The organism is Paraliobacillus sp. JSM ZJ581, from assembly GCF_044383835.1.
Classification (GTDB): Bacteria; Bacillota; Bacilli; order Bacillales; family Amphibacillaceae; genus Paraliobacillus.
Map to the genome: position 1 here is coordinate 57,672 of NZ_JBISEP010000004.1, position 57,671 is coordinate 115,342.

Here is a 57,671-nt window from a genome sequence, read left to right on the forward strand (position 1 = left end):
GTTTTGCAAAGCGTAATGATGTAGCGCGTGTCATTGCTAGAGCAGAAATTTCTCACATTGATAAGCAATTAAAAGAGAATGGTGTGGAAGTGTTTTCATTCTTATTATCAACAAAGACGTTGTTAAAAGCGATGATCGAAGCACCGAATGTAGTAGATATTTTAACGAGTCAAGAAAGTGCGTTATATGAGATTCAGATGAATAACTCGGTTTATGATGGAGTTATACTTCGTGGTTTCCCATTTACTGGTGATGTAATTATTGTTCGTATTTTTAGAGATAATGACTCGATTGTCCCACATGGAGATACACAGTTACGCTTAGGCGATCATTTGGTTGTTACTGGATCAACCGAATATGTAGAAGAATTACAAGATTTATTAGAATTTAGCTAACTCAAAAAATACCCTGTAGAGAGAGCACTTGTTTTAAGTGTCTATTCTATAAGGTATTTTTTTAATGAAGATGTGTCTTTATATTTTTTAGGTGTTAATAATTGAGTTTTTGATTTGATTCATATAAAATAGGATCAGGTACTAATAACAACCTATGGTGCTAATAGGAGGATAATAGATGAATTTTTCATTAAAAGAGCGTACATATGTTATTATGGGGGTTGCCAATAAGCGGAGTATTGCATGGGGAATTGCTCGTTCATTACATCAAGCTGGTGCCCGATTAATTTTCACTTATGCCAATGAACGATTTAAGAAACCAGTGGAAGACTTAGTTGCTACACTTGAAGGACAAGAAGCATTATTTTATGAGTGTGATGTAACAAATGATGAAGCAGTAACACAAACATTTGATGAAATAAAACAGGATGTAGGAACGATACACGGGCTAGCACATTGCATTGCTTTTGCCCAAAAAGAAGATTTGAAAGGCGAATTTGTTGAAACAAGCCGTGATGGATATTTACTTGCGCACAATATTAGTGCTTACTCATTAGTTGCTGTTTCTCGTGCGGCACAACCATTGATGACAGACGGTGGCGGTATTGTGACACTGACTTATCTTGGTGGTGAGCGTGTAGTACAGAACTACAACGTGATGGGAGTAGCTAAAGCGAGTCTTGATGCAAGTATGAAGTATTTGGCAAATGACCTTGGAAAGTATGGGGTGCGTGTGAATGCGATCTCTGCCGGACCAATTCGTACGTTATCAGCTAAAGGTATTGGGGACTTTAACACTGTGTTGAAAGATATTGAAGAGAAGGCACCATTAAGACGCACAGTAACACAGGAAGAAGTGGGAGACACTGCTTATTATCTTCTAAGTGACTTATCACGCGGAGTGACGGGTGAGATTATTCATGTTGATTCGGGATATAATATTTTAGGTTTATCATAAAGAAGCGCAAAGCTTAGCAAGGACGTTGTTGCTAAGCTTTTTTGCATGCAATTATTGGGCACACAAATAACTTCACATTCATATAGTAACGTGGAGAATGTTTTTTGAGGAGGAAACAAACTGTGTCAAGGAAAAAAAGAAATGCTCGAAGACGACCAATGTTATATATCGATCAACCTGATTTAGAAGCACCTACCCCAAATATGCAAGAGGATTATCATTCACCTAAACACCAAAAAATATCTGCAACCAACACTTCGCAATCAATTAAACGTCCAAAATCTAGAAAAAAAACAAAAATGAATGAAATGACGGAGGTGGATAAGTTAGACATTGATGATAATGATACAAAAGAAACTGAGAATATAGAAAATGACTTGACTGAGGAACCAAAAGAAAAAGATGAAGTAAATAAAGAAGCTGATGAAGAGGAAAATGAGAAAAACGAAGAAATTGAAGTAAGGACAGCGAGTCAATTACAAGATAAGGTTCCTTTTACCGAAATGTCACTTATTGAACAAGTGGATTATTTAGCTGCTTCACCAGGATTTATGCCAAAATTAAAATGTGAAGTTATTACAGAGAATGAGCGTTTAAAAGGCATTATTAGAGAGAGAAAAGAAGAGACAGTATATGTAGAAACGTTTAAAAGGCCAAGATACCATCAAGTTTTGTTAGGTGATATTACATCTATACGTTTATTAGGGTTTTAAAAGCTTATTAAAAAGAGAAAAGGTCTGGTATATATAACACCAGACCTTGGATCGATATTTAAAATGCGCTAATTGCTGGAAGGCAAGTAATGTGACAGAAACATTTTAAATCAACAGTAATACATACACCTGTTACTTCTAGGTCACTAGTGTTTTGATCAACTGGTGAACGAGGGTCTTTTTTATGATGATCTTTTTTATGGTCGTCTTCTTCAAGAAGCAATTCTAATACAGCGCAGTTATCTTTGTCTACGCTTTTCACTCGGAAATAAAAGCTAGCAAAAGCATCCCCTAGATCATCTGCTGGTACGCCATAGCCTTTAAAAGGTTTACAAGTACCTTTACAGTATAGAATTACTGGTACAGTATCTAAACCATTGGAAGGACTTGTGTCACCTAATAAGTCTGCAATAGATTGCTCACAGCTTGTAGCGCAATCATTGAGTAGATCAGATTGCGCATCAGCAATTTCACGAAGAATGTCTGACACACAATTCCCTGAATCGTATTTACCTCCACATGTCATAATGATGAACTCCTTTCGATAAAATTAATGACTGATTCGTCACTTATAGCTTATGTACAGTTACATGGTTTGTGTAGGCGTTCATCTGCTACAAAGCTAAAATAAGTTATTTTAGCTAAACGGGCTAATGTCACAAACAAATTGATTCTAGTTACATAGACTAATAGCGACTAAGTTTTAAATGAAAAGGAGTGAATTATCGTGTCCGAATCAAAAAAAGTGATTCATGTGAAGGACTTAATTATAAAAGCGGACAATGTACATTTTGAACCGACTCAATCTTCAGAACGTCCACGTCCATTTGATGCCTTCTTCGGAGTTAGAAGACCAGCAACGGAGCATGCTGAATCAGAAGAGAAGTTAGAAGTAGAAGAAGTGGAAGACGAAACGGATGAGGAAGAGAAACCGAAATCAGAGCGACGTCCATTTTCTTGGCTATAATCGAGTAGAGATAGTACCGCAAATGTGCTATCTCTTTTTTTATATTGCTTTAGGGGGGAAGAATAAGTCATGAATAGGATACGTTTGTTAAATAACGTAGCCATTGTAGCGAAACATTTAGAAAAAAACGAGAAATATTTTCGCTATCCAGAAAAAAAAGTGTTACCAATGATTAAAGAAACAGAGAGTCAAATACGCTCTTTAGAAAAAGAAATGAATTCGTGGCAACGATATTTTTCGTAAAAGAGGCATGTTTTTTGAAAAATTGGGTATATAAGTAGTAAAAGGAGGGATGGTTTATGGGTTATGTGCTTCCAGTAACCAACTATCAATATTATAATTATCATACACGAGTAACATTACCTGAACGTGATCCATATCCGATTGAACAATTATATCCAATCCAATTAGATATGGCTTATCAAAAAGAAACAGAAAATGAAAAGATAGATATATCTGAACTAAGTAACTATCACAAAAAAAACAGCCTGGGTAAAACACCAACTTCACACAATGTGAAAGTAACGGAAGGTATATATACAAATCTAACCGGTACCGGAAGATATTTTAATAAAGTAGTATAAAAAGAGAACTTACATCTTTTGAATAAGTAAGTTCTCTCCTTTTGTATATTCTGCATAGAAAACATCTTTATAAGATGATACCTCTTGTTTTTTAAGTTCTTCTTCTAACCATGTTTGATCTTGATTAATCTCTGCTAAATTGTCTTTAATAATTTCACCATCATTAATTAACATCATGGATAATTCAACTGACTCGGCTGGTAAATTTATATCTAATCGAGTTGGTTGCTGCGCGTATGTTTTTTTTAATACGGATACTGTTCCATCTGTTTCTAAAATAGCGTAATCAATGTCTCGGATAGAAAAAGCATCTTTTGATCGTAGTAGGTGTAGTAACTGATTCATATCAAGTTTACTTTTTGCCATGACCTCCCTCTGAAGTTTTCCTTTATGTATAACGATGGAAGGTCGACCTTCTAATATTGACCTACTTCTTTTAATTTTTTGAGTTGCTATTTCTGTAAAATATAATAGTACACCCCATAATAAAATTGCAAAGCCAATGCCAATAATTCCAACATTGTCATCATATAAGGCATTACCGACAAGCTCTCCTAAAATTAATGCAGAGATAAAGTCGAAAGCAGTAAGCTGACGGATTTGTGTTTTTCCAAGTATTTTTGTTAAAATAAACAACCCAACAAATCCAAATATTGTTTCTATAAAGATTGACGGTACAAGTTGCATGATAATCCTCCAAATCAATATTGCTAATTATTAGCATAGACAAAAGGAATTATTTTATACCGTTTTTATATGGATAGTATCTTTTGCATCATTACGTGTGGCATATTCGCATCAAGAAACACATTAGATGCGGTTTCGTATCGTAGTTTAAGATAGAATGACTCTGCATGCGTTTGTGCACCTAATTTGACCTTTTTAACGCCCTTTTGTATAAGTGATTTTTCTATATGTAGAATAAGTTCTTTCCCTAATGATTGACCTCGGAATGCTTTGATCACACTTATACGCTCTAATTTTGCGTAATTAGATTCTATACGATAGCGACCAGCAGCAACAGGTTTTTCATCTATATAACCAACAAAATGAACAGCTTGTTGATCTAAGTCATCTTTTTCAATCGCTTCTGGTACTTGTTGTTCATCAACAAATACGCTCGTTCGAACGGAAAAAGCATCATTTAATTGTTTTTGATTTTGCGCTTCTACAATTTCCATGTAAGAATCCCCTTCACTAATTATATTGCTATATAGTATAACACGAGATGTTTTACTATAAGAAATAGGTATTTATACTAGATATGGTGATGAACTCGGTTCTATCAAAGCTTCAATATTAGAAAAAAGGATTTTATGAAGCATTTTTGATAAAAAATGGTGTTGAATTGTAGGTTGAATTGGATTTACCCTACACTTGCATAAAATAATAACGCGAAAATGTTCGTAAAACATGTTTTATCGAACACTTGCGGCGTAAAACAGGTTAAGAGTGTTCGAAAAAATGGATTTATCGAACATTTTGAGGTCAAAACAGGCTAAGAATGATCGAAAAAATGGATTTATCGAACATTTTGAGGTCAAAACAGGTTAAGAATGATCGAAAAAATGGATTTATCAAACATTTTGAGGTCAAAACAGGTTAAGAGTGTTCGAAAAAATGGATTTATCAAACATTTTGAGGTCAAAACAGGTTAAGAATGATCGAAAAAATGGATTTATCAAACACATAGAGGACATAACAGGTCAAGAGTGTCTACTAAAAAGTATTTAATTAACATTATCACATTTGACAGAGAACCAGAGATAATAAATACGAGGTCATTTATACCAGACTATACTAAAAAAGCACATTAGCGTTGTTTAAGAACTTCTATATTATGCTTGATAGTATAGAAGTTCTACAGTCTAATGGGCCTTTTAAATCTTATTTAGCGAAACGATGATTACCAATCGTAATCGTTACTTTTCTTGATAATATCCAGTCACTTTTCGCAGTTCTTGGGTTGTAAAAATAAATTGAACCTTGTCCTTGTCCTCGGAATGCCAGTGCTTCTTGAACAGCACGTTTAGAAGAATGGTCAGCAGGTTGATTGATGGCACCGTTTTTAATTGGTGTAAATGCATAGTATCCACCTGATGAGCGTTCGTAAATAACTCCTTTTATCGTATTAGGGAAATTATGATGATCCACTCGATTTAGCACTACAGTTGCAACAGCAACCTTACCAGCGTATGGTTCTCCTTTTGCTTCTGCATGAACAAGTCGTGCTAATAAATCCATTTCTTGATTAGAAATGTTAGTTGGCAATGATAGTTTTTGTCCTGGGTAGATCGTTGTTCCTTTTAAATGATTTGTTTGTTGCAGGGTAGTTAAAGATACACCATAATGATTAGCTATTTTCCATAAAGAATCACCGCTTTGAACGGTATGAGTAGCTGCGCTTGCAATAGATGGTGTTAAAAATATCGTAAAAGATAGACCGATAGTTAATCCAATTTTTTTAATGCTTTTCATGATAGCCCTCCTTGTAATCTATGAGTCTACTTAAAGGCTATCAGTTGTAACATCTCCTTTCATTATATAAAAAATGGAAGATTGTTAGGAAGATAGAACACACAATGGCTAAAGAAATTGCTGGTAATATATTCTGTATAAAGAATTTGGTTAAACAAACAAGTTTAGCTAGGTTTATAACAGATAGATGACAATTTGTTTACAAACCCTATTGACAACTACTACATAGATGATTATGATAATAGTGCTATCAAAATAATAACGTGTCTCGTTAGCTCAGCGGGAGAGCACTTGCTTGACAGGCAAGGGGTCACTGGTTCAATCCCAGTACGAGACATTATGAAAATCAACGTGATGAAGAAAAAAACTTCCTCTGCAGCATAGACTTTATCTAAAAGACTATGCTGCAGAGGAAGTTTTTTTGTAGCAATGATCTATTTCTACTCTCGAAAAGCACAAAGTTAATAGAGTTAATCGGTTTCTATTTTGTGCCTTAAGAGAAAAGGTGAAAAATTGAATAGTAGTAAGAACCAACTGACTGTTAGTATAACTCTATCCCAAAAATTGAATGGTAAATTAGTTAAGAACAATATTGACAAAACTAAAACCAATAAATAAAAGGCTAAGCTGCCACGAGTTGCTTTTAACGTAGCGTTGCAATTCGGACAGGTTATTTCAAAGATATTTTTTCTTTGTAATTTCATTTTAGTTTTATAGTTTATTTTTGATGAGCAATTATTGCATGTCGTCATATAAATACTCCTTTGCAATACCGTATAAACATCTCATATATATAGTATATACATTGTTTTTTTCAAAACAACCACATTTGTTATTTTTCACAAAAAAAGGTGGTGATTAAAATGAAGACCATTGAAACATCTTCTGTTAAAAAGGTACTATTATTGTTGCTTACAGCATTGGCAGTTATTATGACCGTAGTAATCGTTAGAGATATGATCGTATATAATCGTCCGCTAATCTTATCATCATCTACATCTATTATAATAGTAATCAGTAATGCGGTATTGCTACTATTTTTTATTAAGCGTAGAATGTTATTATTTATGATATATCCGATTTGTGCGATTATTATTATTCTGGTAAGTTTAATAAATAATTGATATCGTAACTAAAATAAATAAATAGAAACAGCTATGTCCAGAAAAGTGGTTATAGCTTTTTTTTATTTTTTAGTAATAAAGCTGATTCATTCAATATATACTTACTAAAAAAAGCTTACATATTACTGTTACGCTACCAACAGTATGGTATCACGCCAAAGAATATGTAAGCAATTTTTTTTATTCTATATGATGAAACGCGTTTCATAGCAAGAAATATTTTATTTTGTTTGGAAATTCATATAGAATGTCCTTAAATAATCTAATGAAACAAAGGAGAACTTGTATGTATATTTATTTTTTTTATAATAATTTTACCGATCAAATAAACCAACAACGCCTATGTTTAATACAACAAAATAAAAAAGTCTACATGCTAGAAACAACTAAAGATGTGCTTGACCAAAAAATATCGGAAGAGTTCATGAAATATAAGGTGATTGACGGTGAATTGCCTATAGCTTATGATGAAGAAATGTATGTTGTGTGTAACCACATTCCAGTTGCCGAAGAGGGAAGAGATCAATTTGAGGCTCGTTTTCTTAATCGAGCACGTAAAATTGAAGAGGAAGCAGGTTTTATTGCTATTCGAGTTTGTCGGCCGCTAAATTCTGATACGTATGTTATCATAACCTTTTGGCAATCTGAACAAGATTTCACGAACTGGCAAGAGTCAAAAGCATACAAACAAGCGCACGAAAAAAGAAGAACGGAAGATGGGATTGATCAAAAGCGTCCAGATATTTTCCCTAGACCTTCCTATCTAAACACCTATCATGTACAAAAAGGATAAAAATGCATATACTGTTTCATTGAAAATACGAGGAGGGAATAATTGCATGGTTCAAGTTAATCAATCAATTGAAGCATTTATCGATCATGCTGGATGGTTTGCGCCGGCCTTATTTGTGGTATTACACATTATTCGACCTATTTTATTCATTCCCGTAATCGTTATTTGTGTAGTAGGTGGAGTCGTTTTTGGCTTTGTACAGGGTGCAATCCTTTCATTAATTGGTTTATCTTTAATGAGTCTGATATCTTATAAAGTTGTGTTTCGTCTTCCAAGGTTGCATGAAAACATTGCTAAGTTAAAAGAGAAGATGTTTCAAGATCGAACAATTTCTGTTTCACAGGTTATGGTATTACGCGTAATGCCATTCGTTCATTTTCATTTACTATCTTTTTATTTGATGGAAATGACAGCTAATATAAGAGAATATATGTATTATTCTATTCTAGGCTTACTAGCACCGGCTATCATCTATACTGCATTTGGAGAAGCAATTTCTGCATTTCCGTGGTATATTACGATTTGTTTCTTCTTGCTCTTAGTTCTCATTTATTATTTTATTGACAGAAGAAATAAAGTTAGAATGCATCTAAATTAATACGGAGATAAGCGCCTTTACTCTTGTAATGGCGTTTTTTACATAGCATAATAAAGGTAATGAAATGGATCGGAGTGTCAATCATACATGACAAAGAAACGAAGCAAGGACCAATATATTTTTCAAGTCCAAGAAGAGAATGAATTATTACTCTTTCTATTACAAAAGCTCGATCAAGGGAGAAACCGAACAAAATCTATGCTAGCAAGAGGTCAAGTCCTTGTAAGTGATCAAGTAGAAACTCAATTTAATAGGAAGCTCGTTCCAGGAGTGACAGTTACCATTTTAAAGCATGCTGCTCCTAATAATAAAAATAAAGGAATTGCCATATTATACGAAGATGACGATATGATCGTTATCAACAAGGATGCTGGATTATTATCTATCGCTTCATCTAAAGAAAAACAACAAACAGCATATCATCAACTAATGGAACATGTGAAAATGCAGCATCCAAAAAATCGGGTTTTTATCGTTCATCGTTTGGATCGAGATACGTCTGGTGTAATGGTATTTGCTAAAACTGAAAAGGTGAAAAGGAGCTTGCAGGATCATTGGAAGCAAGTAGTCCAAAAAAGAACGTATGTTGCAGTGGTTGAAGGCCATATAACTAAGCAACAGCAAACGCTTGTCTCCTGGTTGAAAGAAACAAAGACACATAAAATGTATGCTTCAGCAAAAGATAATGGTGGGCAAAAGGCAATAACACATATTAAAAAACTAGATGCAAATAAAAAATACACCTTATTAGAGCTAGAACTAGATACAGGTAGAAAAAACCAGATTCGTGTGCAGATGGAACAGATGAACACACCGGTTGTAGGTGACAAAAAATATGGTGCAGCAACTAACCTGATTGGACGACTAGCTTTACACGCAAATGTTCTTGCATTTAAACACCCAATAACAAATAAAACGTTGGAATTTAAAGTGGAAGTACCGAACGCATTTTATGAGCTCGTGAAGGGATGATGTGCATGTATTTAACAATAAGTGAAGCAGCAGATTATTTAGGCATAACAGAAAAAGAGGTTAGGCAGTTAATTTTCCAACAGCGCATTCGTGCGATCCATGATGGAGATAATTATTTAATTAATAAAGACCAGTTTAATGAACATTTTAAACAGATAGAGCGGTATAAACAACAGGTGCAAGAATTTTTAAGCGAACCGATTCCTGAAGATATTGATGTTAAAGATGAAGATTAACTGAATTCCCGATATATTTTTAGGTGTTTGTTCTACTACATTAAAATAATCATTTGTGTTTTCAAGTGAGAAATGATGGTATGCCTTAGGCTATTTATAGCTATATATTACTTTGGATAAATCGTTAAAGCGATATCTTCTAAAGTTGGCGTATGAATGAAATTATTTTCTTGGAAAATAAATGTCCAAGGCATGCTTGTTTTTTCTTTAATGACTAATTGTGGAAAAGAAAAACGTTGCTTAGCGATCACCTGTTCTTTTTCCAAATAATATACGGTTGTGTCAGAAAACATGAAAGGCATAGTTGAAAAATTATGAATTAAAGTCATAATTAAATATTCCCCTTTATGGTTAATCGCTTCTCTCAACGTTATAAAATGTATTGGGGCTACATTTTCTTCACAGGTATGAGTAAATGTATGATGAATCAATTGTTTATCCTGATTACTAATTGTACGATTCCAAGCATTCTCAAAATTGAGTTGCTGCATAATCAACCCTTCTTTCTTATCAGATTGTTAATGATAAGTATAACAAGAAACAGAGGAAAAGTAGAATCATTTCAAACAATTGATAAAAAATGCTAAACATGCTGTATGATATGTAGTAAGACAAAATCATGGTATACAGATGATTTTATCTTATGTGTCTGAGGTATTATAAACGATATGCACGCATGGTTAAGTTGTCGAAGGTAGTTGATAGGGAGTCCAATAAAGTAAGATAAATAAGTCCATTTCCTTCAAATTTTGTATTAAAACCTAGTGGAATGGTACGTCTAATTAATTGTGCGTAAAGCTCAGTTTCTGTTAATTCACGTTCAAACTGCCTCGTTGTTACGTTTTTTATTAGTGCTAATGCGCCTGTTACGTGGGGGGCAGCCATTGATGTTCCACTTAATATGGCGTACCCACCATTTAAATACGTAGATGTAATGTCTTCCCCAGGGGCAACTAAATCTATGTTACTGTTTGAGTTGGTAAAACGAGAGGATCGATGCTCCGAGTCAATAGCACCTACGCTAATAACTTCATTATAATAAGCGGGATAAGAAAATTCATTTGTCTGTTGGTTTCCATCTCCGTCATTCCCTGCTGCACAGACAATGGGGATGTCATGGTGTAAGACAGCTTTTTTAATTACTTTGTGTAATGCAGGTAAGTCATCTGCACCTCCTAAAGACATGGAAATAATGTCTACCTGTTGTGCTGTAGCATATTTAATTCCTTTAATGATCCAGTCATATTCACCATTACCATCTTTATCGAGCACTTTTACGATTAATAGATTTACTTTTGGAGACACACCTACAACCCCTCTATGATTTAAACTAGCTGCAATTGTGCCAGCCACATGTGTCCCGTGTCCGTTGTAATCCTCAAAAATCTTTGCATTTCCTCCATCATCTGTAGTGAAATTTTTACCGCCAATAATTCGGTTGGACAACTCAATATGTTTTGTATCACATCCAGTATCTAGAATAGCAATGGTTACACCTTCCCCTTTTGTTTCTTTCCAAATGTCAGGAGCTTGTATCATCTTCACACCTTTTGGAATTTCATTTGTTTTTTTCATTTGTTTTACAACTTTGAAATTAGCAAGATGCATCTTATTATCCATGTATCATCCTCCTAATAAATATATGTTTTTAATACCCTTATCGTAGCAAGGTTTACAAAATTACAGTAGAGGCATCTACAACAAAACGATATAGATTTATGCACAAATTTTGCTAAGGAGGGTGGTTGTCGGTGAATAGGAATAACGCTAAAATAGAAAGATAGGTCAAAATAGCTTTATACACATATAAAAACAACAATGCTAATAAAAGAGGAGAATCATTGATGACGAATGATCCAAATGTTAAGGAAACAAAACAACTTATTAAGGATTTAGTGTCTATACCAAGTCCATCTGGAAACACAAATCAAGTGATACAACACGTGAAAAGTTTACTGGATGAAATAGGGGTGAAATCAACAAAGAATAGAAAAGGCGGATTAATTGCAACGGTACCCGGACAAAATGAAACACAACATCGAATGTTAACCGCACATGTAGACACGTTAGGTGCGATGGTGAAAGAAATCAAATCCAACGGTCGATTGAAGTTAGATTTAATCGGTGGATTTGTTTATCCTTCAATTGAAGGAGAGTATTGTAAGATTGAAACAGCTAACGATACAGTAATTACGGGTACTATTTTAATGCATCAAACTTCTGTCCATGTTTATAAAAATGCTGGAAGTGCAGAAAGAAACCAATTAAATATGGAAGTTCGTTTAGATGAAAAAGTAAAAAATGAAGAAGATGTACGTGCGCTTGGTATTGAAGTTGGCGATTTTGTTTCCTTCGATCCTCGTGTACAATTAACTGATGCCGGATTTATTAAATCAAGACATTTAGATGATAAGGCAAGTGTTGCTATACTCATTCAATTATTGAAAAGAATCAAACTAGAAAATATTTTACTACCATATACGACACATTTTCTTATTTCAAATAATGAGGAAATAGGATATGGAGGCAATTCTAATATTACACCAGAAACTGTGGAATATTTAGCTGTAGACATGGGAGCAATCGGTGATGGACAGCAGACAGATGAATATACTGTTTCGATTTGTGCAAAAGATTCAAGTGGACCATACCATTATGGGCTTAGAAAACATTTAGTGGAGTTGTGTGAAAAAAATCAAATTGGATACAAATTAGATATTTATCCACATTATGGTTCTGATGCCTCTGCTGCGATAAAAGCGGGTCATGATATCGTCCATGGTTTAATTGGACCAGGCATTGACTCCTCACATGCGTATGAGCGCACTCATGAAGATGCGCTAGTCGAAACAGAAAAACTATTGTATTATTATGTTCAATCTGAATTAGTCGAGTAAAAAGCATGGATTACAGCGAACAATCAATATATATTTTGTAGTAGATATAAAGAATGCATTTATCCAAATAAATAATACTTGCAATTAAATTCTACCTATGGCAAAGTGGATAGTGTAGAAAATTGAATAGGTTGTTTCATGTGGGGGGACCGGTGTTGCCGGTTGAGATTGTATCCAGAAGATACTGACCCTTGGAACCTGATCTGGCTGAGACCAGCGTAGGGAACATATCTGGACACGTAAATCATCATTGATATGATAAGGTATGCACGCTATAGCTCTCGCTTAGCGTGCTTTTTTGTTTCGTGTTGTATGTTCCTCTAAAAATAACTTAAGGGGGGAATTATTTATGTTAAAGAAATGGAGTTTGTTAGCTATCAGTGTTTTATTTTTTATTACGGGGTGTGCGAGTGAGGAAAATCAAGAAGAAGTAACAGATGAATCATTAGAAAAAGTGAAATTGGTGCTAGATTGGACGCCAAATACGAATCATACTGGTTTTTACGTTGCACAAGAAAAGGGCTATTTTGAAGAAGAAGGATTAGAGGTGGAAATTGCATTACCAGGTGAAACAGGTGCAAATCAAGTAGTCGCATCAGGAAAAGCAGCATTTGGTATTAGCGCACAAGAACAAATAACAGAAGCTCGAACACAAGATATTCCTATTGTTTCCATTGCGGCGATTATTCATCATAATACATCTGGATTTGCATCACCAGCTGATAAAAATATAACGTCGCCAGCTGACTACGTTGGTAAAACCTATGGAGGTTGGGGTGCGCCAGTAGAATCTGCAGTGCTTGATTCATTAATGAAACAAGAAAACGCTAGTGTTGAGGATGTTAATATTATTAATGTGGGCAATACAGATTTCTTTACTTCGGTAAAGCGTGATATCGATTTTTCATGGATCTATTATGGCTGGACTGGTGTAGAAGCTGAATTGCGTGGAATGGAACTAAACATGCAGTATTTAACGGATTATTCGGATAAACTAGATTATTATACCCCTGTAATTACATCTAATGAGACAATGATTCAAGAGAATCCAAAAACGATTGAAAAATTTATTCGTGCTGTTTCAAAAGGCTATCAATTCGCAATTGATAACCCTGAAAAAGCAGCTGATATTTTAATAGAATCTGTACCTGACTTAGATGACGAGTTAGTTAAGGCAAGTCAAAAATGGTTGTCACCTAAGTATCAAGCAGATGCAAAAAAATGGGGCATACAGGATGTGGAAGTTTGGCAGGATTATGCGAACTGGATGTATGAGAATGAATTGTTAGACGGAGAATTAGACGCTGAATCAGCATTCACCAATCAATTCTTACCTGAAGATAAATAAAGAACTCGGAAAGGAATGAGCAGTATGGCCAATGCATTAGTTAGTATTCAAATTATTCCAAAGTTAAAAAATGGTGGAGATACGATTCCACTTGTTGATGCAGCAATTGCTGTAATTGACGATTCTGGAGTGAAATATGAGGTACATCCATTAGAAACAACAATGGAAGGGCAATTAACAAAATTATTCGCTGTTATAGAACAAATGAATCGAAAAATGATTGAGCTAGGGAGTTTAAGTGTAATTTCACAGGTGAAAGTATTCTACAAACCCGATGGTACGTCTATGGATCGATTAACAGAAAAGTATCATTAAGATTGGAGGAATGGCGAATCTGTTTCTTATATTGATACAGATTCGCATTTTATTTATGAAAAAAATAGTAAGACGCTATAGTCCAATATTTGTTATTATCGTAATTTTGTTTATTTGGCAATGGAGCAGTCAGTTATTTTCTATTCCTAGATGGCTATTGCCAGCACCAACAGTTATTCTAAATGAAGCAATCAACGGTTGGGATTCATATACCTATCACCTTGTATCAACAACTTATTTGTCTATCGGTGGTTTGATAATTGGTGTTAGTGTTGGATTGATCGTCGCGATGGCTTTACACTTATTACCGGTTGTTAGACAAGCGGTTTACCCATTACTCATTCTTTCTCAGAACATTCCTATTATTGTTCTGGCACCATTACTTGTCATTTGGTTTGGTTTTGGGGTTTTGCCTAAACTGATCATTATTACACTCGTTTGTTTTTTTCCTATTGTAGTAGCAACGTTGGACGGATTTCGACAAACATCATCTGAACTCATACATTATATGCAAATGGCAGGTGCAACAAAAGGACAACGCTTTCTTAAACTAGAATTCCCGCATGCATTACCTGCCATCTTTTCCGGATTAAAGATATCTGCTACATATAGTGTAATGGGAGCAGTTATATCTGAATGGCTTGGTGCGAATAAAGGTATTGGTGTCTATATGACGTTGGCGCAATCATCGTTTCGAACAGATCGTGTATTTGTAGCGATTGGTTTTATTATGGTACTATGCTTAGTCTTTTTTGCCGTAATATTAATACTTGAAAAAGTCATGTTAAAAGGTGGGAGGCACGTTAATGGGTGAATTAGTAGCAACAAACATTGCGAAAACATTTAATGGGAAAAAGATATTAGCAGGTCTTTCTTTTACCGTGAAAGAAGGAGAATTTGTCACTATTTTAGGGCCTTCTGGAAGCGGGAAAAGTACACTTTTTCATTTAATTGGTGGGATGCTTCAACCGGATGATGGTACATTCATCCTTGATCAAGAAGAGATCACGGGCAAACGTGGGGCGATAAGCTACACGCCACAATCACCTTCTTTACTGCCATGGCGTACGGTACTTAAAAATGTAGTGTTAGGCTCAGAAATTAGTGGTGAGGTAGATAACGATAAGGCTCGGTATATGTTGGGAAAAGCAGGGCTACAAGGGTATGAACATGCATATCCACATCAGTTATCTGGTGGAATGCGTCAGCGTGTCGCTTTCGTGAGAGCATTGCTTAGTCCACAAAAGTTTATCTGTTTGGATGAGCCTTTTTCAGCATTAGATGAATTTACACGATTAGAAATGCAGCAATGGTTGTTAAAGATTTGGGAAGAAAACAAAAAATCGATTCTGTTTGTCACACATAATATTGAAGAAGCACTATATTTATCTGATCGAATTCTTGTTTTGTCAAAAAAACCAGCAACGATAGTAGAAGAATATATGCTGCCATTTGCTAGACCACGTGATCAAAATCTATTTCTGACAGATGAGTTTTTACAATGGAAACGGGAGATATATCAAGCATTACAAGGGAGCTTATAAATGAATGGTTTAAACAAGAGAAACCGAACGGAATGATCGTTCGGTTTTTAATATTTAGTATTTATTTTCTTATCAAGCTCGTAAAAAACTTTAGACATTACAAGAGTCATCTGTGCAGACACCGTTGTCTGTAGATGAAAGATTTTCAAATTGCGGTTTTTCTTCGGCCCATACTTTTTCTAAAGCAGATGTAAATGTTTCTAATGGCTGTGCTCCAGAAATTGCATATTTTGAATTGATTATAAAGAAAGGGACACCAGAAACACCATACTTTTTAGCTAATGCTTCATCGTCACGAACTTCTTTGGCATATGCATTTTCATCATGTAAGATTTCAAGTGATTGCTCTCGATCTAAACCAACAGACTCAGCAATGTTTGCTAATGTATCGTGATCGCCAAGATTTATATTTTCAGTAAAATAACCATGTAGTAGCTGTTCTGTTATGGCAGTATCCTTATTGAATTTTTTGGCAAATTTAACTAGACGATGAGCCATAAAGGTGTTGGTTGGTATCATATTATCAAAATGATAAGTTAATCCTACCGTTTTTGCCTGGTTACCAATATTTTCATTTGTTTTTTTTGCTTCGTCTAGAGACATGTTGTATTTTTCAGCTATTGCTTCGTGAATCGTTTTTTCACTATTCACTGGTGAATTAGGATCTAATTCAAAACTTTTATATTCTACTTCAACGTTTTCACGATGTTCGAAATTATCTAGTGCTTTTTCTAATCTTCGTTTTCCAATATAACAAAACGGACAAACAAAATCAGACCATACTTCTATTTTCATCATAACAAAACCCCCATTTTTTGATTACTATGTTTTGAAAATAATGTGAATATACTCAGCAAGTAATCAAGACTTAATTATTATCATGCCATAACCGTACTAAGAAATAAAAATATATGCTCATACATACGTAAAACTTAATAGGCATAGGTAATTTATCATAATGTTTGTCTTGCATGAATTTCACTTAAAACGCATAATGTAACTGGAGTAGATTTGTTAGTAGAATAACAGGATAGTTTGTCAGATTTACATATACATTTAGTTTTCTTAATTTAAATATAAAGAGATTGAATCAAAGATAGGATGAAGATAAATGCAAGATTGGTTACTTGAAATTATGAATAATTATGGTTATATCGGAATTATATTTTTAATCGCTGTAGAAAATATTTTTCCACCAATTCCATCTGAAGTTATATTAACATTTGGGGGTTTTTTAACAACGACAACATCACTAACTATGTTCGGTGTTGTAATAGCTTCGACACTCGGTTCAGTATTTGGTGCTGTCGTACTTTATGTTGTTGGAGCGTCTATATCCACAGCAACGCTTAAGAAATTTGTAGCTAAACGTGGTCACTATCTACGTTTAGAACAAAATGATGTTGACCGTGCGATACATTGGTTCAATAAATATGGGGCTTGGAGTGTTTTTATTTGTCGCTTTATACCACTTATAAGAAGTTTGATTTCTGTACCAGCTGGACTAGCAAAAATGCGATTTATTCCTTTTTTATTGTTAACAACAATTGGCACATTGCTATGGAATACAGTATTGGTTGGCCTAGGTGCATATGTTGGAGCGTCTTGGAATGAGATTGTTACGTATATGGATACGTATTCTAATATTCTCTACGTTGTACTTGGATTAGCATTTATTGCGCTAATTGGTGTTTATATTTATAAGAGAAAATAATTTTGTTCATGCTATAATGTTATGCTATTCTTGTAAGGAACATTGAAAGAGGAGAAATTTTATGGATATTCCAATATTGTACGAAGATAATCATTTATTAATTGTAGAAAAACCAGTCAATATACCTGTTCAGGAGGATCAATCTAGGGATCTCGACTTATTAACGATGTTAAAGCAAGATATAAAAATTCGATATGATAAGCTTGGAAACGTATATTTGGCATTATTACATCGCCTAGATCGCCCAGTAGGTGGAGCAATGGTGTTCGCGAAAACATCTAAAGCTGCATCTCGTATGGCAGACAAAATAAGAAAACATGAAATGAGAAAACAATATCTTGCTGTTGTTCGAGGTGAAATAGAACAAAAAGCAGGAGAGTGGCAAGACTATTTAGTAAAAGATCACAAGAAGAATCAAGTACGTGTTGCAAGAAAAACAGAAGCAAAAGCGAAAAAGGCGATACTAGATTATCACGTTTTAGCAATAGCAGACGGACTGAGCTTAGTAAAGATTAATTTACAAACAGGAAGGCCTCATCAAATTAGAGTGCAATTTGCATCTAGAGGTTATCCTTTATATGGTGATCAAAAATATGGTTCAAAGGTAAATAAGATTGGACAACAGATTGCTTTATGGTCACATCAATTGACTTTCAATCATCCAGTTAAGGTTGAGGAGGTTTTACAGACATCGACTCCACCAAATAATTATCCTTGGGATATATGGGGAAAACATCCATTTATGTAATAATGTAATTAGTTTTATAATTAAACCGTTAGCAGCTAAATGAACAAGTACTTTGGCTGCTTTTTGAATCGATTAAACAAGTGTAAATCGATTAATCGTAAAAAACAATATGCTATACTAAATACAAATAGATGCAGGAGGATTTGAATGAATAAGCATGCATTTTTTAGGGAGTTTAATGAAGCGTTAATGCACGGAAATATCACACATATTTTAGAAAGTGTCACAGCTGATGTGACATGGGAAATGATTGGTAATGATACGATTTACGGCAGAGATGCACTCATTGAAGCCCTCGCTGGAATGGATCAAACAATGGCATATAAATTGAAAATGGAACACATCATCATAGACGGTGCAGAAGCAGTAGTTAATGGAATCATTGAAGTGACTACGAGATTAAATGAACTAAAAACGTATGGTTTTTGTGATATCTATCAATTAGCTGAAAATGATGCTGATAAAATAAACAAAATAACAAGTTATGTGATTCAAAAATAGTTGAATTTTAAAGTATGGAGGACGGAGATATGAGTGAAGATAAGCAAGCTGAAACCAAAGAACAATTACTATTGCAAGCTGTAAAAACACAGCGATCCATTCTTCAACTACTAGATCATACGCTATATGATACATACCAATCAGAAAAAAATAGACCAATAGAAGAACAGAATAAGGAATTACTTTATTTAGCACAACAAGTTCGAACAATTATCGGTAAAAAACCGAAATTGAAGGAAGTATATCGAAAATTGCAAGAAGAGCATGGAGTAGAATTGTGACGGGAGGGCGTATTATAATGAAACGTTGTGATTGGGTCAATGATGATCCTTTATACATTAACTATCATGATCATGAGTGGGGTATACCCGAATATGATGAAAAGAAGTTATTTGAATTGCTCATCCTAGAAGGTGCTCAAGCTGGACTTAGTTGGTATACGGTGTTGAAGAAACGAGCGCATTATCAAAAAGTTTTTGACCAGTTTGATCCCACTAAAATTGCCCATTATTCCGAACAAAAAGTGGAACAATTGCTCCAGGATCCTGGAATTATTCGAAATAAATTGAAAATCCGATCTACTATTACGAATGCTAAAGCTTTTTTAACTATAAAAGAGGAATTCAGTTCATTTTCGTCCTATATATGGCAGTTTGTTGATGGTGAACCAATAATTAATCAGTGGACAACTATTGGAGAAGTACCAGCAACAACAGCTATTAGTGATCAAATGAGTAAAGACTTAAAAAGAAAAGGCTTTAAATTTGTTGGATCAACGATATGCTATGCATTTATGCAAGCGAGTGGAATGGTAAATGATCATATTGAGTCGTGTATTTGTAGAAATAAGATAGGACGATAAATTAGTTAGTGGAATTTAATAATGGATAGAAACAGCTCAACCGAAAGCTATTCGACACAGCTGTTTCTTTGTTCGCGCCATAATTGTTCCAAAAGAATGACTAAACCAGTTCCTACTAGTAATCCGTTGCTCATGATATTTTGAATAATAGAAGGTAATCCATTGAATACATTAGCAGGTAAAAACATCGTTCCCATACCAACAAGGTAAGCGACACCTACAATCGTAATTTTTCGTTGATCTAGTTCTGTAAGTGTCATATTTTTAATGGCTAACCCAACGAGTTGCACAAAGGATGCCATTAATGCTGCATTCGCAACAGGAGCAGGGATTGTTGCGATAAAAGTAACCAATGGTGGGAAAAAGGCAATAATAATTAAAATAATTGTTGCGTATACAAAGGGTATTTTTCTTTTTTGTCCAGTTAATGCGATGAAGCCAGATGATGTTGCTAATGGGACATTGGCAATAGTAGAGAAAAGTCCAGCTATCCCATGATTGATACCAGAAAGAGTTGTACCGCTATTCACACGTATGTCCTGATCGGTTTCTTTTAACCCAATTGTTTGAGTTGTTGCTACAACAGAGGCAACAACATTAGATATTGAAATAATTGCAGTTATGAGAGCAATAGGAATGACACTTAGATCAAACGTAGGTAATCCGAATGCAAACGATTCAGGTAGTGAGAACCACGGAACTTCTTGTGTTACACCTTCTCCACCGATAATGAGGAAGAACGTTATCCATCCAATTAAAATCCCAATAAAAACAGCATAATTACTTAACCAACCTTTTGCAAAAACTGATAACCCTAGGACGATAAAAAAGGTAATAAATGCAATGATTGCTTCTTTTATTTGTATCGTTTGTGTACTTCCTTGTAAACCAAGCATCCCTTCTAAAAAGGTTGCACTTAATTGAACGGTCAGCAAGAAGAAAAATGTTCCGGTTACTAAAGGGGTGAAAATCGGTAACATGCGTCGGGCTATTTTTGTTATACCTAATAAAAACATAAATAACCCAGTAACGATCATCATAGATTGTAATGTTTGCAACGTTCCTGTTAACGATGACCCAGTTGCAGCCATTACCGTAAAAATACTTACCCATATGCCAGCTGGACCTTCCATAATTGGCAGGCGATATCCGATTAATGCTTGTAATAATGAAGCGATTCCGACTGTGAAAAACGTGCGCTGCATCAGTCCTGTTAAATCTGTACCGCTAAGGTGAAAAACAGCACCAATAACGATAGGCATTGCCACAGAACTAGCTAATAAAAATAGTAACCATTGGAACGTCTCCATCGTTGTAGTAGTAAATCGCATTGACTTCAATGAAAACACTCCTAATCAAATAATCTTATTTGTTCTTTTTATGCTCAATTTCAGGAAAGAAAAGGCTTAAAAGAAATGCAATAAGTCCTAGAATAAACAAACCAATAAAAACAGCGTCCATTGCTTGTGCCAATGTTTCTTGCATGAGTGCTAAAGCATTCGGTTCCAGCCGATTTCGAGCTGTTTCATCCAATAGCATGTCCGTATTCGCCAGAGTTAATGATTCACCTTTATTTGATAGTAGCTGATTCATTCGCTGATTCAATACCCCACCAAGAATTGCTGCTCCTGTAGCACTACCAATGATTCGCATAAACATATTTAAAGATGTAGCAGATCCTCGTGTTTTCCAATCCACACTATTTTGAATCGCTACAATAAATGTTGTACTTGTTAGTCCCATCCCTACACCAATAACAAAAGAGCTCAACCCAACATAAATTGGTCCGTGAGTTGGTTCTAAAAACATAAATAGTACTCCACCTAAAAGTAAAGCAACACCACCCAATATTGCAGTAGGACGGAAGCCGATTTTAAGTACTAAATGACCAGCTGTAGTAGAAGATATTGGCCACCCAATTGACATGGTACTTAATGTGAATCCAGCAATGATAGGTGAATAACCCATCACTCCTTGTACATAAGTAGGTAAAAAGCTAGATAGACCTAGAATAATCATTCCGGATAGCAATGTGATGAGGTTAGCTGTAGTCATTAGTTTGTTTTTCCATAAATGTAGTGGCATCATTGGAGCTGCTGTTCTAGACTCCTGCCATAAAAATAAAATGAATCCTACAATAAATACGGTAACTAAGCTAATTATCGGAGCAGAAATCCAATCCCATGCAGTTCCTCCTTGTACTAAAACAATAATTAAAGCGGATACGGAGACAAAGAAGAGGCTAGTTCCGCCATAATCAATTGATTTTTTCTCTTTTGAAATTTCTTCGTGAAAGAAAAGAATAACCCCCGCTAGTCCGAGAATACCTATCGGAACATTGATCCAAAAAATCCAAGCCCAGTCAACGAATTTGACAATGATACCTCCAAAAAGAGGGCCAATAACAGAGGAAATTCCCCACACACTTGCTAAATACCCTTGTACTTTTGCGCGCTCTTCCATCGTATACATGTCTCCAACCATCGTTGCGACAACTGGTTGTACCGCTCCAGCACCAATACCTTGGATGATCCGAAAGAAAACAAGTAGCGTCATTGTCGGTGCTAAACCACAGAGAATTGACCCAATTAGAAAAATAACAATCCCAAATACATATATTGGTTTTCTACCATATAAATCAGAAAGTTTCCCGAAAATTAATGTGGTGACTGCCTGCATTAATAAAAAAGCAGAAAACACCCAGCTGTACAAAGAAAAACCACCTAAATCTGCGACAATATTAGGCATCGCTGTAGCGACAATTGTTCCTTCAATTGCCGCCATAAACATGGATAGAATTAAAGCAATTAAAACAAGTGGCCGTTTCGTTTGTTTTTTCTTATGTAAAGTCAAATTTTCCTGCATTATTTACAACCTCATTTCAAAAAACCTACTTATACTACTTTAACGGAATTTTTTAAAAAATCAATTAGCAGTTGTCATTCGCTTTTAACTAGTAAACTAGTATAGATTGAAGGAAGTATTTGATTATATATCAACACGAATAAGGGTGGACATAAACATATCTACTCTTAGTCGTGTTCCAATATTAAAACGCTTGAATGCATTGGCTATAGTTGATGTTTACCGTGAAAATTAATTGTTTTGGACTGTCTATGTTTAATAAAATGTATTTCTGAGTTTTCTCGACTTTTAACTCTTTTTTATTTGGAGTATCATTTTTTTCACATACTACTAACATGAGGGAGAAAATAGTTTTTACCTTTGTGGAAATTTAAGTTTATTAAACTTCCACCACAATATAACTCGAGAATGAATACTTACTAAGATTGATAATTTTATACTATAAAAATGAGGTGATTTTCTTGCTACTGATAATCATAATAGTGTAATCTTGGTATAATTAGTCTTATGACTTTTAACCTTTGAAGCTATTCCATGTACAATTAGAAAATGAAAGCGGTTAGATATCAAAAATCATATAGGAGTGAAAAAAATGGTCAAACGTTTATTAAGCGCAACTGCATCAGAGGTGGCGAAGTTTTCTCCAGAGGATTTGAAGCAAAGTATAAGAGCAAATGAAGGAAGAACAGTTTTAAGTGAAAACATTGTTGCATGTGAGCCGTTACTTCCTGGTATTACGAATGCAGAAGTCGCTCGTTCATTTGGGGCTGATCTTATTTTGCTAAATGTATTTGATGTCTATCACCCTGTCGTATTAGGTATGTATGATTATAATAGAATGGATGCAGCGATTCCTAATGATAAGGTTATTTATGATTTAAAAAAATATGTTGGGCGTCCGATTGGAATTAATTTAGAGCCAGTTAATGAAGCGGCTAGTATGGCAGAAGATAAACAGGAAATTGCAAAAGGTAGAATAGCCTCTAAAGAAACCCTAGAAAGAGCAAATGAACTAGGATTTGATTTTATCTGCTTAACTGGAAATCCTGGTACCGGTGTAACAAACTCAGAAATCACAAAAGCAATTAAGCTTGCTAAAAAGCATTTCGATGGTTTGGTGATTGCTGGTAAGATGCATGGTTCTGGTGTGAATGAATCTGTGATTGATTTGGAAAGTGTCCGTGCATTTTTAGATGAGGGGGCAGATGTTCTTCTTATTCCAGCAGTAGGTACCGTGTGGGGGTTAGGAGAAGACGAGGTTCGTCAAGCAGTTAAATTAGCACGTAAAAAAGGAGCATTGGTAATGAGTGCGATAGGAACGAGTCAAGAAAGTGCTGAGCCAGAAACGGTTCGTGAAATTGCAATTCGTAACAAAATATTAGGCGTTGATATACAACATATTGGTGATGGTAGCTATGCTGGTGTCGCACCGGTTGAGAATATATTTGCGATGAGTAAAGCGATTAGAGGAGAACGCCATACTGTAGCAATGATGGCACGTTCCATTCATCGTTAAGTGTGACACAGGGGTCAGCCCCCTGTGTCACACTATTTTGTTAGAAAATTTTCGGTATAAAAGGGTTGGTTGTCTTTATTGAAAGCCACCCCGACGGTTAATAATTGATAATCTCCCTTTAGAATATTTTTTCGATGCCCTAATGAATTCATCAATCCTTCATGTGCATAAATACTACTTGGTTGTCCAGTAGCTAAATTCTCACCTGCTATTCGAAAGGCAATCCCATCCTCCTGTAAACGATCAAAAGGAGATTGTTTATCTAAATTAGTATGACTAAAATAATTATTTTCTGCCATATCTTTGCTATGATCACGAACGGTTGATAATGCAGCTTCAGCCCAAGTTAAAGGCTCTAAATCATGCTCTACTCGAGCAGCGTTTGTTAGATCAAATAATTGATACTCTAATCCTTTCTGCAATGCTTTACTTGGATCAGCGAAATAAGCAGATTTTTGCATTTCTAACTGCTGACGAATGATCTGAACAGCAGTGATTGTATGATTTTCATGGATATCATAAAAAATCGTTACATAATTATTATCAATTAAAAACGTATCATACTCATCTTTTCCTTCAATTAGATAATTAATTGATCCTTTTCTTATGCCAGATACTGGTTCGTTTAATCGATCAAGTACGTCATCCATTGTACTATCAAATGAAAGCTCTTCTTTTGAACTTAATAGAGGCTGATTTGTATATAAACCGGCTACCAGATCATTTTTGTCATAAGCTATCATCATAAAGTTATGGTAATTTTCATGATACGTCATCCACTCTACACCATACTCATTTTTACTAACGCGTTGTGGTTTTCCAAGCTGTGATTCTACAGTGTTACGATCATCTCCAATTTCAATGTTGTAGATTGAAAAAGTTTGTTCGGCTGGTTTTTCTAAGTTGGGCTCTTCTATCTTAACTTTATCTAAAGGATCATTGTTTTCGATTTTGTCGGAAAAGAGGTCAACAAGAAATTCATATCCCTGGTTTATGGTGTCAACCGTATTAATTACAAAAGGGCTTTCCTTTAAAGTAACAACATCCTCTCGCATTTCATGTAAAGTAGCTTCTGAACCATTTTCTTTAAAAGTGTCTCCATAGAAATACCAAAAAGCAACGAACAATAGAATGATAAAAACAATCCCTTTTAATTTAGCCAAAATTCCACCTCGAATCCAAAAATCACATACCTTATTTTAGCAATTTCCTTCCTAATAAACAACACTGGTGCAAAGGGATTGACTTCACTAACTTATGTTTATTTATTATTTTGTCGGGGTAGTTATATGATACTTACAATCTATATCTATTACAGGAGGATGAAAAATGAAAAAACGAAAGCATCCAAGTTTAATTGACTATTCCATTTTTATACCTTCGATGATTAGTTTAATAGTAATAAGCATCCCATTTTCTATGTATGAATCAAAATCATTGGAATTACTAAATCAGGTTTTTGATTCTGTTGTAAGTACATTTTCATGGGGCTACATTTGGTATGCAATTATCTTAGTTGGTGCTGGACTATATTTGTCTTTTTCAAGATATGGTAATGTTGTTTTAGGTGATCCAAATGAAAAACCACGTTTCAATTTATTTGAATATGCGTCGATTTTGATTGCGATGGGTTTAGGTTCCACCATTATGCGAACGGGGATGGTGGAATGGGCAAATGTTACGCTTGATCCTCCTTTTGGTGTAGAATCAGGTTCTAGTGAGGCATTGTTGTGGGGAAATGCGTATAGTATGTTCATGTGGAGTTTTCAGGTGTTTGCAATATTCGTTATGGCTGCACCAGCTTTAGGCTATATTTTGCACGTTCGTAAAAAACCCTTTATGCGAATATCAGAAGCTTGTCGTGTTTTATTGGGAGATACGTTCATTGATGGTATTGGTGGGAAAATATTAGATAGTATCTTTTTAGTTAGTATTTTAGCTGGAGCCGCTGTAACTTTAGGTTTAGGAGCACCGATTATTACATATAATATAGCGGAGTTGTTTCAAATTGAACAATCTTTCACAATTACATTAATTGTTACTGTTGTATGGGTATCATTATTTTCAATTAGTGCTTATTTGGGAGTTGAAAAAGGTATTAAACGATTAAGTACCTTTAATATGTATTTAGCAGGTATATTTGCTTTGTTTATTATGGTAGCTGGTCCTGGAATCTTTATTTTGAACTATTTCACAGATAGTATTGGTTTTTTACTATCAAATTACTTTAACATGTCTTTATTTACGAATGCAGTAGATGTGGGAGGTAAAACGTATATTGAAAGTCAAACCATTTTTTGGTTTGCTTATAGTGCTACTTGGGCAATGCTTCATAGTGTATTTGCTGCCAAAATATCTCGCGGAAGAACAATTAAAGAAATGATTTTAACTTATTTGTTGGCACCTACTGCGATTTCATGGATAGCAACGGGTGTATTAGGTGGCTTAGGGGTTAATCGTTATATAAATGGTGCGGTAGATGTACTTTCAATTGTTGAGAAAGATGCCATGGCAGCTATTCCAGCAATTCTTCGTACGCTTCCCTTGTCATCGATAGCAATTGTTGTTTTTATTATTGTCGCGATGATATTTTTAACAACAACATTGGACTCAACAACATATACGATCGCATCCTATACAGGCACAAAAGATATGAGTAAAGCGGAACCGTCAAGGAAACTTCGAATTATTATTGCTACTCTTATTACCATTATGGCACTCATATTAATGCAAATCGGAGGTCTTGCTCCATTAGAAGTATTATCAGGGGTTATGGGGCTTCCAATTATAATTATTCAATTTTTAACAATTGCAGCTGCCAAAAAAATGATGGATCAGGACAAAGCATGGTTACACAATGTCCGTAAAAAATAGCTAAAAAAGCTTTACTAATCAATAGACATCGTGCTATAGTAAATGAGCGATGAGCTATTTTGCATAAGACGAAAGATATGCTTTACTGCTAAACGTTACGTGGACTTAACGGTCTTTCGCCGCAAAACGTACATGACACTTGCAATAAGCAAGTAAAAGTCGATACCTTTAGTGGTGTCGACTTTTTTAATACAACAATAGCATAGCACAAAATATTTTTCAGTAGTTTACCACAACATACGATACAAACGCTGGTCAATTAGATTGGTATCTATTGGACATGTCTTAGCGTCTCTACCGTATTGCCATCCCCAAACATTTGCCTTACATGAAGGTTTGCGTGGTGCAAAAGTTGGTGCTTCTATTCTTTTTGATATACCTGATTCTGGTTCTGCACTCCATAATACAGCTTGCACTTCTACAGCATTATTTTGCTTAATTGCTTGACAGTAAGCTTTTGAAAAATTGCCTTCAATAGGATCATGATAAAATCCTGGTTTATAATCTGTATGATATAACGTATCTACATAACTACTTATCCAATTTGCATTAACGTCAAAAAAATTCTCTACATTGGCAAATAGAATTGTCCCTTTAGGTATTCCCAATCGCTTTGCGTGAAATACAGCGTTTTGTGCAACGGTTCGTCCTTTTCTTGATCCAGTTGCCGAAGAGAAATTACTATAAATCGGCAAGATTTTTGTGCCACTATTATGAAGTAAATTAACTTCCTCTTTTGTTAAACCCTCGGCTGCCCCTTCTACTCGTGTAAGATAACGTCCCCAATATTCAGGTTTTCCATAATTATTTAAAACACAATTGTATAAATCAGATGTAACGGTTGCAGCAGAGTCAACTCCCCATAAATAAGTCAATATGCAAGCTCCCTTCTATATAGATAGTAAGTCTATACATATATATGATTACATCAGAAAGGAAGTGTTATTGATAAGTTATATAATTGTGAAGAAAATCATGCTAAACTATTGTTAAATGCTAACAATTAGAAAGAAGGGTGAAGCATGTCAAAAAGAAAAAAACGAATGTTCCTGTATGCAGGACTTTTCGTTGCAGTTGCTGGAAGTTTAAAAATTTTTCATGATACCAATGTATTTAAAGTAAATCATATTAAAATTAAAACAGAAAAGTTAACTAACCAAGCATCCTTAAAGATCTTACAATTAAGTGATATACATAATAAAATTTTTGGAAAAGACAATAAACTGTTAATTGATGAAATAAAAAGCCTTCATCCAGATATTATTGTATTAACAGGAGATTTAATTGATAGAAAAACAACAGATTTCACAGCGATGTTTGATTTAGTGGAACAATTACAATCAATTAATGATCAAATTTTCTTTGTATCTGGTAACCATGAGTGGGGAAATGAAAAAACAGTAGAAATTTTCACTGGCTTAGTAGCACGTGATATTCATATGCTAGATAATACGAGTAGAACAATCGAGGTAGATGAAAATGTAATTCAACTCGCAGGTGTTGCAGATTATGCAACAGAACATGATGATCTTTCCGCGGCAATGTTTCATACTCAGGATGAAAATTATACAGTTTTACTTTCTCATGTGCCGGATATAACGCATCATTTAGCTAATGAACCAATTGATTTAATTCTTTCAGGTCACACGCATGGTGGTCAAATTAGAGTGCCATTTATCGGTGCGCTAGTTGCTCCTGGTCAAGGTTATCTTCCAGCACTAGATAAGGGATTGTATCAATGGAGTGATGACAAATATTTACACGTAGATAGTGGTCTTGGAACAACGTGGTTGCCAATTCGATTCTTAAATCAAAGTCAAATGACGATGATTACAATTGAAGGAAAATAAGTAGTAATATTTTGTTGACAAAGAATGGCGAATATGGTAAATTATAATTGTCTCAGTACAATCGACGGATTGTATTACTACCAAAAAGCACAGAACCTACTAAAATAAGGCTATGTGCCGGAATTGATCCATTTTGGATCTGAAAAAAGTCATTTTCCTTTAAAGGAAAATGACTTTTTTGTATATAACTGTAAAGAAACGTAGAAAAAAGTTGAAATATCTTGTATACTAGGGAAAAAGATGCAGGAGGTTTTGAAAATGAATTCAAGTAGAAAACCATATATTTTAGGCCTTGATATTGGTATCGGTTCTGTTGGTTGGGGGATTATTGATGAGAATCGAACAATTATTGATGCTGGAGTAAGATTATTTCCTGAAGCAGATAAAACTAATAATGAGAGTAGGCGTTCTTTTATAGGGACACGCAGGCTACTTCGTCGTCGTAAACATCGTATAGAAAGAATAAAAGATCTCCTAGACTCCTTTGACATTTGGTCGAAATCTGAACTACCTACACAAGCTTTAGCGACAAAGCCTTATCATATCAGAGCTAAAGGGTTATCAGAAAGACTTTCTCTCGAAGAGCTTACCATTGCATTACTTCATCTAGGCAAAAGAAGAGGAATCCACAATGTTGATGTTGCCGAAGATGATACCTCTAGCAATAATGAACTTTCTACAATAGAACAGATCACCAAGAATAAAAAACTACTTCAAGACCAGTTTGTTTGTCAGTTGCAATTACAACGCCTCGAAACACATGGTGCCATTCGTGGGCATGAAAATCGATTTAAAACGAGCGATTATGTAACTGAAGCAAACAAATTATTAACAACTCAAAAATCATTTCATTCTCAAATAACAGATGAATTTATCAATAAATATATAGAACTTTTAGAAACAAGAAGAGAATATTTTGAAGGACCTGGAAAAGGTAGCCCTTTTGGATGGGATCAAGATATACATAAATGGTATGAAAATATGATCGGTAAATGTAGTTATTTCCCAGACGAGTTAAGGGCAGTAAAAGAATCTTATTCTGCTCAATTATTTAACCTATTGAATGATCTTAATAACCTTACAATCTCCCGTGATGAAGATGAAAAATTATCTAAGCAAGAAAAAATAGATATAGTAAACCAACTATTCAAGAAATATCAAAAGGTTACGATGAAAAGAATTGCTAATCTATTAAATGTCACAGAACATGATATAAAAGGTTTTCGAATAGATAAGAAAGGTAATCCATTATTTACAACACTATCAATCTACCATGACATAAAAAAGATAACCAAAAAGCCAGAGGTGCTTGATTCTATAGAACTTTTAGACCAAATAGCTGAAATTGTGACAATTTATCAGACCAAAACAGACAAGTGTAAAGAGTTGGTAAAGCTTAATTTACCAGTGGATGAAGAGTCAATTGATCAAATAAGTGAAATGAGTTACAGTAGCACCCATGCTTTAAGTTTAAAGATGATTAATTTATTACTTGAAGATTTGTGGGAAACACCAAAAAATCAAATGGAGTTAATCTCACAAAAAGGCTATAAACCTAAAAAGGTTACTTATGAAAATAATAAATATATCCCTTTTGATCAAATAGATGACCTAATTTTATCACCAGTAGTAAAGCGTTCTTTTAAACAAACCATTCGTGTAGTAAACGCTATTATAAAACAATATGGAACACCAACAGAAATTGTAGTCGAACTGGCTCGTGAAAAAAATAGTAAAGATAAAAAGAAGTTTATACAAAATATTCAGAAAAAACATCGCGTGTTAAATGAACAGGTGAAAGAAAAACTTGAAACAATGGATATAGATGCCTCGAAAGGTTTATTTCAAATGTTGCGTCTTTGGCATTTACAAGACGGACTGTGTATGTATTCTGTTTCTCCGATTAAATTAGAAGAGTTAGTCTACAAACCATATAATTACGAAATTGACCATGTGATACCAAGATCTGTTTCTTTTGATGACTCACAAAATAATAAGGTTTTAGTAAAAAAAGAGGAAAATCAGAAAAAGGGAAACTTAACTCCATTCCAATATTTTAAGTCTAGTAAAGCAACAGTTAGTTATGAGAAGTTCAAAGCAAATGTGCTTCAAATGGCAAAGTCAAAAGAGAAAATGCCACGAAAGAAAAAAGAGTATTTATTAGAGGAAAGAGATATTAACAAATATTCCGTTCAAAAGGAATTTATTAACCGTAATTTAGTTGACACGCGTTATACAACAAGAGAAATTTTAACTACATTGAAGCAGTTTTTTGAGGCGCATCATCTGCCGGTTAAAGTAAAATCGATCAACGGTTCTTTTACAAATTACCTGAGAAAATTGTGGGACTTTAATAAGGACAGAGGTGCAGACTTTAAGCATCATGCTGAAGATGCATTAATTGTAGCAATGGCAAATCATATTTTCGAAAATAAAAAAGAGTTTCAAACACAGAATTTACTTTACTCAGATGATCATGTTGTGGATTCAGAGACAGGTGAAATTTTGTCTGAGGGACAATTTGATGCAGCGTTAACAGAGAAGATGAACAAGGTAAAAGCGATTAAACAATATGCTAAGTATAAATATTCTCATAAGGTAGATATAAAACCGAATAGACAACTAATGAATGACACGCTTTATTCAACGAGAAAGATAGATAATGAAGAATATGTCGTTAACAAAATTACCAACTTATACGACAAGGATCAAGATAAATTAAAAAAAATAATGAGCAAAACTCCTGATCAACTTTTGATGTATCACCATGATAAGCAAACATTTTCTAATTTACAGTCTATTATGCAACAATACAGTGAAGCTACAAACCCACTGTATCAATATTACCAAGAGACAGGAGAGTATCTTAAGAAATATAGCAAAAAAGGAAATGGTCCAATTGTTAAATCTATCAAATACTATGGTAATAAATTGAAAGAGCACCATGATGTTTCTAATAAGTACAAACCAAAAAATAAAAAAGTAGTTAATTTATCATTAAAGCCTTTTCGTATGGATGTTTTTTATGAGGATAATAAGTATAAGTTTATAACGATTAGATTTAATGATTTGAAAGAAGAAAAAGGTGCATACGTCATTGATCAACATGCCTATTGTGAAAAAATGAAGAAGAAAGGGATCACTTCAATTGATAGTTTCCGATTTAGTTTATATAAGAATGATGTAATTAAAATTAATGATGGTAACTATCGTCTAATAGGAGTCAATAGTGATACTGGTAACATAATTGAATTGAATAAAGTTAATTATGATTATAAAGATTATTGTCAAAGAAATAACATAAAAAATAATAGAATAAAAATTTCAATAGGTAAAACGATAACAACCTTCGAAAAAATTAATTTCGATGTTCTTGGAAATGCGTATTATAATCAATTTGAAAAAATAAAGTGGGAATTTAACAAATAGGGAGTGATGTAATTGGGGTGGCGTGTTATTCATGTAACCAATGTAGATCAATTGTCTTTACAACTGGATAACTTACGTGTAAAAAAATCCGACCAAGAATTAAAAATACCACTAAGAGATATTTTTGCATTAGTAATTGAAGATTTAACTTGTAAATTGACAAGTAGGTTAATGATAGAACTTTCCAAAAACAATGTGCTAGTTCTATTATGCAATCAAAAATATTTACCAGAGTGTATGATTCAACCGGTCTCGGGTCATGCGCTGCATCATAGACAAATGATGAGGCAATTAAAATGGACAGAAGAAAAAAAGCAAACGATGTGGCAATATATTATTAAACAAAAAATCACAAATCAAGCTATAGTAATGCGTAAAAATGTAGTGGAGTCCCACCGTTCCGATAAATTAATTAAGCTTATCGGAATGGTGGAACCTGGAGATATTCATAATATGGAAGGACAAGCTGCTAGAATTTATTTTAATAGTTTTTTTGATGAAGCATATTCAAGAAGTAATCCAAATTATATAGAAAATGCTGCTTTGAATTATGGTTACGCTATCATTCATTCAGCAATCGCTAGAACGGTGGTAGCCAAAGGATTAATTTCAGGAATTGGTATTCATCATAAAGGGGAACGTAATCCACATAATCTTGCATCAGATATTATTGAGCCTTTTCGTCCTATCATAGACCATTATGTGATTAAGCATCCACCTGAAGATTATCTAACAAAAAAATATCGTATTGAATTAATCAATTTGTTACATGCAAAAGTACAAATTGATCAAAAAATGCAAACGGTTATACGTGCTATTGAAATTGCCGTAGATTCTATTATTGAATTTTTTAACACTGGTGAATATGAAAAAATCAAGCTTCCAAATATAAATAAACTTTCATTGCATGAGTCTTAGATTTGTGAGAGTTATGATTATGTTTGATTTACCAGTGGAAACAAAAAAACAACGGCGAACGTATACGAAATTTCGTAAAGAATTAATTAGACAAGGATTTCTGATGATGCAATACTCAATCTATATAAAATCATGCTTAAACAAAGAATCAGCTCAAGGAACAATAAATGTTGTAAAAAAGTTTCTTCCGAAAGATGGACATGTTAGATCAATTATAATTACCGAAAAACAATTTGAGAAAATGATTGTATTAGTAGGGGAAGAAGATAAAAATATAGAGTTATTAGGTGAAAATCGAACCATTGAGTTTTAACTATAGCTAAGGTGGTGGCGCTATTTGCAAAATAGTTGGTTAATTCGTGAAGATAGGAGAGAATATGAAGTTAATCTAGCTAATTACAGTTCTTTATTTGTTAACTACACTACAGATGAACGCGCATTAATCGAGCCATTAATCGAATATTTTCAAGTGAGAAGTAAAAACAAAGATGCTATATCTATTCTAGATAAAAATGATGAATATGAAGCAATAAATCATCAACGTTTTGCTGCAATTGAGCTTTCAAATGATATTTTAAGAGAAGAGATGAAACTCGGTGCAAAATCATTATTAAAAGCGCAAGTAAAAAAGAATTTGTTAAGTAACCCAGAAATTGATGGCTATATTAACACAATTAATTCGTTATTAGAAGATTTAATTAACCAAGCGAACACAGAATTACCAATACGTCCTAAATTATTTACTTACGATTCAATGATTAAGATGATGGAGGTTGATATTGGTATTACGATCGAGAACGAGACTAATCAAATCATACATCAGAATAAGACGCTACTACCTATTTTGAGAAATTTCATCATTAATAATTATAGTAAGCCAACATTTGTTGTTTACTTTTATCCGGAAACTTACTTAAGCCCGAAAGAACAGAGGGAGATGCGACAATTACTTAATAATTTTAGTAAAAGAATTCCTGTATTTGTTTTAACTAAGTCGAAAATATTCATTGCTGAGAATTATGAAGGGCTAAATTACTTTGTTAATCATGTTCAAGTGTTTAATGAGGAGTTTATTGCTAATCTTGAATGGGACTGCCCCATAGATTATGATTATGTAGAGATAAAATCTAGTATCATGCGGATCATATATAGATATATTGATGTTTTTGAGCTTCATCCAACTGTTTCAAACTATACAGATGCTGATGTCATTTTGTTTAATTCATTAGATTTGTATGTTTTTGCTTCTATTATGAAAAAATTAAAGTTTTCATATGTTTTTGATTTAGAAGTGGAGTCCATTGATTTACCAGTGTACAGATATATTATGGATATTTATGAAAAAATGTGATAGCATTTTCATTAGGTGTTTTAGTACTCTGTGTTTTTAGGTAGTAATGAGACGCTCGTGTTGTTCCATCAACGTTACTGCACGTTTTAGTACTCTGTGTTTTTAGGTAGTAATGAGACTTAAATGGCGTGTGGGACTGGAGTTTTTTTGTTTTAGTACTCTGTGTTTTTAGGTAGTAATGAGACGTAGTAATCAATTTTTCGCGGAATTGATTGGTTTTAGTACTCTGTGTTTTTAGGTAGTAATGAGACTACATTTGTCTGCTAGTTCCTTATCTTCGCGTTTTAGTACTCTGTGTTTTTAGGTAGTAATGAGACAACAAGTATGGCATGAATACGGAAGTTATAGTTTTAGTACTCTGTGTTTTTAGGTAGTAATGAGACCACATCAAGGTTTCCGTCCATTAGAACCAGTTTTAGTACTCTGTGTTTTTAGGTAGTAATGAGACGTTCTTAGATTTTAAATAGTGTTTGATTGCGTTTTAGTACCCTGTGCTTTTAGGTAGTGATGAGACTCAATACGTTGTCATGAAAATGTTATATGGTATGTCAACACGTTACTAAATAATTTTTAAAAGTGCTCTTTACTCTATTTGTTGTAACATTTTTATCTTAGTTAATAAGCGTAAGAGGAAGGACATTTTTATTTTCTTGACAAAAGTCTTTAATCATTATAAAATGACTGATAGTCAGTCAAATCATATATTGAGGTGAGGAGATGGATAATAAGAAACAAAAGATTGTACAATCAGCTATCGACGTTTTTCGAGAAAAAGGAATCGAAAAAACGAAGGTATCCGATATTGTTAAAGGTGCTGGCGTTGCCCAAGGAACTTTTTATCTATACTTTCCGTCTAAGTTAGCAGTGATGCCCTCTATTGCTGAAGTGATGGTAAAGAAAATTGTTGAAGCTATGGAAGAAGAAGTAAATCACGGTGAGCCATTTATTAATCAATTGGAACAGGTAGTTCATGTTGCCTTTAAAATAACAAATGACTATCGGGAAATTTATGCGCTTATGTTTGCTGGATTAGCATCAAGCCAATATTTAAGTGAGTGGGAAAAAATTTATGAACCTTATTACGCTTGGATGCAGGAATTTTTAAATCAATCGAAAGCTGCTTCTATTCTGCGTGAACTTATAGATGTAGAGGCAACAGCTAAATTACTGATCGGATTAATTGAAGCAGCGGCTGAACAATCCTATTTGTTTGATAAACAGGATGAAGAAAAAGCGAATCAGAAAAAGAGAGAAGTATTGGAATTTGTGAAACATGGATTGTGCAAATAGTTGTGGAATTGAAGTAAGAAAAAACGTGTACGTAAATGACTTGGCGCAAACCAAGTTTTTCTTCTTCACATTAATGACTGACGATCAGTCACCGAGAAGGTGGGAAAATAAATCTTAAATAATAAACAATTGCTCAACACAATGATGTTTTATAAAGCTTTATGTCTTAAGCAAAGTGAAAGGAATGGTTATAAAAATGAATAAATCGTGGATTTACGTTATTTTAACAAGTGTATTTGAATTAATTTGGATTTATGGTTTTAACACAGCTTCTACTTGGTGGCATTGGGTGTTAATTATTAGTGCTATTTTATTAGATCTACACTTTTTATCCAAAGCATGCGAAGGCATTCCAACTGGAACTGTATATGCTATTTTCGCAGCTGCTGGAACAGTAGGAACAGCTTTGATGGATATATATTTATTTGATGGCAGTTTAAGCATGGGGAAGATTTTCTTTATGATTCTTCTTGTCATAGGTGTAGTTGGATTGAAACTATTTGATGGACCAAATCCATCAGAAAAACAGGAGGTGCATTCTTAATGGGTTGGTTTTTAATAGCATGTGCGTCTGCATTTGAGATTTTAGGTGTTTTAGGCTTGAGATTATATAGTCAAAATAAGACGTTTGCAAATGGAATGTTGTATCTTGGAGGACTGGGAGCGTCCTTTGCCCTTCTTTATGTTTCTTTCTCCTATTTACTTGTAAGTGTTGCTTACTCCGTGTTTATGGGAATTGGTACTGCTGGGGCTGTATTAATGAATATGATTTTCTTCGGTGAATCGACGAATAAATTTCGTGTTTTTAGCTTAATACTGATTATTATCGGTGTTGTCGGACTTAAAGCACTATCCTAATAAGTGTGGATATCAAGTAAATTGCTAGGTCATATTATTTTCAGAGAGACTTAGTAACTCTATAATATCGTGAAAATAGTTTTTTAAATGTTTTGCTAAGCTCGACTCATGAAATACCTGATGGATGAGAAGGCCATAATATAAATGAAATAATTGCTCTTTTTGTCATTTGAATAAAAAGAGCAATTTATATCAGAAAATATAAACGTATTAAGAAGATATAATGGATTTTTGAAAGGCATGAAACGATTTATTTCTAAATAATCACTTTTACATATTATTAAAATAGTATGGATAAATCGATTTTGATTCATCTTTTAAAGATTATTATGTAAAATTTACAACTAGTTGCTAAATATAAAAGCTACATCGAAGTAAATACTTGTCGATGCTAGTTGTATAACATTTTCTGATGGATTTAATGAAAATAATATAGTCGACTTACTATCATGTTTCTTTCAATTCATTACTGATTATACTGAAGGGAAGTGATATGTAAGTGCCAAAGTGATACAGGCTATTGACGTCTACTTTGTCACAAATATAAAAATAGAAGCGTACTTTAACCTTGTTGGATATTTCTTTAATTATTAAAACGAGTATAAACTTAAAGCTTGTCTATCATATTGCGAATGGCTATAAGCATTAGCGAAGATACAATAAGATTGAAAAATATAGCTGTTTTATTTTATCCCTTTATATAGCAGGAAACTGGTTCTATTAATCCTAGGTATATGAAGGGGTTTTTGTTGTGATGTAAATATAATAAAGAAATATTGCTACTGGATGTTTACAGAGGAAATGATATGATAAATAAAGTGCGTTATTCTATGATTATTTTTGCAGAAAGGCCCACATTAAATGGTGAGCCTTTCTTTTTTTATGAAATTAATCAATTAGTTGCAGTGTGTTTTTGCAATTTGCAACCAAGTGATTGCAAGATAACATGCAAGCATTTGGTCTTGGTGGTAAAAGATACGATTACATATAATAAAAGTGAGGTGGAGATAGATGAACAATCGCGCGCGAGATCTTGTTTTACTATTAACAGAGAATGACCTGTTTTTTACTATAAAAGAATTGACGAAGCATTTCTCTGTTAGTCAACGTACGATTTATAATGATTTAATGGAAGTAGATGATTTCTTAAATAAACATTATCTTCCTATGTTGCAACGACAAAAAGGAAAAGGTGTATCGTTACAACTTACACAAAAAGAGTTACAACAGATAAAAATCCTTCTTGATCAAGAGGAATTTAGTTTTCATACACCAGAAGAAAGAAAATACTCTGCCTTACATTATTTGTTGATTCAACAGAGCTATGTAACAATTGATCAAATCTCAAACTTTCTTAAAGTATCAAGAAATACAGTTATCAGTGATATGAAGCACTGGAAACGGTGGTTTCAAGATCATGAATTATCGCTAGTGTCCTATCCTTATAAAGGCTTAAGAGTTGAAGGGACGGAATTACCAATTAGAAAGGCATTGCTTGCTGTTTTTCGAGAAGAAAAAAGAAATCGCATACACATGACGAACACGGAGCAATCTATTTTAAATGAATTTCTTTCCATTCAAGAGATTAATCACCTTGTACGTATAGTTAGGATGGCAGAAAGTAAATTGCAAATTATTATTTCAGACCATTCTTATTTTAAAGTTATTCTTCATCTTGGTTTAGCGATCACTCGAGTGAAACAGCAACGAATGCTAGGAAGGGATGCAATCTCAGATCGGGTTCTAGAAACACGCGAATATGAGGTAGCATGTATAATCAAAAAAGAAATTGATCATGTATTTAGAATTGAATTTCCAGAGAATGAAGTGATGTATTTTGCTTCTCAGTTAGTTAGTAGTAGTTTGCAGGATACGAATCAGTATGGAAATATAAACGAACAGTGGCTTCCATTACAAATGGTGACCCGGACATTTATAGAAGAACTTGAATCGATCTTCCATGTTTCATTTATAGAGGATGAACAGTTATTCAATGGATTGATGGCTCATCTAAGACCTGCACTTTACCGACTTAGTAATGGGACATCAATTGATAATCCAGTATTGGATGCAATAAAGGAGAATTATCATTATGTTCATCATCATGTCATGCGAACAATTCCTATAATTGAAGCACAATTAGGTGTTGGTTTTAATGAAGATGAGGCATCTTTTATTACCATGTATGTTACGGCTGCGTTAGAAAGACAAAAAAAGAGAACGCGAAGAAAGCCAGTTGTTATTATTGTGTGCGATACCGGAATGAGTACATCGCAAATGTTGGCGACACAATTAAAAAACTTATTTCGAATAAGAGTACTTGGGGCATTTCCAGCTAGACAGGCTTCAGAAATTGTCAAAGAAGAAATGATTGATTTAATTATCACAACCGTCCCATTGACATTGGACGGAGTACAAGTAGTCAATGTTAACCCTGTTTTATCTAAAGAAGATATCCAGAAGCTAACTTTGTTATTAGAAAAGTTTGAGGGGCAAGAGTTGCTTGTGTTTGACATTTTGAAAATGATTGAGCCTTATTGTACCATTCATGATTCCAAAGCACTTTCGGAAAAATTACAACAATATTTTCAAAATGAAAAAACAGAGTTACCAAATACGGAGAGGAGATCACATCCTGTGTTAATTGAAGTTTTAAATGAAAATTTAATAGAGACACAAGCAGAAGTGAATGACAGAGATAGTGCAGTCAAGCTAAGTGGCGAGTTACTTCTGAAAAATGATCTTATTGAAGAAAAATATATTCAAGCAATGCTTGATAATGTAAAAGAAAACGGTACGTATATTGTTATTGCACCAGGTATAGCGATGCCACATGCAAGACCAGAATATGGTGCGAAAGATATTGGCTTTAGTATTGTTACATTAAAAGAACCAATTGTATTTGGACATCGTACGAATGATCCGGTGAAAATTGTAATTGGGTTATGTGCAATTGATCATGAAACACACCTAACTGCTTTGTCAGAATTAGTAGGTGTTCTAAATCAAGAAGATAAATTGGAAGAAATACTAAATGCAAAAACAGCAAAAGATATAATGCGAATTTTTAAGGGGGATAAGTAAATGTATAAAATAGTGACAGTTTGTGGTGCCGGTGTAGGAAGTAGCATGATGCTTAAAGTATTTGCGCAACAAATTTTATCAAATGAAGGCGTAGAAGCAACTGTAGATGCATCTGATATTGGGTCTGTTAGTGCTGACGAATATGATATTGTCATTACTACATCTGATTTTGCAGACATTTTAAGAAACTCAAAAGCTAAGGTTGTAAGAATAGATAATATGATGGATAAAGAATTGTTAAGAACAGAATTATTGAAAGTAATTAATTAAATGTGCTTTTAACTAAATAATGTCCCATGATGTTAACTATAGATTATGGGACAAGAAATTTTATGTTTATAACCATTTTACTTATCTATGACTTTGATCAATTACTATTGCAATGCAATAAAAAAGGAGAGAGCAGCTAATGGATTTTCTTATGTATCTCATTAATAATATATTTAGTCAGGCAGTATTTGTAATTGGAGCTGTTGTTTTAATTGGTTTGTTAATACAGCGAAAAAGCTTTGACTCATTAGTTTCGTCGACAATTAAAACAATGATTGGTTTTTTGCTCATTAATACCGGTGCGCAATCACTAGGAGTTTCATTACTCCCATTACAACCGATGCTCAGTAAGGTGTTTAACTTAAATGCAGATATACCTACACTTGAACAAGCACAAATGGAGAGTTTTGTCGAAATCGGTACAGAAATGGCTTTGATTTTTGCTTTAGGATTTATCATTCATATTTTATTTGCAAGAATAACACCATTTAAGTATGTACATTTATCTGCACACGTATCTTTCTTCTATGCAGGATTAATTGCCGCTTTACTTAAATTTGGTACAAACATGGGATTTATTCCACTTGTATTAACAGGTTCTATTATATTAGGTTTTTATTTAACATTTACCTGTTCGTATGTCGCACCTTTAATGAAGAATATAAAAGGTGGAGAAGGTTTTACTTTGGGTCACTCAAGCTCCAGTGGTGTGTGGATTGCCGCAAAACTTGGAGGTTTGCTTGGTAATAAGAAAAAAGATTTAGAAGATATTAAAATACCAAAAAGCTTGAATTTCTTGCGTGAAATGACAATTGCCCTTACGGTTATTATGACGCTATTATTCTTTATTGTATCACTTATTTCCAATCCTGCTTGGGTAGCTGAACATATTAGTGGAGGAAGAGATATTGTTACATTCTCTTTACTTAATGGTTTGCAATTTGGTTTATGGATTACAATTATACTATCTGGAGTAAGGATGTTGTTGGCTGAAATTATTCCAGCTTTCCATGGAATTGCTGATAAACTTATTCCGAATGCCAAGCCAGGTTTAGATGTACCCCTATTGTTCCCGAACTACCCAACATCAGTAATTGTTGGTTTCTTAACTAGTTTAGTTGCAGGGTTTGTTGGAATGTTTATTTTAGGTTTATTTAACTACCCAATCGCAGTTTTTCCAGCATTAATTCCTACATTTTTCACAGGTGCTGTAACAGCGATATTTGGTAACTCTACTGGTGGAATAAGAGGTGCATTAATCGGGTCATTTGCAAATGGTTTAATTCTTATTATTGGACAAGCATTACTGCTCCCACAGATCGGCTCTTATGCTTCTATCATGCGTATTCTTAGTGAAACAGATTATGCTCTATATGGTCCGTTGCTAGGTATGCTACTTAAGTTGATTGGAGGGTAATGATTTATGAAACAACTTGCTCTCTATTTACCGTGTTGTTATCCAAACGAAGATCGATTTTTTGAAGTTTTAGATATAATGGAATCATACAAAGTGGATGTTCTGGAACTAGGCATACCGGTGGCAGATCCTCATATGGATGGAACGGTTATTAAAGATAGTCATCAACAAGTATTGGACCAAGGGTTTAATCAATCGTATTTAAACCAAATACTTGTGACGATTAAATCAAAGTATACATTTAAAGTCGTCCTTATGACCTATAAGGAAGGATTGGATAAATATAATCTATTATCAATAGATAGTGAGCTAGTTGATGGTATATTATGCGTAGATCAAGATATTACGTTAGAAAATTATCCAATGCCCATTCAGTTATATAATGAAACGATGACAGATCAGTTATTGGAAAAACAATTAATGAATAATCGCTTATTTGCCTATTGTATGAGTGGTGCAGGTAAGACAGGAAGTTTTGACCAAGTGCCGACCAATTACATTCAAACAATTAAACGAATTAGAAAGTATAGTAATATCCCTGTTTTCGTGGGATTTGGAATCAAAGATGAACAAGATGTTGCTAGTGTTTATCATAATGGTGCAGATGGAGCAATTATCGGTTCTTATTTTGTGAAAATTCTTAAGAATGAAACAATGGAACAGGTTGCCTCCTATATAAAAAGATTAAAAAGTGTTGTGTGAAAAAAACTAGACTTAATTAAATTTACTCTACATGATTTTTGAGACTAACTATTGATTTTATATAGTTAGTCTCAATTCTAATTCCATAGTCTTTATTTCTGTTTTTGGATAAAATATGTATAAACAAATTTATTTATGCCACAATACCCACTTAAAGGTTATGTAATGTAAGATTTTATCAAAAAACAAAGTAACATCCTCCATTAAGTGTGTGAATAAAGGCTACTAAACATGGAATTGAGATAAATGACTTGAACAGTTAAATCTAATGTTTTCCTTGTTTCACGATATGGTAAAATGTACTAGGTAAAAAGAAGTGTATTTTATTTAAAAAAAGCAAGTGTTTGCCGATATTATAAATGACCTTAAAAATAACACCAAGAATAACCATACCTTTTTAAAAAATGTATATATATTTTTGGTGCCATATATATATTAATAAGAAGAAGGTAGAAGGTGTAAAAATTGACGGAAATGTTTCAGCTTAATAGTATAAGAAAGAAAATACTTTTTGGTTTTTCATTAGTGATGGTTTTGGTTATTATTTTAGGAATCTATAACTATCTAGCAATCAGGTCATTAAATCAAAATACTTCTGAAGTGGTTGAAGAACAACAACCAGTTTTGATTCTTGCTAATAAGATTGCATTGGATATGGCAGAAAGAACATCATTAGTGCGTGGTTACTTGCTTTATGATGATGTGGAGTATAGAAAGGAATTTGATAGTCATACGGATGAAAGCATAGCGCTTGAGAATGAAGTGATGAAATTAAACAGCTCAAAAGAGGTAAAAGCTTTAATAGATAAGAAAGTAATGTGGGGTGAAATGCTTAGTAACGTCTTTGATGAATATGATGCAGGTAACAAGGAACAGGCAATGAGTATTATGCGGACAGAGATAAAACCACTCGAAGAGGAATTAATAGACGGCTTTAAAGCGTTAGCTTCAAAAAGAGAAGTGATGATAACCGATATGTCAGAAGATAGCCAAGACTATGGTCGAGTATCTTTAATGGTAGATACATTGATAACCATTGTCGTTATTATGTTAGGTGCTATTGTTGCGCTGAAAACTGCAAGTATTATATCAAGACCAATTGTTACAGTAATGGAACGAATGAAGACGATAGCGAATGGCGATTTTACTCAAGAAGCAATAGAAATTAAATCAAATGATGAAATCGGACAACTTATGGTAGCTACTAATGAAATGACGAGTAATACAAAAGATTTATTAATCAAAATAAACGCAGTATCTGAAACAGTTACTATTCAAGGTGATAAATTAAGTAATGCAGCTAATGAAGTTAAATTAGGGACAGAACAAGTAGCAGTTACTATGGAAGAGCTAGCTACTGGAGCAGAAACCCAAGCGAATAGTACGAGTGACTTAGCAAATATTATGAGCTTGTTTGTAAATAAGGTGGAAGATGTCAATACAAATGGTGAAAACATTGAAATGCATTCTGAGAAGGTTTTAGAGATGACGGATAAAGGTAGCCAATCGATGCAAACTTCCACAGAGCAAATGACAAAAATTAATCATATTGTAAAAGATTCAGTTAGTAAAATGAAAAAGCTAGATAATCAGACACAAGAAATTTCTAAACTTGTTTTAGTGATAAAAGATATTGCTGATCAAACTAATTTATTATCGTTAAATGCAGCAATTGAAGCTGCAAGAGCTGGTGAACATGGTAGAGGTTTCGCTGTTGTTGCAGACGAAGTAAGAAAATTAGCTGAACAAGTTGCCTTATCAGTAAACGATATTACGACAATAGTCACATCGATTCAAGTTGAATCCAATGTTGTATCTAATGCTTTAAAAGAAGGTTATAATGAGGTAGATCAAGGATCTACCCAAATTAAATCAACAGAAGAAATATTTAGTCAAATCAGCAATTCTGTTACAGAGATGGTGACAAGTATCCACGCTACTTCTCAAAGCCTCTTAGAAGTGTCATCAAACACAAAAGAGATGAATGAATCAGTGGAAGAGATTGCCTCGGTATCTGAAGAGGCGGCAGCAGGAATAGAGCAAACAGCAGCGTCTGCACAACAAGCAAGTGGTTCAATGGATGAAGTCGCTAATAGTTCTGAGCATCTTACAGAATTAGCCGAAGAATTGAATGAATTAGTTCATCGATTTAAGGTATGATAAATCAAGTAGTTATCAGAAGCAGTATTCGTTAATGGTTTAACGTTACTGCTTTTTTTGTTAAAAAATCATATCACGTTTCATTAATACTGTGACAGATAGTGAATGAAGTGAAATTGATCACTAGGGAAAAAAGGAGAAAGTTGTATTTAGACGAACACCACGGTATGCATTTAAAGCTATAGTAAACGCACCAATTTACATTGCTAGACAAGAGTAGTTGTACTACCCTTGCTCAATTCAAGCAATTTGGCTATAAAGTATATGGGATTAAGATAAATTAAGGATGCATTGATTAGATGGTGAAGCAGTGGTTCATTTACTGACGTATTATTTAAATTATGCACACAGATAATCAGTTGAAGTTGTTTCGAAAAACAATAGATTTTGTCAAAATCTAATGGTATTCTTAATGAGTTATTATTACATAGGAGAGGCGTGTAAAAAGTGTTTAAATCAGTCAAAGCAAAACTATTTCTTTCGTTATTATTCGTAGCTATTATACCTTTAATTGTAATTAGTTCGATTCTTTATTTTAAAACAAACCAAGGATTCGAAAACATCTTACATAAAAATCTAGATGCTTCAACAGACACCATTTCAGAACAATTGAATCGTACTTCAGAAAATTTACTATCAATTACTCAATCTTCCGCAAAAAATGAAGAGATGTTAGAAGCTTTTGCAAATCGTGATCGTGAACAACTAATAGAAATTATGGCACCAATCTTTACAAGACTTCAAGCGGAACACCAGTTAGATATATTTGAATTAGGTGATGAGAACGGAACGGTCTTTCTAAGAGGGCATAACCCTGACAAATTTGGTGATGACAAAAGTGATATACCAGCTATTCAAGTTGCGCTTGATAATGAAGGGGTTTCTGGATTTGAATTTGGAAATAGTGGATTATCTGTTCGTGCTTTCGTTCCCCTTGTTTACAATAATGAAGTGATAGGGACGTTACAAACTGGTTTAAGTGGTCAAGTAATTCAAACGATTACAGATACTTTAAAAGGTGTTCAACTAAATATTATGAATACGGATGGAGAAGTATTGGTCACTTCTAATCAAGCGGAAGTAGGTAGTATATTAGAAGATCAATCGATATTAGATCAGGTTGTTGTGGGGGAAGAAGTGTCACAAGAGTCAAATACGAGTATGGAATATTATATGCCTCTATATGATCCAACACGCTCAGAAACAATTGGTTTGTTGGAGATTAAACAAGATGCAACAGATGTTCTAAATGTGAATAAAGAAATTATATTTTATATTTTAGAAATTTCCTTAATAACAATAATACTCGTGGTAGTTATTGCATTCTTTTTAAGTAGAGGTTTTTCTAAGCCAATTCAACAAACAACGCATGTTATGGATCAAATCGCAAAGGGTGACTTAACAAATCATTTACAAGGACAAGATAGACAAGACGAATTTGGACAATTAGCTAGGTCTGTTATAAGCACGCAAGCTAAATTAAAAGATATGCTTGAAAAAATTACAAACCTTTCTGCAGTAGTGAAAGAACAATCTGCTTTAGTTAAGCAATCGAGTGATGAAATATATGATGGTAGTAATCAAGTAGCATCAACTATGCAGGAGCTTGCTTCTGGTACTGACCAACAAGCAGATGCTGCTGCAAACTTAGCGGAACAAATGAACGATTTATCCAATCGAATTACTGAAGCTACGGAAAATGGTGCAATGGTACAACAGTCATCCAACGGTGTATTGGAGGTTGCAAAAAGCAGTAATGAAATGATGAATCAGTCTGTCACACAAATGAATATGATTAACAGCTTGGTTAAGGATTCTGTAGAAAAAGTAGGGTTATTAGACGAGCAAGCTAAGAAAATATCCTCGTTAATTAATGTGATTCAGGATATTTCAGAACAAACCAATTTGCTTGCTTTGAATGCTGCTATAGAAGCGGCTCGCGCGGGAGAAGAAGGCAAAGGATTTGCGGTTGTTGCTGAGGAAGTTAGAAAATTATCTGAACAAGTATCAGAATCGGTCCTAGAAATAACAGATATTGTCGGTAATATTCAAACAGAATCAAGTAATGTTGTCACTTCACTAACTAAAGGATACAATCAGGTGGATGAAGGAGCGAAACAAATTAAATTAACTGGAAAAGAATTCGAAAAAATTGATCAATCTGTTGTAGAAATGGATAATAATATTTTGACAATTAATAATCACTTCAAGCGTATTTCTGAAAATAGTGCTAACATTAATGCTTCGATTGAGCATATTGCATCTGTTTCAGAAGAGTCGGCAGCTGGGGTAGAAGAAACGTCAGCTTCTATTGTGCAAATTAGTAATTTAATCGGCGGTATTACTACTAATACGAATTCATTAGAGGAACTTTCTAAACAATTGGATGAAATGGTTAAACAATTCACCCTTCGTTAATTGTATTCGTTTTGGAGATTCATTTGTTATTAGTGTCAAAATTGACAGATATGATCTTAAAACAAATTTTAAAAAACAAGGCCTGATCTGATTCGGCCTTGTTTTTTATGGAAATTAATATACTTTATCACCATTAAATATTGAGTTTTTGACAATGACATAATCAACTGTGCGAATTGCATCTAAACGATTTCCACCTGCATAAGAAATAGAAGATTGTAAGTCTTGCTTCATTTCTGAAAGTGTATCAGCTAAAGCACCTTTATGTTCAACATACATTTTCTTACCTTCAACATTCTTTTTCTCACCTTTTTGAAACTCAGATGCAGAGCCGAAATATTCTTTATAAAGTTTGCCATCTTTTTCGATTGTTTCACCTGGAGATTCTTCATGACCAGCAAATAAAGAACCGATCATGACCATAGATGCGCCAAATCGAATCGATTTGGCAATATCACCGTGTGTTCGAATACCTCCGTCCGCAATGATAGGTTTACTAGCTGCTTTCGCACACCATCTTAATGCCGCTAATTGCCAGCCACCCGTACCGAATCCGGTTTTCATCTTCGTAATACAAACTTTTCCTGGACCAATTCCCACTTTTGTTGCATCAGCACCTGCATTTTCAAGTTCTCTAACTGCTTCCGGTGTTCCTACATTACCAGCTATTACGAACGTAGTCGGTAAATAATATTTGATATGTTGAATCATTTCAATCACGGCAGTTGAGTGACCGTGTGCAATATCAATAGTTATATAGTCAGGTATTAATTGCTGATCCGCTAACTCTTTAATAAAATCATATTCTTCATATTTCACTCCAACACTTATTGATGCGATTAAATTTTGAGCGTGCATATCTTTAATAAAATCGATTCGCTTTTCGGGTTGGAATCGGTGCATAACATAAAAATAATTATTTTTTGCTAAAAACAATGCTATTTTTTCATCTATAATAGTTTGCATGTTAGCTGGTACTACTGGTAGATCAAAAGTATGCTTTCCTAAAGTGATATTTGTATCACACTGAGAACGACTATTCACAATACATTTTGCGGGAATTAACTGTATATCTTCATAATCAAATACATTTTCCAATATTAACACTCCTAAAAACGAATAATAATAACGTCGGGAAACAAAAACGTTCGTACTATCATAATTTAACCTATTTTTTGATTCTTGTCAAAAAGGGTACGAAACTTCTGTCCCAAAAATATTTTATTGAGCATTTATCTTGAAACTGAGATATTTATTTAGTATTATTTATTTAGAAGTCGAGATAATAAGTGCAATACTACTCGATTTGGGTTATTAGGTTAAGTAGTCTAATGATAAAAAACAAAGGAGAGATATATTATGGTAAAAGTAGCAGTTGTATATTACAGTTCAACAGGAATTAATTATCAATTAGCAAATTGGGCGGAAGAAGCAGCAAAAGAAGCTGGTGCAGAGGTTCGGCTAGTTCGTGCACCTGAGAATGCTCCGGAAGCAGCTGTTGCATCGAACGAAGCATGGAAAGCGCATATTGAAGCTACAAAAGATGTTCCTGAAGTAACTTCTGATGATCTTGAGTGGGCTGATGGTATTATCTTTAGTGTTCCAACTAGATTTGGTAGTATACCGTCCCAAATGAAATCAGTAATTGATTCACAAGGAGGACTTTGGGCTTCTGGAAAAACAGTGAATAAAGTAGTAACTGCGATGACTTCCGCTTCTAATTCACATGGTGGTCAAGAAGCAACATTACTTAATTTGTATACCTCGCTGATGCATTGGGGTGCAATCATTGTACCTCCAGGCTATTCTGATCAGTCTGTTTTTGCTGTAGGTGGTAATCCTTATGGAACAAGTGTTACTCAAGGGCAAGATGGAAAGATGGTCGAGGATGCTGAAGCGGCTGTCAAACATCAGGCAAAACGATTAGTACAAACAACTAAAAAAATAGTAAATGGATAGAAATTTTTAAAAAGAGACTGGGACATAAGTAAAAGGTGATTATCAAAAGACGAATTTTAATTCTGAAAAGAAGAATTAAAATTCGTCTATTTGTTTGGAGCAACCATTTAGCTGCGGAAAGGGAGTGCATTTCCACAGCGGCGTTTGTTCTGCTACATTAAAATAAATGTTCGGATTTTCTCTTTAGAAATGTTGTTTTGTCCTAGCCTTTTTTTATAATCCAACATGTAGTGCCTTTTTGAAAATGTAATGAGATATTTCATAAATCCCTATTAAAATTTGAAATTAAAACATGGAAGAGGCGATCTTGCGAAAGAATAAGCGTGTTTGGTAGAATAACTAGAAAAAGGTCGACCAGTATTTATTTATCGATCTTTTTCCATGTTGTAATAAATAGAACTTTTTTTAAAAAAGTTCTATTTTAGTCCTCGTATTTGGTAGAATATATAGTAGTTGAAGCTAGGAGTGGTTAATTTGACAAATGCAGATCGTTTTATTATTGCGTTTAATAAAATAGAAAAGTTTTTTGATAAAGAAATAGCTGAAAAAAAATACATACCCTTTTATCGTGCTGTCCAACGTTTACGTCATACGAATTCAGTAGTACAAAGGTACAAGGATGATTTGCTGGAGTTTTCAGAATTGCGTAATGCAATTATCCACGAAAGAACAGAGACACATTATGCTATTGCAGAACCTCATGATCAAATTGTGATGCAAATTGAAAAAATTGCTCAAGAACTTACTGCTCCAAAATTGGTCATTCCGACTTTTTCAAAACATTTATATATGCTAGATGGAAGGGATACGTTTGAGAAAGTATTACATAGTATTAAACAAACTAGTTATTCACAATTCCCAGTTTATCGCAACGAGCAATTTGTTGGTTTACTAACAGATAAACAGATAACTCAATGGTTAGCTAGAAACACAAATAAAACTTTTGAAACACTATTGAACACTCAAATATTGGATCTAATTAAAAGTGATCGAGATGTAAGGAATTATGTGTTCATCAATCAACAAATGACAATTTATGAAGCAGAAGATATATTTCTTAAGCAATTAAAACACAAAAAACGATTGGATGCTTTACTAATTACAGAAACAGGGAAGCAAACAGAACAATTATTAGGAATGGTCACGACAAATGATTTAATTCATATACCATAAGCTAGCGGTGATACATGAGAGATAAGTTGTTTACTCTAGCGTGTAATCATTCATAATATCCAACGTATAATTGTTTTATTTTTTCTTCAAATGGTTTTAATGGTACGATTCTTGCTCCACGATAATATTCTTTTCCTTCAACAAAAACTAATATAACTGGTACCGTGAAGATAGAGAAAGCACCTGCAACTTCAGGAACTGCGTCAGCACTAACTTGTGTAGTTGAAATCTTAGGGTACTTTTCCATAATTGTTTCAATTTGCGGCAATAAGCTATGACACACACTGCATTGCTTTTTTGAAATATAAACGAGAGAAACATCGTTTGCTTGAATAAATGTATTTAGTTGCTCCATCGATTTGATTTTGGTAAAAGCAGTCATGAAAATTCACCTCAAAATGTTATCATTATTACAATTAAATCATATTTAAATTATTTTTCATACTATTTTAAACTAAACAGCTATTAATATTTTTTGGAAAAAGTCGATATAAGTATAGAAATGAAATTTTATTGTAAGGAGATACATACATGAAGAAGCTTATACAGTTTAAATCTTTACGTACAAAGATATTAGTTGGTTTTCTATTTTTAGTTCTACTTATTTTAGGGTATAGCACATTTACTATTATAACCAATTATAAGATGGAATCGAGTATAGAAGGTATGACAGAACAAGATTTACAAACATTACTAACTGATGAAGAGTTAGTATTTAATGTTAATGAGCGTATCGGTTTAGCTAGGGGATATGTATTATATGGCGATTCTAGTTATCTAGAACGATTTAATGAAATTACCGAGGCAAGCAAAAAGATAGAAGAAGAAATCGCAAAGGATTCAAGTTTGAAAGAATTGAATCAACTTGCTGAGGCATCAGCTGAATGGCAACAACAATTAGAAAGAAACGTGTTTGCTGAATATAAGAGAGGTAACGAAGAAAAAGCAGCTAATTATTTAAAGAACACAGCAGAGCCTGTAGCACAAGAAATTATGGCCGATTTCAAAAAACATATAGATGAAAGAGAAGATATTATTGTATCAAATGCAAATGGAATTTTAAAAAGCTTTGAAATGGTTAACTTAGTTGGGTTTGTAGTTGCCGTTCTCATATTATTTGCTGCAATAGCAACAGGGATGTATGTTGCACGTATTATTACAAAGCCAATTAAAAAAGTGAAAGAGCGGATGGTAAGCATTGCATCTGGTGATTTACAAGACGAACCGCTAGAAATACATACAAGAGATGAAGTTGCAGAGCTTGTAGATGCAATGAATAGTATGCAAGCTAAAATAAAAGAAATTGTTAGTGAAATTCAATCTGTTTCAAATACTGTCTCTACTCAAAGTGATCAATTAACACAATCATCTGATCAAGTGAAAGAAGCAAGTGAACAAGTTGCTGTTACTATGGAAGAACTTTCGAGAGGTTCAGAATCTCAAGCGAATACAACAAGTGATATCTCTACTTCTATGAGTGAGTTTGCACAAAAAATTACCGAAGCGAATAAGAAAGGCGAAAATATTTATCATTCTTCTAAAACAATGACAGATTTAGTGTTTAATGGGAAACAAGAAATGGATAGTTCCATTCAACAAATGGCTAAAATTTATCAAGTAGTTTCAGATGCTGTGACCCAAGTGAAAGGGTTAGACGAGCAATCAAAAGAGATTACAAAACTAGTCAATGTAATTAAAGATGTAGCGGAGCAAACGAATTTACTAGCGCTAAATGCAGCCATTGAGGCAGCGCGTGCTGGGGAACATGGTCAAGGTTTTGCTGTAGTTGCTGATGAAGTGAGAAAGCTAGCAGAACAAGTAGCTAACTCTGTAACAGACATTACTCGGATTGTAACAACCGTTCAAACAGAAACAGACCAAGTGACCACATCATTAGAAGGTGGACATAAAGAAGTGGAAACAGGAATGAACCAAGTTGTAAATACGGGTGGTATTTTCGAGCAAATTGATACTGAATTACAGACACTAGCATCGGAAATTAAAGATATATCGAGCAATCTGTCTGATATTAACAATAACAGTGAACAAATGAGTAGTGGATTAGAAGATATAGCTTCTGTTTCGGAAGAATCGGCAGCTGGAATTGAACAAACTGCAGCATCTATACAAGAAACTAGCAGTTCGATGGAAGAAGTTGCGAATAATTCTAATAAACTAGCAAAATTAGCAGAACAGTTAAAACTACTAGTCAAAAAATTCAAACTTTAATTTAGTAAGTAAAATCCGATCAGATGGTCGGATTTTACTTATGCAAATAAATCGTATTTATTTGCAAAGACAAAAGTGTCATAAAAAATTTAAAATTATTTTTTTCTGCATTTCTACCTATATGAATAGTTTGATAAAAGGTTAGCAAGATAAGACTATCTTAATTGCGGCTAAAAATTAATTCATGTATAATTTTATTGTGCTTGCATGTTATTTGTAATAAAACTATGTGTGTGTAGTGTATAACGGTAGAATAAGGTTTTTAATTTTTGAGGAGGTATGGGTTCTTGTCATTCTTACATATAGCAATTATAGCCCCTTTTTTATTTGCGCTAATAATCCCGTTTTTTTATAAAAAAATTTCAACCATTCATACGGGGTGGTTCGTGCTAGTTTTACCGACTGTGTTATTTGTTTATTTATTTACATTTATTCCAACAATGGCAGATGGTGGGGTAGTAACACATCTTCTGAATTGGGTCCCGTCTTTAGGGATTAATTTCAATATCCATTTAGATGGTTTAGCATTATTATTTGCATTATTAATCACTGGTATTGGTGTCTTAGTTGTTTTATATTCTATCTTCTACCTGGATAAAAACAAAGAATCACTACATAATTTTTATTTTTACTTATTAATGTTTATGGGAGCAATGTTAGGTGTAGTTCTTTCTGGGAACTTAATGGTTTTATATGTGTTTTGGGAGCTAACTAGCCTTTCGTCAGCGTTACTCATCGGATATTGGTACGATCGGGAAAAATCTCGTTATGGTGCTCAAAAGTCGATGTTAATTACAGTCTCAGGCGGTTTTGCAATGCTTGCTGGTTTTTCTTTACTTTATGTAATGACTGGCACATTTACTATAACTGAGATCATTGCACAAGCTAGTGTTGTTGCTGAAAGCAGCTTATTCGTTCCTGCAATGTTGTTAGTCTTAGCAGGTGCATTTACAAAATCAGCACAGTTTCCGTTTCATATTTGGTTACCTGATGCAATGGAGGCCCCGACACCCGTAAGTGCTTATCTACACTCTGCCACGATGGTGAAGGCAGGTATTTATTTGGTTGCTCGTCTAAGTCCTGTGTTTTCTGGTTCATCTGAGTGGTTTTGGCTTGTCTCAGGATTTGGGTTGTTCACATTACTATGGGGATCCTTTAATGCCGTACGACAAACAGATTTAAAATCAATCTTAGCTTATTCAACAATTAGCCAACTAGGTATGATAATGAGTATGCTCGGTGTAGGATCTGCCGCAGCCTTTTATGGCTATAAAGCTGGATTTACTGCTGCGACGATAGCTGCGGTTTTCCATTTGATTAACCATTCTACCTTTAAGGGTAGTTTGTTCATGGTTGCAGGTATTGTCGACCATGAAACGGGAACAAGAGATATTCGGAAACTTGGTGGATTAATGACTTTTATGCCGATTACGTTCACGATTGCCGTTATCGGTGCCTTTTCCATGGCAGGAATTTATCCGTTCAATGGGTTCTTGAGTAAGGAAATGTTCTTAGAAAGCATGTTGCATGCAACAGATATTACTAGCTTCAATATGCAGTCGCTTGGGGTGTTATTCCCAGTCATTGCATGGGTTGCAAGTGTATTCACATTTGTTTATAGTATGATACTTGTATTTAAAACGTTTAGAGGAAATTATCAACCAGAAAAACTGGAGAAAAAACCACACGAAGCACCTATTGGTATGTTAATACCACCGATTATATTAGCAAGCCTTGTTGTATTTTTTGGTTTTTTCCCAAATGTACTATCAAATACGATTATCGAACCAGCAGTGAAGGCAATCTATCCTGCATCATTAACTGGAATAGACAACTTTGATATTCATATTAAGGCGTGGCATGGTTTTAATTTTCCACCATTGTACATGACGCTTACTATTATTGCAGTTGGTATAGTGATGTATTTAACATTAGCTAAATGGAAAAAGATCTATGCGTTTTTACGTTTGCATAAAAAAGATCCGATTAATTATATATATGACGGTTTCTTAGACAAATTAGTTTCGGGTTCAGCTAAAGTAACCAATTTTCAAATGACAGGGTTACTTCGTGATTACTTCGTTTACATGAATGTATTCTTAATTGCTTTAGGATTCTATACGTTATATCATTTCAATGCATTTGCTATTGATACAGCAAATGTTGCGCCGATACCGATCTACGTATGGCTACTTGTAGGCGTAATCGCTGCTGCTGCACTTGTAGTGCCATTCATTAACAATCGTGTTGCAGCGATTATCTCTGTTGGGTTTGTAGGTTTTCTCGTTGCGTTATTCTTCGTTATGTTCCATGCGCCCGATCTTGCATTAACCCAATTGCTTGTCGAAACAGTAACAACAGCATTATTCTTGTTATGTTTTTATCATTTGCCAGAGTTGCGAAAAGAGAAGTCCAAGCCAACTTTTAAATGGGTGAATGTGTTCATTTCTTTAGGCGTGGGTTCATTGGTAACAACGATGGCACTTAGTGCAATGGAATTTGGAAATAAAAAACCATTTGAGGCTATTTCTAATTACTTCATTGAAAATTCACATGACCTCGGTGGCGGTGATAACGTCGTTAACGTTATTTTAGTTGATTTTCGTGGAATGGATACAATGTTGGAAATCCTTGTGCTAGGTATCGCGGCACTAGGTGTTGTAACTTTAATCAAATTAAGAATGAACGGAAAGGAAGATGTATAAATGAAGAATAATCTATCGTTGCATACTATTGCTCGAATTGCAGTTTTTATCATTCTTTCCTTTTCCATATATTTATTGTTTGCGGGTCATAATAATCCTGGGGGAGGATTTATTGGTGCATTAATGGCGGCAGCATCCATTGTTCTTTTATATATCAGTTTCGATTTAAAGACGATTAAATCGGTGCTCCCATTTTATTATCCTTATTTTATAGCTACTGGTTTAATACTAGCGATGGGAACTGGAGTAAGCAGTGTGTTTTTTGGTTACCCGTTCCTAACTCAGTTTTTTAAGTATGCAACTTTACCAATCTTAGGAGAGGTTGAGTTAACGACTGCATTGGTATTTGATATTGGTGTATTCATCGTCGTAATTGGAGTTGCTTTACTGATTATTACAACGATTGCGGAGGATGATGCGTAATGGAAATTTTGATTGCTGTTTTAATTGGTATCTTGTTCTCGGTTGCAACGTATTTAATATTAACGAAAAGCTTATTTCGAGTTGTACTTGGAACAGTATTACTATCCCATGGTGCACACCTCCTTATTTTGACGATGGGTGGTTTAGGCGGAGGGTCTGCGCCATTGTTAGGTGAAGAAGCTGCTAGCTATACAGATCCTTTACCCCAAGCGTTAATATTAACTGCAATTGTTATAAGCTTTGGTATGACTGCGTTATTATTAGTAATGACCTATCGAACGTATAAAGTACATCAGACAGATGATTTAGATCAATTAAGGGGAAGATCAGATGAGTAACTTTTTAACGCTACCAATATTATTACCGATGTTCATCGGAACTATATTGATTTTTCTAGCAAAAAAACATAGGATTCAACGAATAATAGCAGGGGTCAGTAGCTTAGTGTTATTGGGCATCGCTCTCTATTTAGCATATGCTGTATATCAATCTCCAGATCAAATAATTAGTTTAGAAGTTGGAGACTGGCCAGCACCGTTTGGCATTGTATTAGTAGCAGATATGTTCGCTACTATGATGGTTATCTTATCAAGTATTGTAGGAGCGGTTTGTTTATTTTTCGCTTTTAAAACGATTCATAGTGACCGTGAAAAATTTTACTTCTACCCTTTCTACTTTTATTTGCTTACAGGTGTGAATGGTGCATTTTTGACAGGAGATTTATTTAATCTATTTGTATTCTTTGAAGTAATGCTAATTTCATCTTATGTTTTGATTGTGCATGGTGGAACTGGCTATCAATTACGAGAATCTTTTAAATATGTAGTAATGAATATGGTTGCTTCTGCATTCTTCCTTGTCGCTTTAGCATATCTATACGCTACTACTGGAACGTTGAATATGGCACATTTAGGTGAGCGTGTCGCTGCACTTGGTCAAGAAGGTATTCTAAATGGTATTGCGATTATTTTCTTGTTTGTCTTTGGTGCAAAAGGTGCATTGTTTCCTTTATACTTTTGGCTGCCGAAATCATATTACGGCCCACCAGCTGCGATATCTGCACTATTTGGTGGATTGTTAACGAAGGTCGGTATTTATGCGATTATCCGAACATTCACTTTAATTTTTGTTCATAATCCATCTTTTACACATACTATTATTTTATTTTTAGCAGCTGCAACGATGTTCTTTGGCGTATTAGGAGCTGTGTCACAATTTGACTTCAAACGCATCTTATCGTATCACATTATTAGTCAGGTTGGATACATGGTGATGGGGCTAGGTGTCTTTTCTCCACTAGCGATTGCAGGTGCAATCTATTACATAGCCCACCATATTATTGTAAAATCAGCTTTATTTCTTTTTGCGGGTGCAACAGAAAAAATTACCGGGACAACAGATTTGAAGAAAATGGGTGGATTATTAAAAACACACCCATGGCTCGGCTGGTTATTCTTCATATCTGCTATGTCTTTAGCTGGTATACCACCATTAAGTGGTTTCTTTAGTAAGTTTGCATTAATATTGGCAGCTATAAGAGAACAAGATTATTTCATTGTAGCTGTAGCACTTGTAGTAGGTGTGTTAACTCTCTTCTCCATGATGAAAATATTTATGTACGCTTTCTGGCGTGAGCCAATAATTAAAGAAGAAGATATTGATAAAAAAGAAATGTTTGGATTACTAAGACCTATTATACCGTTAGTAGTATTGACAATAGGTTTAGGAATTCTTGCAGAACCCATTTTTACTTATTCTTTAGGAGTTGCTGACCAAATTCTTGATCCAGCAAATTATATCCAGGCTGTATTAGGTAAATAAGTAAATCAATCGAAAAAAATTTGTAATACAAAAAAGCTTTCATCATCATTTATATACTGAAATGCTGGGCTTTTCTAATAAAGGGGTAGTGCTATGGCTTTGCAAATTTTATTAAACTTAAGTTTAGCTCTTATTTGGATGTTATTATCTAACGAATATTCATTTGGAACATTTTTAGTAGGATACTTTCTTGGTGTAGTATTATTATATCTGTTCCGAAGCTTCCTTAAAGTGGATATTTATTTTTCCAAGGTAGTTGCTTTTGCTAAATTAGTAGTAGTTTTTATCAAAGAGATGATCATTGCAAATATAAATGTAGCTAAAATTGTATTATCTCCTAAAATGACTGCTAAACCTGGTATTATTGCATATCCAACTGAATTAAAATCTGGTATTGAAGTGACATTACTTGCCAGTTTAATTACGTTGACACCAGGTACACTCGTCATGTCTTTTTCAGATGATCAAAAAGTATTGTACATCCATACACTTGATATTGATAATAAAGAGGCTGTTATTGCAGGAATAAAAGAAACATTTGAAAAAGGAATTTCGGAGGTGACTGATTAATGCTTGATACGGTTGCTTGGATAGTGTTAATTATATTATCGG

The 57,671-nt window shown here is 34.0% G+C and carries 60 protein-coding genes, 1 tRNA gene, 1 CRISPR repeat array and 1 riboswitch (2 of these 63 cut by a window edge); of the genes, 47 read left to right on the top strand and 14 right to left on the bottom strand.

All coding sequences use genetic code 11. The annotated features are described in order from the left end of the window. From ACH6CY_RS03960 to ACH6CY_RS03970, 3 genes are all read left to right on the top strand, one after another. A protein-coding gene (locus tag ACH6CY_RS03960; RefSeq protein WP_374065968.1) for a cation:proton antiporter domain-containing protein crosses the window boundary here: on the top strand, positions 1-395 show its end. 1,456 nt of this gene lie to the left of the window's left edge; only the last 395 of its 1,851 coding nucleotides appear in the window; its start codon lies beyond the left edge, outside the window; its stop codon occupies positions 393-395. 178 nt (positions 396-573) lie between these two features. Beyond that, positions 574-1,353, top strand: coding sequence for an enoyl-ACP reductase FabI (fabI, locus tag ACH6CY_RS03965; protein WP_374065969.1), 780 nt, complete (start codon positions 574-576; stop codon positions 1,351-1,353). Positions 1,354-1,475: 122 nt separating this feature from the next. Beyond that, positions 1,476-2,066 carry a CotO family spore coat protein gene (locus tag ACH6CY_RS03970; protein WP_374065970.1) on the top strand — a complete coding sequence of 197 codons (591 nt, stop codon included), beginning with the start codon at positions 1,476-1,478 and terminating at the stop codon, positions 2,064-2,066. Between the two features lie 58 nt (positions 2,067-2,124). On the opposite strand, the gene ACH6CY_RS03975 is transcribed toward ACH6CY_RS03970, so the two are convergent. Continuing rightward, positions 2,125-2,592, bottom strand: coding sequence for a CotY/CotZ family spore coat protein (locus ACH6CY_RS03975; protein ID WP_374065971.1), 468 nt, complete (start codon positions 2,590-2,592; stop codon positions 2,125-2,127). Positions 2,593-2,793: 201 nt separating this feature from the next. On the opposite strand from ACH6CY_RS03975, the gene ACH6CY_RS03980 reads away from it, so the two are divergent. The 3 genes from ACH6CY_RS03980 (at position 2,794) to ACH6CY_RS03990 (ending at position 3,617) form a co-directional block, all read left to right on the top strand. Next, positions 2,794-3,033 (top strand): hypothetical protein, encoded by a 240-nt coding sequence (locus ACH6CY_RS03980; RefSeq protein ID WP_374065972.1) that lies wholly within the window; start codon positions 2,794-2,796, stop codon positions 3,031-3,033. Positions 3,034-3,102: 69 nt separating this feature from the next. After that, positions 3,103-3,276 carry a hypothetical protein gene (locus ACH6CY_RS03985; protein WP_374065973.1) on the top strand — a complete coding sequence of 58 codons (174 nt, stop codon included), beginning with the start codon at positions 3,103-3,105 and terminating at the stop codon, positions 3,274-3,276. 56 nt (positions 3,277-3,332) lie between these two features. Next, entirely contained in the window at positions 3,333-3,617 is a 285-nt protein-coding gene (locus tag ACH6CY_RS03990) for a hypothetical protein (RefSeq protein ID WP_374065974.1), read from the top strand. Positions 3,618-3,626: 9 nt separating this feature from the next. On the opposite strand, the gene ACH6CY_RS03995 is transcribed toward ACH6CY_RS03990, so the two are convergent. From ACH6CY_RS03995 to ACH6CY_RS04005, 3 genes are all read right to left on the bottom strand, one after another. Further along, positions 3,627-4,304 (bottom strand): DUF421 domain-containing protein, encoded by a 678-nt coding sequence (locus ACH6CY_RS03995; RefSeq protein WP_374065975.1) that lies wholly within the window; start codon positions 4,302-4,304, stop codon positions 3,627-3,629. Between the two features lie 65 nt (positions 4,305-4,369). Beyond that, positions 4,370-4,798: a GNAT family N-acetyltransferase gene (locus ACH6CY_RS04000; protein WP_374065976.1), complete on the bottom strand. Its 429-nt coding sequence runs from the start codon at positions 4,796-4,798 to the stop codon at positions 4,370-4,372. A gap of 706 nt (positions 4,799-5,504) precedes the next feature. Then, positions 5,505-6,095 carry a cell wall hydrolase gene (locus ACH6CY_RS04005; RefSeq protein WP_374065977.1) on the bottom strand — a complete coding sequence of 197 codons (591 nt, stop codon included), beginning with the start codon at positions 6,093-6,095 and terminating at the stop codon, positions 5,505-5,507. Between the two features lie 265 nt (positions 6,096-6,360). Between ACH6CY_RS04005 and ACH6CY_RS04010 the strand changes: the two genes are divergently transcribed. Further along, positions 6,361-6,432 (top strand) — tRNA-Val (locus ACH6CY_RS04010). Between the two features lie 133 nt (positions 6,433-6,565). On the opposite strand, the gene ACH6CY_RS04015 is transcribed toward ACH6CY_RS04010, so the two are convergent. After that, positions 6,566-6,847, bottom strand: a complete 282-nt coding sequence (locus ACH6CY_RS04015) for a TIGR04104 family putative zinc finger protein (protein WP_374065978.1) — start codon at positions 6,845-6,847, stop codon at positions 6,566-6,568. 111 nt (positions 6,848-6,958) lie between these two features. Between ACH6CY_RS04015 and ACH6CY_RS04020 the strand changes: the two genes are divergently transcribed. The 5 genes from ACH6CY_RS04020 to ACH6CY_RS04040 all read left to right on the top strand — a co-directional run bounded on the left by ACH6CY_RS04020 (position 6,959) and on the right by ACH6CY_RS04040 (position 9,818). Continuing rightward, a complete protein-coding gene (locus ACH6CY_RS04020; RefSeq protein ID WP_374065979.1) occupies positions 6,959-7,219 on the top strand; it encodes a hypothetical protein in 261 nt (86 codons plus the stop codon). Between the two features lie 286 nt (positions 7,220-7,505). Further along, entirely contained in the window at positions 7,506-8,012 is a 507-nt protein-coding gene (locus ACH6CY_RS04025; protein WP_374065980.1) for an antibiotic biosynthesis monooxygenase family protein, read from the top strand. Positions 8,013-8,058: 46 nt separating this feature from the next. Beyond that, entirely contained in the window at positions 8,059-8,610 is a 552-nt protein-coding gene (locus ACH6CY_RS04030; RefSeq protein ID WP_374065981.1) for a TVP38/TMEM64 family protein, read from the top strand. A gap of 87 nt (positions 8,611-8,697) precedes the next feature. Then, positions 8,698-9,582 carry an RluA family pseudouridine synthase gene (locus ACH6CY_RS04035; RefSeq protein ID WP_374065982.1) on the top strand — a complete coding sequence of 295 codons (885 nt, stop codon included), beginning with the start codon at positions 8,698-8,700 and terminating at the stop codon, positions 9,580-9,582. 5 nt (positions 9,583-9,587) lie between these two features. Beyond that, positions 9,588-9,818: an excisionase family DNA-binding protein gene (locus ACH6CY_RS04040; RefSeq protein WP_374065983.1), complete on the top strand. Its 231-nt coding sequence runs from the start codon at positions 9,588-9,590 to the stop codon at positions 9,816-9,818. Positions 9,819-9,925: 107 nt separating this feature from the next. On the opposite strand, the gene ACH6CY_RS04045 is transcribed toward ACH6CY_RS04040, so the two are convergent. Beyond that, positions 9,926-10,309: an SLAP domain-containing protein gene (locus ACH6CY_RS04045; RefSeq protein WP_374065984.1), complete on the bottom strand. Its 384-nt coding sequence runs from the start codon at positions 10,307-10,309 to the stop codon at positions 9,926-9,928. 166 nt (positions 10,310-10,475) lie between these two features. Then, positions 10,476-11,438 carry a S8 family peptidase gene (locus ACH6CY_RS04050; protein ID WP_374065985.1) on the bottom strand — a complete coding sequence of 321 codons (963 nt, stop codon included), beginning with the start codon at positions 11,436-11,438 and terminating at the stop codon, positions 10,476-10,478. A 224-nt stretch (positions 11,439-11,662) separates the two neighbouring features. On the opposite strand from ACH6CY_RS04050, the gene ACH6CY_RS04055 reads away from it, so the two are divergent. The 5 genes from ACH6CY_RS04055 to ACH6CY_RS04075 all read left to right on the top strand — a co-directional run bounded on the left by ACH6CY_RS04055 (position 11,663) and on the right by ACH6CY_RS04075 (position 15,922). Next, positions 11,663-12,715, top strand: coding sequence for a M42 family metallopeptidase (locus tag ACH6CY_RS04055; protein WP_374065986.1), 1,053 nt, complete (start codon positions 11,663-11,665; stop codon positions 12,713-12,715). A gap of 132 nt (positions 12,716-12,847) precedes the next feature. After that, positions 12,848-12,957: riboswitch (TPP riboswitch) on the top strand. Positions 12,958-13,064: 107 nt separating this feature from the next. Next, positions 13,065-14,063, top strand: coding sequence for an ABC transporter substrate-binding protein (locus ACH6CY_RS04060; RefSeq protein ID WP_374065987.1), 999 nt, complete (start codon positions 13,065-13,067; stop codon positions 14,061-14,063). Positions 14,064-14,087: 24 nt separating this feature from the next. Beyond that, the gene (locus tag ACH6CY_RS04065) at positions 14,088-14,378 is read left to right on the top strand and encodes a thiamine-binding protein (RefSeq protein ID WP_374065988.1); all 291 of its coding nucleotides are present in this window, start codon (positions 14,088-14,090) and stop codon (positions 14,376-14,378) included. A gap of 55 nt (positions 14,379-14,433) precedes the next feature. Then, positions 14,434-15,192: an ABC transporter permease gene (locus ACH6CY_RS04070; RefSeq protein WP_374065989.1), complete on the top strand. Its 759-nt coding sequence runs from the start codon at positions 14,434-14,436 to the stop codon at positions 15,190-15,192. After that, positions 15,185-15,922 carry an ABC transporter ATP-binding protein gene (locus tag ACH6CY_RS04075; protein ID WP_374065990.1) on the top strand — a complete coding sequence of 246 codons (738 nt, stop codon included), beginning with the start codon at positions 15,185-15,187 and terminating at the stop codon, positions 15,920-15,922. The genes ACH6CY_RS04070 and ACH6CY_RS04075 overlap by 8 nt, the downstream gene beginning before the upstream one ends. A 90-nt stretch (positions 15,923-16,012) precedes the next feature. On the opposite strand, the gene ACH6CY_RS04080 is transcribed toward ACH6CY_RS04075, so the two are convergent. Further along, positions 16,013-16,717: a DsbA family oxidoreductase gene (locus ACH6CY_RS04080; protein WP_374066064.1), complete on the bottom strand. Its 705-nt coding sequence runs from the start codon at positions 16,715-16,717 to the stop codon at positions 16,013-16,015. 316 nt (positions 16,718-17,033) lie between these two features. Here ACH6CY_RS04080 and ACH6CY_RS04085 point away from each other — a divergent pair, with 316 nt between their 5' ends. From ACH6CY_RS04085 to ACH6CY_RS04105, 5 genes are all read left to right on the top strand, one after another. Beyond that, positions 17,034-17,636, top strand: coding sequence for a DedA family protein (locus ACH6CY_RS04085; RefSeq protein ID WP_374065991.1), 603 nt, complete (start codon positions 17,034-17,036; stop codon positions 17,634-17,636). A gap of 61 nt (positions 17,637-17,697) precedes the next feature. After that, a complete protein-coding gene (locus ACH6CY_RS04090) occupies positions 17,698-18,384 on the top strand; it encodes an RluA family pseudouridine synthase (RefSeq protein ID WP_374065992.1) in 687 nt (228 codons plus the stop codon). Positions 18,385-18,531: 147 nt separating this feature from the next. Beyond that, positions 18,532-18,885, top strand: coding sequence for a nuclear transport factor 2 family protein (locus tag ACH6CY_RS04095; protein ID WP_374065993.1), 354 nt, complete (start codon positions 18,532-18,534; stop codon positions 18,883-18,885). A gap of 29 nt (positions 18,886-18,914) precedes the next feature. Next, positions 18,915-19,166 (top strand): hypothetical protein, encoded by a 252-nt coding sequence (locus ACH6CY_RS04100; RefSeq protein WP_374065994.1) that lies wholly within the window; start codon positions 18,915-18,917, stop codon positions 19,164-19,166. A gap of 17 nt (positions 19,167-19,183) precedes the next feature. Continuing rightward, the gene (locus tag ACH6CY_RS04105) at positions 19,184-19,747 is read left to right on the top strand and encodes a DNA-3-methyladenine glycosylase I (RefSeq protein WP_374065995.1); all 564 of its coding nucleotides are present in this window, start codon (positions 19,184-19,186) and stop codon (positions 19,745-19,747) included. Positions 19,748-19,794: 47 nt separating this feature from the next. Here ACH6CY_RS04105 and ACH6CY_RS04110 read toward each other — a convergent pair whose 3' ends face one another. Both ACH6CY_RS04110 and ACH6CY_RS04115 read right to left on the bottom strand, forming a co-directional pair. Further along, positions 19,795-21,078: a purine/pyrimidine permease gene (locus tag ACH6CY_RS04110; RefSeq protein ID WP_374066065.1), complete on the bottom strand. Its 1,284-nt coding sequence runs from the start codon at positions 21,076-21,078 to the stop codon at positions 19,795-19,797. 34 nt (positions 21,079-21,112) lie between these two features. After that, entirely contained in the window at positions 21,113-22,612 is a 1,500-nt protein-coding gene (locus tag ACH6CY_RS04115; protein ID WP_374065996.1) for an MDR family MFS transporter, read from the bottom strand. A gap of 592 nt (positions 22,613-23,204) precedes the next feature. Here ACH6CY_RS04115 and ACH6CY_RS04120 point away from each other — a divergent pair. After that, the gene (locus ACH6CY_RS04120) at positions 23,205-24,128 is read left to right on the top strand and encodes a DUF7916 family protein (RefSeq protein WP_374065997.1); all 924 of its coding nucleotides are present in this window, start codon (positions 23,205-23,207) and stop codon (positions 24,126-24,128) included. Between the two features lie 32 nt (positions 24,129-24,160). Here the strand turns inward: ACH6CY_RS04120 and ACH6CY_RS04125 are convergent, their stop codons facing one another. Then, complete coding sequence (locus tag ACH6CY_RS04125) at positions 24,161-25,291, bottom strand: CAP domain-containing protein (RefSeq protein ID WP_374065998.1); 1,131 nt, start codon at positions 25,289-25,291, stop codon at positions 24,161-24,163. Positions 25,292-25,457: 166 nt separating this feature from the next. On the opposite strand from ACH6CY_RS04125, the gene ACH6CY_RS04130 reads away from it, so the two are divergent. Continuing rightward, the gene (locus ACH6CY_RS04130) at positions 25,458-27,002 is read left to right on the top strand and encodes a BCCT family transporter (protein WP_374065999.1); all 1,545 of its coding nucleotides are present in this window, start codon (positions 25,458-25,460) and stop codon (positions 27,000-27,002) included. Between the two features lie 227 nt (positions 27,003-27,229). Here the strand turns inward: ACH6CY_RS04130 and ACH6CY_RS04135 are convergent, their stop codons facing one another. Next, entirely contained in the window at positions 27,230-27,877 is a 648-nt protein-coding gene (locus tag ACH6CY_RS04135) for a glycoside hydrolase domain-containing protein (protein WP_374066000.1), read from the bottom strand. Between the two features lie 147 nt (positions 27,878-28,024). Between ACH6CY_RS04135 and ACH6CY_RS04140 the strand changes: the two genes are divergently transcribed. From ACH6CY_RS04140 to ACH6CY_RS04205, 14 genes are all read left to right on the top strand, one after another. After that, positions 28,025-28,852, top strand: a complete 828-nt coding sequence (locus tag ACH6CY_RS04140; protein WP_374066001.1) for a metallophosphoesterase — start codon at positions 28,025-28,027, stop codon at positions 28,850-28,852. 258 nt (positions 28,853-29,110) lie between these two features. Continuing rightward, positions 29,111-32,281, top strand: a complete 3,171-nt coding sequence (gene cas9, locus ACH6CY_RS04145; RefSeq protein WP_374066002.1) for a type II CRISPR RNA-guided endonuclease Cas9 — start codon at positions 29,111-29,113, stop codon at positions 32,279-32,281. A 12-nt stretch (positions 32,282-32,293) separates the two neighbouring features. Then, entirely contained in the window at positions 32,294-33,199 is a 906-nt protein-coding gene (gene cas1 / locus ACH6CY_RS04150) for a type II CRISPR-associated endonuclease Cas1 (RefSeq protein ID WP_374066003.1), read from the top strand. A 19-nt stretch (positions 33,200-33,218) separates the two neighbouring features. After that, entirely contained in the window at positions 33,219-33,512 is a 294-nt protein-coding gene (gene cas2 / locus ACH6CY_RS04155) for a CRISPR-associated endonuclease Cas2 (RefSeq protein WP_374066004.1), read from the top strand. Between the two features lie 24 nt (positions 33,513-33,536). Next, positions 33,537-34,550, top strand: coding sequence for a hypothetical protein (locus tag ACH6CY_RS04160; RefSeq protein WP_374066005.1), 1,014 nt, complete (start codon positions 33,537-33,539; stop codon positions 34,548-34,550). 17 nt (positions 34,551-34,567) lie between these two features. Beyond that, a CRISPR array of direct repeats spans positions 34,568-35,064; the repeat unit is 36 nt; unit sequence GTTTTAGTACTCTGTGTTTTTAGGTAGTAATGAGAC. Positions 35,065-35,267: 203 nt separating this feature from the next. Continuing rightward, positions 35,268-35,840, top strand: a complete 573-nt coding sequence (locus tag ACH6CY_RS04165; protein WP_374066006.1) for a TetR family transcriptional regulator — start codon at positions 35,268-35,270, stop codon at positions 35,838-35,840. Positions 35,841-36,036: 196 nt separating this feature from the next. After that, on the top strand, positions 36,037-36,384 hold the full coding sequence (locus ACH6CY_RS04170; protein ID WP_374066007.1) for a DMT family transporter: 348 nt from the start codon (positions 36,037-36,039) through the stop codon (positions 36,382-36,384). Further along, positions 36,384-36,698 carry a DMT family transporter gene (locus ACH6CY_RS04175; RefSeq protein WP_374066008.1) on the top strand — a complete coding sequence of 105 codons (315 nt, stop codon included), beginning with the start codon at positions 36,384-36,386 and terminating at the stop codon, positions 36,696-36,698. Before ACH6CY_RS04170 ends, ACH6CY_RS04175 begins: the two co-directional genes overlap by 1 nt. Positions 36,699-37,709: 1,011 nt before the next feature. Then, positions 37,710-39,782, top strand: coding sequence for a BglG family transcription antiterminator (locus tag ACH6CY_RS04180; protein WP_374066009.1), 2,073 nt, complete (start codon positions 37,710-37,712; stop codon positions 39,780-39,782). After that, positions 39,783-40,052: a PTS sugar transporter subunit IIB gene (locus tag ACH6CY_RS04185; protein ID WP_374066010.1), complete on the top strand. Its 270-nt coding sequence runs from the start codon at positions 39,783-39,785 to the stop codon at positions 40,050-40,052. A 139-nt stretch (positions 40,053-40,191) separates the two neighbouring features. Further along, positions 40,192-41,469, top strand: coding sequence for a PTS ascorbate transporter subunit IIC (locus ACH6CY_RS04190; protein ID WP_374066011.1), 1,278 nt, complete (start codon positions 40,192-40,194; stop codon positions 41,467-41,469). 6 nt (positions 41,470-41,475) lie between these two features. Next, entirely contained in the window at positions 41,476-42,171 is a 696-nt protein-coding gene (trpA, locus tag ACH6CY_RS04195; protein ID WP_374066012.1) for a tryptophan synthase subunit alpha, read from the top strand. Positions 42,172-42,645: 474 nt separating this feature from the next. Beyond that, the gene (locus ACH6CY_RS04200) at positions 42,646-44,331 is read left to right on the top strand and encodes a methyl-accepting chemotaxis protein (RefSeq protein ID WP_374066066.1); all 1,686 of its coding nucleotides are present in this window, start codon (positions 42,646-42,648) and stop codon (positions 44,329-44,331) included. Positions 44,332-44,778: 447 nt separating this feature from the next. After that, the gene (locus ACH6CY_RS04205; protein ID WP_374066013.1) at positions 44,779-46,749 is read left to right on the top strand and encodes a methyl-accepting chemotaxis protein; all 1,971 of its coding nucleotides are present in this window, start codon (positions 44,779-44,781) and stop codon (positions 46,747-46,749) included. Positions 46,750-46,863: 114 nt separating this feature from the next. On the opposite strand, the gene guaC is transcribed toward ACH6CY_RS04205, so the two are convergent. Next, entirely contained in the window at positions 46,864-47,847 is a 984-nt protein-coding gene (gene guaC / locus ACH6CY_RS04210; protein WP_374066015.1) for a GMP reductase, read from the bottom strand. A 261-nt stretch (positions 47,848-48,108) separates the two neighbouring features. Between guaC and wrbA the strand changes: the two genes are divergently transcribed. Next, complete coding sequence (gene wrbA, locus ACH6CY_RS04215; RefSeq protein ID WP_374066016.1) at positions 48,109-48,708, top strand: NAD(P)H:quinone oxidoreductase; 600 nt, start codon at positions 48,109-48,111, stop codon at positions 48,706-48,708. Positions 48,709-49,173: 465 nt separating this feature from the next. After that, entirely contained in the window at positions 49,174-49,881 is a 708-nt protein-coding gene (locus tag ACH6CY_RS04220) for a CBS domain-containing protein (protein WP_374066067.1), read from the top strand. A gap of 46 nt (positions 49,882-49,927) precedes the next feature. Here the strand turns inward: ACH6CY_RS04220 and ACH6CY_RS04225 are convergent, their stop codons facing one another. Then, the gene (locus ACH6CY_RS04225) at positions 49,928-50,263 is read right to left on the bottom strand and encodes a thioredoxin family protein (protein WP_374066017.1); all 336 of its coding nucleotides are present in this window, start codon (positions 50,261-50,263) and stop codon (positions 49,928-49,930) included. A gap of 149 nt (positions 50,264-50,412) precedes the next feature. On the opposite strand from ACH6CY_RS04225, the gene ACH6CY_RS04230 reads away from it, so the two are divergent. From ACH6CY_RS04230 to ACH6CY_RS04260, 7 genes are all read left to right on the top strand, one after another. Beyond that, a complete protein-coding gene (locus ACH6CY_RS04230) occupies positions 50,413-52,110 on the top strand; it encodes a methyl-accepting chemotaxis protein (protein ID WP_374066018.1) in 1,698 nt (565 codons plus the stop codon). Positions 52,111-52,397: 287 nt separating this feature from the next. After that, positions 52,398-54,815 (top strand): Na+/H+ antiporter subunit A, encoded by a 2,418-nt coding sequence (locus ACH6CY_RS04235; protein ID WP_374066019.1) that lies wholly within the window; start codon positions 52,398-52,400, stop codon positions 54,813-54,815. After that, entirely contained in the window at positions 54,816-55,238 is a 423-nt protein-coding gene (locus ACH6CY_RS04240; protein WP_374066020.1) for a Na(+)/H(+) antiporter subunit B, read from the top strand. Beyond that, positions 55,238-55,576 (top strand): Na(+)/H(+) antiporter subunit C, encoded by a 339-nt coding sequence (locus ACH6CY_RS04245; RefSeq protein WP_374066021.1) that lies wholly within the window; start codon positions 55,238-55,240, stop codon positions 55,574-55,576. Before ACH6CY_RS04240 ends, ACH6CY_RS04245 begins: the two co-directional genes overlap by 1 nt. Next, on the top strand, positions 55,569-57,059 hold the full coding sequence (locus ACH6CY_RS04250) for a Na+/H+ antiporter subunit D (RefSeq protein WP_374066022.1): 1,491 nt from the start codon (positions 55,569-55,571) through the stop codon (positions 57,057-57,059). The genes ACH6CY_RS04245 and ACH6CY_RS04250 overlap by 8 nt, the downstream gene beginning before the upstream one ends. A gap of 93 nt (positions 57,060-57,152) precedes the next feature. After that, on the top strand, positions 57,153-57,629 hold the full coding sequence (locus ACH6CY_RS04255) for a Na+/H+ antiporter subunit E (protein ID WP_374066023.1): 477 nt from the start codon (positions 57,153-57,155) through the stop codon (positions 57,627-57,629). Beyond that, positions 57,629-57,671, top strand: partial view of a Na(+)/H(+) antiporter subunit F1 gene (locus ACH6CY_RS04260; RefSeq protein WP_374066024.1) — the beginning only. 239 nt of this gene lie beyond the right edge of the window; only the first 43 of its 282 coding nucleotides appear in the window; its start codon is at positions 57,629-57,631; its stop codon lies beyond the right edge, outside the window. The genes ACH6CY_RS04255 and ACH6CY_RS04260 overlap by 1 nt, the downstream gene beginning before the upstream one ends.

What these genes read in the sequence shown, in the direction of transcription:
- fabI (WP_374065969.1), top strand. Translation starts at nt 574, where the DNA reads ATGAATTTTTCATTAAAAGAGCGTACATATGTTATTATGGGGGTTGCC.
- ACH6CY_RS04020 (WP_374065979.1), top strand. Translation starts at nt 6,959, where the DNA reads ATGAAGACCATTGAAACATCTTCTGTTAAAAAGGTACTATTATTGTTG.
- ACH6CY_RS04045 (WP_374065984.1), bottom strand. Translation starts at nt 10,309, where the DNA reads ATGCAGCAACTCAATTTTGAGAATGCTTGGAATCGTACAATTAGTAAT.
- ACH6CY_RS04035 (WP_374065982.1), top strand. Translation starts at nt 8,698, where the DNA reads ATGACAAAGAAACGAAGCAAGGACCAATATATTTTTCAAGTCCAAGAA.
- ACH6CY_RS03990 (WP_374065974.1), top strand. Translation starts at nt 3,333, where the DNA reads ATGGGTTATGTGCTTCCAGTAACCAACTATCAATATTATAATTATCAT.
- ACH6CY_RS04005 (WP_374065977.1), bottom strand. Translation starts at nt 6,095, where the DNA reads ATGAAAAGCATTAAAAAAATTGGATTAACTATCGGTCTATCTTTTACG.
- ACH6CY_RS04090 (WP_374065992.1), top strand. Translation starts at nt 17,698, where the DNA reads ATGGATATTCCAATATTGTACGAAGATAATCATTTATTAATTGTAGAA.
- cas2 (WP_374066004.1), top strand. Translation starts at nt 33,219, where the DNA reads ATGTTTGATTTACCAGTGGAAACAAAAAAACAACGGCGAACGTATACG.
- trpA (WP_374066012.1), top strand. Translation starts at nt 41,476, where the DNA reads ATGAAACAACTTGCTCTCTATTTACCGTGTTGTTATCCAAACGAAGAT.
- ACH6CY_RS03985 (WP_374065973.1), top strand. Translation starts at nt 3,103, where the DNA reads ATGAATAGGATACGTTTGTTAAATAACGTAGCCATTGTAGCGAAACAT.
- ACH6CY_RS04070 (WP_374065989.1), top strand. Translation starts at nt 14,434, where the DNA reads ATGAAAAAAATAGTAAGACGCTATAGTCCAATATTTGTTATTATCGTA.
- ACH6CY_RS03995 (WP_374065975.1), bottom strand. Translation starts at nt 4,304, where the DNA reads ATGCAACTTGTACCGTCAATCTTTATAGAAACAATATTTGGATTTGTT.
- ACH6CY_RS04115 (WP_374065996.1), bottom strand. Translation starts at nt 22,612, where the DNA reads ATGCAGGAAAATTTGACTTTACATAAGAAAAAACAAACGAAACGGCCA.
- ACH6CY_RS04025 (WP_374065980.1), top strand. Translation starts at nt 7,506, where the DNA reads ATGTATATTTATTTTTTTTATAATAATTTTACCGATCAAATAAACCAA.
- ACH6CY_RS04130 (WP_374065999.1), top strand. Translation starts at nt 25,458, where the DNA reads ATGAAAAAACGAAAGCATCCAAGTTTAATTGACTATTCCATTTTTATA.
- ACH6CY_RS04245 (WP_374066021.1), top strand. Translation starts at nt 55,238, where the DNA reads ATGGAAATTTTGATTGCTGTTTTAATTGGTATCTTGTTCTCGGTTGCA.
- ACH6CY_RS04000 (WP_374065976.1), bottom strand. Translation starts at nt 4,798, where the DNA reads ATGGAAATTGTAGAAGCGCAAAATCAAAAACAATTAAATGATGCTTTT.
- ACH6CY_RS04040 (WP_374065983.1), top strand. Translation starts at nt 9,588, where the DNA reads ATGTATTTAACAATAAGTGAAGCAGCAGATTATTTAGGCATAACAGAA.
- ACH6CY_RS04055 (WP_374065986.1), top strand. Translation starts at nt 11,663, where the DNA reads ATGACGAATGATCCAAATGTTAAGGAAACAAAACAACTTATTAAGGAT.
- ACH6CY_RS04060 (WP_374065987.1), top strand. Translation starts at nt 13,065, where the DNA reads ATGTTAAAGAAATGGAGTTTGTTAGCTATCAGTGTTTTATTTTTTATT.
- ACH6CY_RS04175 (WP_374066008.1), top strand. Translation starts at nt 36,384, where the DNA reads ATGGGTTGGTTTTTAATAGCATGTGCGTCTGCATTTGAGATTTTAGGT.
- ACH6CY_RS04180 (WP_374066009.1), top strand. Translation starts at nt 37,710, where the DNA reads ATGAACAATCGCGCGCGAGATCTTGTTTTACTATTAACAGAGAATGAC.
- cas9 (WP_374066002.1), top strand. Translation starts at nt 29,111, where the DNA reads ATGAATTCAAGTAGAAAACCATATATTTTAGGCCTTGATATTGGTATC.
- ACH6CY_RS04185 (WP_374066010.1), top strand. Translation starts at nt 39,783, where the DNA reads ATGTATAAAATAGTGACAGTTTGTGGTGCCGGTGTAGGAAGTAGCATG.
- ACH6CY_RS04190 (WP_374066011.1), top strand. Translation starts at nt 40,192, where the DNA reads ATGGATTTTCTTATGTATCTCATTAATAATATATTTAGTCAGGCAGTA.
- ACH6CY_RS04065 (WP_374065988.1), top strand. Translation starts at nt 14,088, where the DNA reads ATGGCCAATGCATTAGTTAGTATTCAAATTATTCCAAAGTTAAAAAAT.
- ACH6CY_RS04085 (WP_374065991.1), top strand. Translation starts at nt 17,034, where the DNA reads ATGCAAGATTGGTTACTTGAAATTATGAATAATTATGGTTATATCGGA.
- ACH6CY_RS04240 (WP_374066020.1), top strand. Translation starts at nt 54,816, where the DNA reads ATGAAGAATAATCTATCGTTGCATACTATTGCTCGAATTGCAGTTTTT.
- ACH6CY_RS04250 (WP_374066022.1), top strand. Translation starts at nt 55,569, where the DNA reads ATGAGTAACTTTTTAACGCTACCAATATTATTACCGATGTTCATCGGA.
- ACH6CY_RS04015 (WP_374065978.1), bottom strand. Translation starts at nt 6,847, where the DNA reads ATGACGACATGCAATAATTGCTCATCAAAAATAAACTATAAAACTAAA.
- ACH6CY_RS04200 (WP_374066066.1), top strand. Translation starts at nt 42,646, where the DNA reads ATGTTTCAGCTTAATAGTATAAGAAAGAAAATACTTTTTGGTTTTTCA.
- ACH6CY_RS04095 (WP_374065993.1), top strand. Translation starts at nt 18,532, where the DNA reads ATGAATAAGCATGCATTTTTTAGGGAGTTTAATGAAGCGTTAATGCAC.
- ACH6CY_RS04080 (WP_374066064.1), bottom strand. Translation starts at nt 16,717, where the DNA reads ATGAAAATAGAAGTATGGTCTGATTTTGTTTGTCCGTTTTGTTATATT.
- ACH6CY_RS04170 (WP_374066007.1), top strand. Translation starts at nt 36,037, where the DNA reads ATGAATAAATCGTGGATTTACGTTATTTTAACAAGTGTATTTGAATTA.
- ACH6CY_RS04030 (WP_374065981.1), top strand. Translation starts at nt 8,059, where the DNA reads ATGGTTCAAGTTAATCAATCAATTGAAGCATTTATCGATCATGCTGGA.
- ACH6CY_RS04050 (WP_374065985.1), bottom strand. Translation starts at nt 11,438, where the DNA reads ATGGATAATAAGATGCATCTTGCTAATTTCAAAGTTGTAAAACAAATG.
- ACH6CY_RS04100 (WP_374065994.1), top strand. Translation starts at nt 18,915, where the DNA reads ATGAGTGAAGATAAGCAAGCTGAAACCAAAGAACAATTACTATTGCAA.
- ACH6CY_RS04120 (WP_374065997.1), top strand. Translation starts at nt 23,205, where the DNA reads ATGGTCAAACGTTTATTAAGCGCAACTGCATCAGAGGTGGCGAAGTTT.
- ACH6CY_RS03975 (WP_374065971.1), bottom strand. Translation starts at nt 2,592, where the DNA reads ATGACATGTGGAGGTAAATACGATTCAGGGAATTGTGTGTCAGACATT.
- ACH6CY_RS04105 (WP_374065995.1), top strand. Translation starts at nt 19,184, where the DNA reads ATGAAACGTTGTGATTGGGTCAATGATGATCCTTTATACATTAACTAT.
- wrbA (WP_374066016.1), top strand. Translation starts at nt 48,109, where the DNA reads ATGGTAAAAGTAGCAGTTGTATATTACAGTTCAACAGGAATTAATTAT.
- ACH6CY_RS04110 (WP_374066065.1), bottom strand. Translation starts at nt 21,078, where the DNA reads ATGCGATTTACTACTACAACGATGGAGACGTTCCAATGGTTACTATTT.
- ACH6CY_RS04075 (WP_374065990.1), top strand. Translation starts at nt 15,185, where the DNA reads ATGGGTGAATTAGTAGCAACAAACATTGCGAAAACATTTAATGGGAAA.
- ACH6CY_RS04165 (WP_374066006.1), top strand. Translation starts at nt 35,268, where the DNA reads ATGGATAATAAGAAACAAAAGATTGTACAATCAGCTATCGACGTTTTT.
- ACH6CY_RS04225 (WP_374066017.1), bottom strand. Translation starts at nt 50,263, where the DNA reads ATGACTGCTTTTACCAAAATCAAATCGATGGAGCAACTAAATACATTT.
- ACH6CY_RS04230 (WP_374066018.1), top strand. Translation starts at nt 50,413, where the DNA reads ATGAAGAAGCTTATACAGTTTAAATCTTTACGTACAAAGATATTAGTT.
- ACH6CY_RS04140 (WP_374066001.1), top strand. Translation starts at nt 28,025, where the DNA reads ATGTCAAAAAGAAAAAAACGAATGTTCCTGTATGCAGGACTTTTCGTT.
- ACH6CY_RS04255 (WP_374066023.1), top strand. Translation starts at nt 57,153, where the DNA reads ATGGCTTTGCAAATTTTATTAAACTTAAGTTTAGCTCTTATTTGGATG.